Genomic DNA, 57,671 nt, shown 5'->3' on the forward strand with positions numbered 1-57,671 from the left:
GGCGATCAGCAGCGACACCGCCGACCAGCTGACCGACATGATGGTGGCGACCGTGGACGACGGGACCGCCTCCCCGGCGGCCATCACCGGCATCAGCGTCGCCGGCAAGACCGGTACCGCCCAGAGCGGCACCGACCACGCGCCCTACGCGTGGTTCGTCTCCTTCGCCCCGGCCGAGAACCCCAAGGTCGCCGTCGCGGTGATGATCCAGGACGCCCCGGGCCTCACGCGGGACGAGATCGCGGGTGGCCTCCTCGGTGGCCCGATCGCGAAGGCAGTGATGGAAGCGGTGATCAAGTGAGCACGCCCCACGACCCCGGCAGCGCCGCGCGGTTCGCCGACGGGGCCGGCCGGTACCGGCTGGACTCGCGGATCGCCACGGGCGGCATGGGCGAGGTCTGGCGCGGCGTCGACACGACGCTGGGCCGGCCCGTCGCGGTGAAGCTGCTCAAGAACGAGTACGCGGACGACGCGACCTTCCGCTCCCGCTTCGAGACCGAGGCCCGCAACGCCGCGGCGCTGCACCACCCGGGCATCGCCGGCGTCTACGACTTCGGCGAGGGGGCCTCCACGGACGGCTCGGGGACCCCCCAGCCGTACCTCGTCATGGAGCTCGTGGACGGCCAGCCCCTCTCCGCGCTCCTGCGCTCCGGCGAGCCGATGGACGCCGACGTGGTCGCCGACCTCATGGCCCAGACCGCCGAGGCGCTCGCCGCCGCGCACGCGGCCGGCATCGTCCACCGCGACGTGAAGCCCGCCAACCTGCTCATCACCCCTGAGCGCCAGGTCAAGGTCACCGACTTCGGCATAGCGCGCGCCGCGGACTCCGTCGGCATCACCCAGACCGGCCAGGTGCTGGGCACCCCGCAGTACCTCTCGCCCGAGCAGGCCCGAGGGATGACGGCGACGCCCGCCTCCGACGTGTACGCCCTCGGCGTGGTCGCCTTCGAGTGCCTCGCCGGGGAGCGTCCGTTCGACGCCGGCTCGCCCGTCGCCACGGCGCTGGCCCACCTGAACCAGCCCGTCCCCGACCTCCCCGACTCGGTCCCCGCGCCCCTGGCCTCCGTGGTCCAGCGCGCGCTGAGCAAGGACCCGGCCGACCGCTACGTCGACGGCGCGGCCTTCGCCCGCGCCCTGCGCGACCCCTTCGCCGACGACGCCGCCACCGGCAGGACGGCGGTCGTCGGCGGTGCCGCAGCGGGAGCAGCGGCCGGTGCCGCAGCCGGGCTGGCGGCCGGTGCCGCCGCCGGCGCCACGGGGTCGACCTCCGTGCCCGAGGACGGCACCCAGGTGCTCGGCACGATGGGCGGTCTCGGTGCCGCCGGCGCAGCCGGGGCGGCCGCGGACGGGACCGGCAGCCAGGGCACGGTCGGCGGCGCCCGCAAGGCCGAGAAGAAGAAGCCGTGGGCGCTCATCGCGGTCGTGGCCGTCCTCGTGGTGGCCCTCCTGGCCATCGGCGCGTTCGCCCTCTTCGGCGGGAGCGGCGACGACGAGCCGGACACCACCGCGACCACGTCGTCCGCGGCCACCAGCGCCAGCGCCACGAAGTCCCGCACGAAGTCCGCCAGTGCCTCCTCGTCGGCGGCCACGGTGACGATCGACGCCGACGACTACGTCGGCCGCGACGTCGAGGACGTCCAGGCCGAGCTCGCCGACCTGGGCCTGAGCGTGAAGCTCTCCCAGCAGGACAACGACGGCAGCGGGACCGAGGACGTCGTCACGTCCGTCGACCCCTCGGGCACCCTCACCGTCGGCGACACGGTCACCGTCGAGTTCTGGGGCCCGGCCCCGACCGAGACGGCCACCGCCACGGCCACCGAGACGGTCACCGCCACCCCGACCGAGACCTCGAGCGCGGCGGCCACGACGTCCGCCGCGACCAGCTCCGCCGCGGCGACGACGTCCGCGGCGGGTGCCTCCACCTCGGCCGCAGCCGCGACCTCCGCCGCGGCCGCAGCCGGCCGCACGTCGTCCTCCCCCCAGGACGTCGTCGACACCTCGGGGAGCGACTGATGGTCGAGCAGAAGCCGCACCTCGTCGGCGGCCGCTACGAGCTGGCCGAGTTCCTCGGCCGCGGCGGCATGGCCGAGGTCCGCAAGGGCACCGACACGCGCCTCGGGCGCGTGGTGGCGGTCAAGCGGCTCCGCACCGACCTGGCCTCGGACGCGACCTTCCAGGCCCGCTTCCGCCGGGAGGCGCAGTCCGCAGCCTCGCTCAACCACCCGATGATCGTGGCCGTCTACGACACCGGCGAGGAGCCCGCGGCCGACGGCAGCGGCGTCTCCCAGCCCTACATCGTCATGGAGTACGTGGCCGGGCGGACGCTGCGCGACGCCCTGCGCGAGGGGCGCAAGATCCTCCCCGAGCGCGCCCTGGAGATCACCCGCGACGTCCTCTCGGCGCTCGACTACAGCCACCGCGCCGGGATCATCCACCGCGACATCAAGCCGGGCAACGTCATGCTCACCCCGGCCGGCGACGTCAAGGTGATGGACTTCGGGATCGCGCGCGCCATCTCGGACGCGTCCTCGACCATGACGCAGACCGCCGCCGTCGTCGGCACCGCCCAGTACCTCTCGCCCGAGCAGGCCCGCGGCGAGAACGTCGACTCCCGCTCCGACGTCTACTCCGCCGGCTGCCTGCTCTACGAGCTCCTCACCGGCCGTCCGCCGTTCGTGGGGGACTCGCCGGTGGCGGTCGCCTACCAGCACGTCCGCGAGCAGGCCCAGCCCCCGTCGGACCACGACACCGACCTCACCCCCGAGATCGACGCCATCGTCATGCGCGCCCTCGCCAAGCGGGTGGAGGACCGGTATCAGTCCGCCGCCGCCATGCGCAGCGACATCGAGCGCTACCTGGACGGCCGGCCCGTGCAGACGACGGCCCCGGTGCCCGTCGCCGCGGCCGTCGCGGGCGGCACCCACGTCGCCGCCCGTCCCGTGCCCGAGCCCGTCCCCGCGGCCGTCCCCGTCGAGGAGGACGAGCGCCGCGCGCCGGTGGGGCTCATCATCACCATCGCCCTGCTGCTCATCGCCTGCCTGGTCGCGGGGTACCTGGCCTGGGGCAAGCTCTTCCCGGACGCGCCCTCCCAGGTGGCCGTGCCCGACGTCGTGGGCCAGAGCCAGGAGGCCGCCACGCTCGCGATCGCGGACGCCGGCCTCACCGTGGGCGACCCCGTGTACGAGAACTCCAACCGCGCCGAGGGCAAGGTCATCTCGACCGACCCGACCGGCGACACGTTCGTCGACGAGGGGAGCACCGTCGTCCTCACCGTGTCGCTGGGCAAGGCGGAGGTGAGCGTCCCCGACGTCACCAACTACACCCGCGCCCAGGCGATCTCGACGCTCACCAGCGCCGGGCTCGACTCCGAGGTCGTGCAGCAGGACTCCGACCAGCCGGCCGGCACCGTCATCGACCAGACGCCCGAGGCGGGCACCGAGGTCGAGGACGGCTCCTCGGTCACGCTGTACGTCTCCAAGGGCCCCAAGGCCGTGCCGGACGTGATCGGCGACCAGCGCAACGTCGCGAAGCAGAAGATCGCCCAGCGAGGGTTCACCGCGGTGGTCCGCGAGGACCCGACGTCCACGGAGCCCGCCGGCACGGTCGTCGACCAGTTCCCGACCGCGGGCACCAAGCAGCCCCAGGGCTCCGACGTGCTCATCGTGATCTCGACGTACACCGAGCCCACGGAGACGCCCTCGGCCACCGACTCCGCGACCAGCGACCCGTCGGCGAGCGACTCCGCCTCGGCCTCGGCCAGCGACTCCGCGAGCACCCCGGCCGCCTCGCGGCCCGCGGCGGCCACGCCCACGCCCAGCGGCTGAGCGAGCAGGCCCGGCAGCCCGACGCGCCCGGCCGACCGGCTGGGTGCTCAGTCCAGCGGCGTGGCGTAGGAGAGGTCGAGCAGCCCGTCGTAGGCGGGTGCCTTCACGTCGTCCTCGACCGACATCTCCCAGCCCACCTGGATGTCCTCCTGCGCGGACTGGGCGCGGTAGAGGGCGAGGTAGGAGTCGGAGTCGACGGCCGCCTGGAGCGTGGAGGGGTCTCCCACGGCCTCGATCACGTACGGCTGCGGGTACGGGACGCCCTGGAGCGTCACCGAGTTGCCCTCGCACTTGATGCCGGTCGTGGAGATGAGGCGCTGGCCCTGCACGGTGACCGCCACGGCCCCGCCGCGCCACAGCGCGTTCACGACGGCCTGGATGTCCTGCTGGTGCACGATCAGGTAGTTGAGCGGCTCCGAGGTGTCGTCGGCGCTGAGCGGGGAGTCCGACAGGACGACGCGCAGCCCGGCGCCCTCGTGGGCGACCAGGCCCGCCGGGTCCTCGAGCCGGGCGACCTTCCGCTTGGCCCGGCGGACCGAGGAGTCCCCGACCTGGTCGGTGAGATCGGCGACCTGCGTGTTCAGGCTCGCCGCCCGCGCACGCAGGTTCTCGTAGGCGTCCGACTCGGCCTGCACCAGCGAGGCCAGGTCGGTGTAGCGGCCGGCGCGCAGGTCAGTGCCGTCCGAGCTGGTGAAACTGACGGCGAACAGTCCGCCGCAGAGCAGCAGCATCGCGGGGGTCCCGTACCGCCAGAGGCGTCGACGACCGTGCCTCGCGTGGGATCCGGCACTCACGGCGACTAAGGTAACCCGCGACCGGTCGGGACCGGGCGTCCCGCCCTGCCCACCGACGGGTCGGATCCTCCCGCCCGCGCCACCGACCGGCGCGGCGCCGGGACAGCCACCACCGGCCGCGCCGCGGCCCCGCACCGAGGGAGCACCCCACCGTGAAGCTGAAGTCCAAGGACGGCCTCGAGGCCTCCGGCGGCCGGCTGCTGACCTTCCGCTTCCTGCTCGCCATCGCCCTGGTGCTCGGCGGCATCGCCTGGATCATCGCCTACTACTGGCGCGTGCGCCCGGACGGCAGCCCGGAGATCGTCGGCGACCTCGACCGGTGGAACTACGTGATCGGCTTCGGCCTGTTCTTCCTCGGCCTGGTCGTCTCCGCCCACCCGTCCACGCCCCTGGGGCGCGGCAACGGCGTGGTCGTCGGGATGCTCTTCTGCTTCATCGCCGGCCTGCTGTGGATCTGCGCGTTCTACCTGCTGGCGAACGACCACCTGGACGCGGTGCCGGTCTTCAACGACCTCCAGCAGTCCAACCTCATCGTCGGCATCGCCTTCATGGCGGTCGGGTTCGCCTTCGCCACGCGCTGGGAGTGAGACCCCGAGCACGGCTCGTGGAGGTCTCGACGCCCGTCACCGCACCGCGGTGGCGGGCTCTTCCTTTTCCACATCTGTGCATGGCGATGTGGAGAACTACACCTCTGTAGTTCTCCACATGTCTTTTCACAGCTGTGGAGAACTTCGCCGTCGCTCGGTGCTCCAGTTACCCCTGATCGGCCGGGAGCGAAACGTCCTGAGGGGTTCCGGGTGGAGAACTTCCGTGGACGCAGCAGGGCCCCGCGGCCAGGCCGCGGGGCCCTGTGGAGACGGAGCTCGGGTGGGGAGAGGTGGTCAGGCCACCAGGGCGCCCACCACGCTGGCTGCCAGGGCGAGGACGCCGAGGGCACCCAGCCCGGCCCACTGGACGGTCGCGCGCGAGCGTCCACGCGGGGCCAGGACGATCACGCCCGCACACGCGAGGCCTCCCAGGAACCCGCCCAGGTGACCCTGCCAGGAGATCCCGGAGCCCCAGAAGCTGATGACGAAGTTGAGCCCGATCCACATGAGGATCTGCTGGTAGGCCAGCTTCTGGTGCAGCGCGACGACCAGCAGCGCCCCCATGAGGCCGAACACCGCGCCGGAGGCGCCGAGCGTCAGCTGGTACGGGGAGGACAGCCACACGACCATCGCGGAGCCGGCCAGCGCCGAGACGAGGTAGAGGGCGACGAACCGGGCGCTGCCGAGCATCCGCTCGAGCTGGGGGCCCAGGACGTAGAGCGCGAACATGTTGAAGCCGATGTGGAGCACCTGCACGTGGAGGAACGCGGAGGTGATCAGCTGCCACCACGCGCCGTCGGCCACGCCGGGCAGCCAGGTGCCGCCCTGGTTCGTGCAGACGGCCTGGCGGACGTCGAAGCCGGCGTTGCCGACCTGGCACAGCCCCTGCACGCGCAGGCCCAGCAGGTCGACCAGCCAGGACGTCGAGCCGCCCGTCGCCAGGACCGCCACCCAGACGGCGGCGTTGAGGGCGATGAGGACGAACGAGACGCGGCCGGCGCTGGTGGGCACGAGCCCCCCGAACGTCGAGCGGGGAGCGCGTTGGCTGCGACGTCCCTCGGCCACGCACTCCGGGCACTGGAAGCCGACGGAGGCGGGCGACATGCAGTCGGGACAGATCGGCCGCTCGCAGCGCTGGCAGCGGATGTGCGTCTCGCGGTCGGGGTGCCGGTAGCAGACCGGCGCCCCGACCGGCGCAGACGGGGGTGCCCCCTCGGGCGGGGTGGTGCTCATGCGTTCCTCGTCCGGGGTGCGGGTAGGGCGCTCAGGCGCCGACGATCTCGACGCTCTCGATGACGACCGGCTCGACCGGGCGGTCGCCGGGGCCGGTGCGCGTGGTGGCGATGGCGTCCACGACGTCGCGCGAGGCCTGGTCGGCCACCTCACCGAAGATGGTGTGCTTGCCGGTCAGCCACGCGGTCGGCGCGACGGTCACGAAGAACTGCGAGCCGTTGGTGCCCGGGCCGGCGTTCGCCATGGCGAGCAGGTAGGGCTTGGTGAAGGCGAGCTCGGGGTGGATCTCGTCCTTGAACTGGTAGCCGGGGCCACCGGTGCCGGTGCCGCTGGGGCAGCCGCCCTGGATCATGAAGCCCGAGATCACGCGGTGGAAGATCAGGCCGTCGTAGAACGGGCCGGTCTTGCCGTCGGCGGTCTTGTACTCCTTGGTGCCGGTCGCGAGACCGGTGAAGTTCTCGACCGTGGCCGGGGCGTGGTTCGGGAACAGGGTGATGGTGATGTCGCCCTTGTTGGTCTTGAGGACGGCCTGGAGGTCAGCCATGGAGGCGCCTTTCACGGGAACGGGACACTTCGGGGTGTACGGCGCGAGCGGCCGCAGCGGTTCGATCTTTCCATGGACCGCAACCTCCCCCGCCGCCGAGGTCTGCACCGGCTCGTCCCGTCCACCCTGTCGGGTCGGGAGCGCACGTCCCACCCGGTGTGTCGCTCGGGACAGGTTCAGCACGGGCGCCGCGGGGCATGGTCTGATGGACGAGAACCTGTGGAGAGGAAGTGACGCAGATGCGTCTGCGCAAGAAGAAGAGCCTCGTGGAGCGTGCGGGGGACGTCGCCAGCCAGGTCGTCGACGAGGTGCGCCCGCAGGTCGAGGCCGCCGTCGCCACCGCCCGCGACGAGGCCAAGCACCTCTACGCCGAGGCCAACAAGCTGGCCGCGCCCTACCTGGCGGAGGCCAAGGACAAGGCCGTCCCGTACCTCGTGGAGGCGAAGGACAAGGCCACCCCCTACCTCCTCGAGGCCAAGGAGAAGGCGACCCCGTACCTGGTCGAGGCCAAGGACAAGGCCACGCCGTACCTGGTCGACGCCAAGGACAAGGCCGTGGTGCTCGGCACCGACTACTACGGCCGTGCCTCCGAGGCAGCCTCGCCGTACCTGGCCGAGGCGCGTGCCCGCGCCGCCGCCTACGCCGCGGAGGCGGCGGAGGCCGGGCAGACGAAGGTCGGCGAGCTGAACGAGCTGGCCTCCACCGCCGTGGCCGAGGTCAAGGGCGAGAAGCCCAAGAAGCGCCGCGGCCGCAAGGTTGTGGGTGCGCTCCTGCTCGCCGGCGTCGCCGGTGGGGCGGTCTTCGCCTGGAAGAAGCTCAACGGCTCCGACGCGGACGCCGGCTGGCAGACCGCCCCCGTGCCGCCCGCCCCGACGCCCGCTCCCGCTCCGGCCCCCGTGGCCGAGGAGGCGCCGGCCGCGCCCGCGGAGGACTCCGCAGAGGAGACCGTCGAGGACCCGGCGGGTGCCACCCCCGACGAGGCCGCCGCGGACGCTGTGGACGAGCCGATCGAGGCCACCACCCCGGACGAGCCCGCCGAGGTCGTCGAGCTCACCGAGGACGCGAAGAAGTCCTGATCCACGTCCCCGGCCGCACGGCCGGGACGGCGAAGGCCGGTCACCCCGTGGGGTGGCCGGCCTTCGTGCTGTCCCGTGCTGTCCGGGGCTGCCCGGTGCGACTCAGAGCCCGTACTGCGCCCGGGTGCGGGTGGTCGCGCGGTGCTCGGCCCAGAAGGAGAGGATCGGCACGGTGCCGCTGAGCAGCGTGACGACGGTGAAGCCGATGCTCCACCGGGCCTTGCGCGAGAGCCAGAAGGCGCAGGCCAGGAAGATCATGTACAGCCAGCCGTGCAGGATGCCGAGGTACTCGGAGATGAAGCTGCCCAGGCGCCAGCCGGAGCCGCCGGTGCCGGGCACGCCGCTGACGCCCTTCTCCAGCCAGGCCGCGTCGCTCACCAGGTAGCCGTAGTGCAGGGGGAGGCCGACCAGCACGAGCACGATCAGCAGGCACCCGACGATCCAGGCCATCGTGCGGTAGGCCTTGAGCGGGGTGCGGAGGGAGTCGTTCACGCCTCAGACGGTACCGGCCGGTCCGCATCGCCCCGGCGCCCGGGGCCGTCGGGGCCAGCGTCCTCGGCCGCGTCCTCGCCGCCCTCGCTCTCGCCGCCCTCGCTCCCGCCGCCCGGGCCGTCCTCGTCGCGCTCACTGCGCCCGGGCCCGTCGCCGGACTCCTCCACCACCTCCGGCTCGGCGATCCGGTCCTGGACCAGGCGCCACCACACCACGCAGGCGAAGGCGCCGAAGACCGGCCACTGGATGGCGTAGAGCAGGTTGCGCAGCCCGGTGTCGCCGGCGGCCTCGGGCAGCTGGGCCAGGTCGGCGGCCGCCAGGTCGTCCGTCCCGTCGTTGCTGGTGCCGGCCGCGTCCGGGTCGGCCACCACGTACCCGCTGTAGAGGTCCTGGTCGACGTGCTGGATCAGGTCGGCGATGCGGACCTGGGGGATGACGTCGTCGGAGCGGTCGGTGTCGACGTCCCCCGTGCCGTCCGTCGGCTGGAGCCAGCCCTGCACCTGCGCCTGGCCCGTCGGCGCGGCGGGGGCGTCGTCGATCGAGGCGGTCCAGCCGCGGACGACCTCGATGGCCGGGGCGTCGGCGTCCCCCTTGTCGCCGACCGCGAGGGGGGTGACGACCCAGTACCCCTCCTGGCCGTCGTGCTCGCGGCCCGAGACGAAGACGGTGCCGTCGGGCACCCAGGTGCCGGTCACCGTCACGGGCTGACCGACGTCGGCGCCGGGGAAGGGGTCGTCGTGGCCGAAGACCGACTGGAGCGTGACGGCGGGGGCCTCGGTGAGGTCCTGCGCCGCCGCGGCCCGCTGTGCCTCGAACGCCCCCCACTGCCACCAGCTCAGGGCCAGCGTCGCCAGCACCACCACGAGGCCGGCCAGGTGCAGGCCCCACAGCCGCGGGGAGAGGGCGGAGGTCACGGCCCCAGGGTACGGACCGTGCCCACGCGGAGCCGACTCGACGAGGTGGCCCCCACGGGCACGGCACCCGGCACGGCACCCGACACGCCGCCCTGCCCGGCAGGGCCGACCTCATACGTCCTTCACGACCCCGCGGATGAAGGAGTCGTGAAGATCCCTGCTGGCGGGGCCCATGGGCCCCGGACGTCGGGACCAAGGTCCCGACCAGCCGTCCCGCAAACGTGTGCGGGGCGGAGGGTGGGCCTCGAATGCTCAGGTGCCGACGGCCCGTCCCGAAGGGCCAGTCATGACCACCGCCACCCTGCTCACCGGTCGCGAGGCCCGTCTGGCGTCCGAGGAGCTCATCGTCAGCAAGACCGACCGTCAGGGTCGGCTCACGTACGTCAACGACACGTTCCTCAAGGTCTCGGGCTACACGGAGGAGTCCCTCATCGGGCAGCCGCACAGCATGGTGCGCCACCCCGCCATGCCCCGCGCCGTCTTCCGCCTGCTGTGGAACCGCCTGGAGTCCGGCCGCGAGGTGTTCGCCTACGTCGTCAACAAGACGGTCGACGGCGGCTACTACTGGGTCTTCGCCCACGTCACCCCCAGCCTCGGGGCCACCGGGGCCGTCGTCGGCTACCACTCCAGCCGCCGCGCCCCGGGCACGGTGGCCATCGACCGCATCCGGCCGCTCTACGACCGTCTCCTCGCCGTCGAGGCCGCCGTCCACGGTGCCCGCGCCCAGGCCGACGCCGGCTACCAGGCGCTCGAGCAGGAGCTCACCGCCGCCGGTCTCACCTACGACGAGCTGATCTGGCAGATCACCGACGCCCACCTCGCAGGAGCCTCCCGATGACCTCGACCCTCCCCCGCGTCGGCCGCCGACGCGTCGCCGCCGTCGACACCGTCGGCTCCACCCCCGCCTTCATCGCCGAGCTCACCGAGGTCTGCCGTCGCGTCGGCGACGGCGACCTGGAGGCGCGGATCACGTCCGCCGCCGGCCAGGGGGACGACCTCGACACGGCTCGCTGGGCCGTCAACCGCGTCCTGGACCTCTTCGACGCGTTCGTCCGCGAGGCCGGCGCCTCGCTGCTCGCCGCGACCGACCCGAGCAACGCCCGACGGTTCCTCGAGCAGGGCATGCCCGGCAGCCTCCGTGACGGGGCCCGCCGCATCAACGAGGGCGGCGACCTCATCCGCAACACCGCCCAGGTCGTCGCGGCCGCCACCGCCGAGCGGATGGCCCTGGCCGACGGCTTCGAGCAGGCCGTGGTAGGGGTGACCTCGCGCGTCGCGGACGCCGCGGTGGGCCTCTCGGACGCCACCCGCGAGCTGACCGGCAACGCCCGGGGGGTCGCCGACCAGACCGAGGTCGCCAAGGACACGATCGACTCGCTCGACCGCGCGGTGCAGGAGATCGAGTCGGTGGCCCGCCTCATCGACACGATCGCCAGCCAGACCCGCCTGCTCGCGCTCAACGCCACCATCGAGGCCGCCCGCGTGGGCGCGGCCGGCAAGGGCTTCGCCGTCGTCGCGGCCGAGGTCAAGGAGCTCGCCACCGAGACGTCCCGAGCCACCCAGCAGGTCACCGAGCAGGTGGCCGAGATCCAGGGACGCACGGCCCACGCGGTCGACGTCATCGGCCAGGTCATCGCGACCGTCTCCGACATGACCGGCACCGTGGACTCGATGGCCGGCGTCGTGGACGGTCACGAGGGCATGACCACCAGCGCCCACGGCCTGCAGGGCGAGGTCATGACGTTCCTCGAGCGGATCCGCAGCCAGACCTGACGCGCGCCCGGTCGTCGGCCGGGAATGGGAAACGGCCGCGGCCGACCCTTCCCCAGGTCGGCCACAGCCGTTGGGCAGGAACCTACCCCGACCCCGCTGCCGCGCCCAGCAGCGGGGTCGGCGTGTCGTGTCCGGATCTTGCGTAAACGTTTGTTATCCGGCGGCCGGCCCTGCCGATCTGACGCTCATGACCCCCACCCCGACGCCGGCGACAGGTGCCCGGCCGTGCTGAGCCTGCTGGCCGCGCTGGGGCTGGGCGGTCTCTCCGCCGTCGTCCCCGTCGTCAACGCCGAGGCCCTGGCGGCGGCCGCCGGGGGCTTCGGTGCCTGGCAGGCGGTCGGGCTCGTGCTCGCCCTCGCCCTGGGGCAGAGCACGGCGCGGATGGTCCTGTTCGAGGCAGGACGTCGCGGGTCGGCGCGCTGCGCGGCCCGCTCGTCCGCCTCGAGAGCCCCTCGGGCGCGGCACCGCGCCGGTTCACGATGGGCGGAGTCACGCTGGGCCGGCTGGACGCGGGAGCGGCTGAGCTGCCGCGGCTCGCGCTCCTCGCTCGTCCTGGCCTCGGCCGCGGTGGGCCTGCCGCCTCTCACGGTCATCAGCGTCGCCGCCGGCGCCGCGCAGCAGCCCCGCTGGGAGTTCTGGAGCCTGTGCGTGGTCGGGCGCATCGTCCGGTTCGGCGTCCTCGCCGTGCCCGCCGTGCTCGCGCTGGCGTGAGCGTCCCCGGCCTCAGAACTGCAGCCGCGCCCCCATCGTGACGGTGCGGGCGATCGGCAGGTTGAAGTAGAGCGTCGGGTCGGCGGCGTTGTGCGAGAGCGCCTTGATCAGGTTCTTCTGCCAGCGCCACAGGCCGGGGCGGTCGCTGGGCTCCAGGGTCACCCGGGACACGAAGTACGCGGCCCGGTCGAGGTCGAGGTCCAGGCCGTGCTGCGCGACGGCCAGGGCCAGCCCGGCCGGCACGTCGACGTCCTCGTCGAACCCGAAGTCGAGCCGCACGTGCGTGATGCCGTCGAACGGGTCACCCAGGTGGTCGATCGTGACGCGGTCCTCGGGCTCCACGCGCGGGACGTTGCGCGACTGGCAGCTCACCACCACGACCTGCTCGTGCAGCGCCTCGTTGAAGGTGACGTTCTCGCGCAGCGCGAGCGGCACCGTCTCCTTGTTCGGGTGGATGAACACGGCCACGCCGGGCGTCCGGCGCATGGTGCGCACGCCGCTGTGCTCCAGGTAGTGCCGCAGCGAGCCCTCGAGCTTGCGACGCCGCGCGTTGATGACGCTCACGCCCTGGCGCCAGGTGAGCATCACGGTGATGAGCGCCGAGGCGATGAGGACCGGCAGCCAGCCGCCGCTGAGGATCTTGGTGACGTTCGCGGTGAAGAACGTGGCCTCGACCAGCAGGAACAGCCCGCCGACGGCGATCGTCCGCTTGCGCCCCCAGCCGAGCCCTCGGTAGGCGTACAGGCAGAACAGGATGGTGGTGAGCATGAAGGTCGCCGTCACGGCGATGCCGTACGCCGTGGCCAGCGCGGAGGAGGACCGGAAGGTGAGCATGAGGATCACGACGCCCAGGAACAGCAGCCAGTTCACCGAGGGGACGTAGATCTGCCCGCTCTCCAGGCGCGAGGTCTGGCGGACGGTGAGACGGGGGAGGTAGCCGAGGCGCTCGGCCTGCCGGGAGACGGAGTACGCGCCGGTGATGACGGCCTGGCTGGCGATGACCGTGGCGGCGGTCGCCAGCAGGACCAGCGGCAGCTGCGCCCACGAGGGCGCCATCTCGAAGAACGGGTTGCCGGCCGTCGAGGGGTCGTCGAGGAGCATCTGCCCCTGACCGAGGTAGTTCAGCGTGAGCGCCGGGAAGACGACCGCGAACCACGCGAGCGTGATCGGGACGCGCCCGAAGTGGCCCATGTCGGCGAACAGGGCCTCCGCCCCGGTGATGACCAGCACGACGGCACCCAACGCGATGAACGAGGTGACGGGGTGCTCGACGAGGAACAGGACGCCGTGGTGGGGCGACAGCGCGGTGAGGATCGCCGGGTCCTCGGCCACGTGTCGCAGGCCCAGGAGCGCGAGCGTGAGGAACCAGAGCACCATGACCGGCCCGAAGAGCCTCCCGACCCTCTCGGTGCCGTGCCGCTGGTTCACGAAGAGCACCACGATGATGGCGAGGCTGATCGGCAGGACGTAGTGCGCGACCGCCGGCACCGACACCTCCACGCCCTCGACCGCGGAGAGCACGGAGATGGCCGGGGTGATGACGCTGTCGCCGTAGAAGAGGGACGCTCCGACGACCCCCAGCACCATGACCGCCACCGAGCCCCGGTGGGCCCGTCGCATCACCCGATGCGTGAGGTGGGCCAGGGACAGCACGCCACCCTCCCCGTCGTTGTCGGCGCGCAGCACCAGGCCGACGTACTTCACCGACACCACCAGGGTGATGGACCAGAACATCAGCGAGATGACGCCGTAGACGTCACCCGGCGTCGCCTTCACCGCGCCGTCGTCGATCGCGAACACCGTCTGGACGGCGTAGAGCGGACTCGTGCCGATGTCGCCGAACACCACCCCGAGGGCACCGAGGGTCAGGGCGGCGCGGGCACCCCGCGCGCCGGCGTGCGAATCCATGGGGACGCTCCTCACTCGCCGACGAGCACGGAACCCGTCCCGTCGGTGCTGCCGGAACACCCGGCGCAGCGAGCCGAAACTAGACCCGCCCGCTCCCCGCTGCCACCTCCGGGGTGGGTGCCGGGGTGACTGCTCGGACACACCGGACTGCTTCCGCAGACCCTCCCGTGCCCTGCTGCGTCCCGGCAGCTGCTGTGCCGCGGGTCGCTGGGGAGCGTTCGGTCCTCGTCTCCACGAGGACCGAAGCCGACCGGCGGGCGGGGCGTTCGGTCCTCGCGTCCACGAGGACCGAACCAGCCTGCCAGCCGGTGGCCGGGTGCATCAGTGCAGGTCAGCGGGACGCTGCAGGGCCGGTGCGGCCGTTCGGTCCTCGTGCCCACAAGGACCGAAGCCGACCGGCGGCCGGGGCGTTCGGTCCTCGGCTCCACCAGGACCGAACCAGCACGCCAGCTGGCCTGCGGGAGCATCGATGCAGGTCAGCAGGACGGTGCGGGGCCGGTGCGGCCGTTCGGTCCTCGTGCCCACGAGGACCGAAGCCGACTGGCGGGCGGGGGGTTCGGTCGACGCCGCGCACTCACCCGCCGAGCCCGCCGAGCCCGCCGAGCGCGTCGAGCGCGTCGAGTCGGCGAGTCCGTCCAGCCCGTCGAGCACACCAACGGGGTGGATGCGGTGCACCCGGCACACCGCATCCACCCCACTGCTGCACTTCGTCTCGGGCAGCCGGCCCGCCCGCCAACCGCGTGAAGGCCCGGAAAGGAGAAGAAACCGCAGGCTGACCTGCGGTTCCTCGTGGTGGAGCCTAGGGGACTCGAACCCCTAACCCCCTGCTTGCAAAGCAGGTGCGCTACCAATTGCGCCAAGGCCCCGTGACGGCGTGGCCGTCGGTGGGTGGATCAGGACCGCTTCACGTCGTCCGTGGCCTCGGCCCAGAGGGCCTGCTCGGCGCGGGTGCGCGAGAGCTGCTTCTTCGCGACGACGGCGACCCCGGCGGCGAGCGCCAGGAGGAGGATCTTCTTCACGGCGACTCCAGCGTGGGTGGCGGAGATGGTGCGGGTGGGCCTAACAGGACTTGAACCTGTGACCTCTTCCTTATCAGGGAAGCGCTCTAACCGTCTGAGCTATAGGCCCGTGGCCGGGTGTCCGGCCTCCGGCCCACCTGCATGTTTCCACGCGGTGAACCGAGAAAGGACGATACCCGAGGGTCCGGGACGGCAACAAAACGCCGCCGCCCCGGGCGGGAGCCGCGAGGCTCAGCGGTCCTCGGCGAGGGTGATCTCGATGCCGCCGAGGAGCGCCGCGGCCATGTTGTAGAGGAAGGCCGACAGCGTCGCGATGGCGGTCAGCAGGACCACGTCGATGGCCGCGATGACCATCGTGAAGCCCACGACGCGCGAGGTGCCGAGGTAGGTCTCGATGTCGAAGTTGCCCATCGAGTCCTCGCCGACGACGTCGGCGACGGTCTGGTTGATCGAGGTCCAGACGCCGGCACCGCCGAGCACGCTCCACACCATCAGCACCGCCACGACGGACACGATGCCGGCGGCGATGGAGAGGAGGAACGCGGTCTTCATGACGGACCAGGGGTCGATCCGGGTCAGGCGCAGCCGCGCGCGACGGGAGGGGCCGACAGCCACCTTGGGCTCCTTCTGCGGTCGGGGGTTCAGGGAGGTGTCCCCGTTCGACGCACTCCCGGCGGGCGCGGGCCGGAGAGAGGTCAGCCTGCCGCCGAACGTGCTCGTCTTCTCGGCAGGGGCGGGTCGGTCCTGGGTCGGACGCTCCGTCATCAGTCCTCATCCTCGGTTCGCTCGTCGGTGACGTCGGCCGCGTCCTCGGGGTGGGCCCCGGCCTCGGCGTCACTCACCTGCTGGGACGCCGCGTCGTCCGCGATTGTTGCATCCCCGGCTGAGATCTCCGGCTCCGTGTCCTCACCCGCCTCGTCGGGCTCCTCACGTGCCTCGACCGACCGGGCGACCACCGCGACGCTGTCGCCGCGCTTGGGCGTCACGAACTTCACGCCCTGCGTGGAGCGGCCGGTGGGCCGGAACGACTCGTCGATGGGGCTGCGCACGACCTGGCCGGACGCCGTGATCGACATGATCTCGTCGCCGTCCTGGACGATGAACGCGCCGACGAGGCCGCCGCGGTCGGTGTTGCCGAGCGCCATCGCCTTGATGCCGAGGCCGCCGCGCGACTGCAGGCGGTACTCGGAGATGCGGCTGCGCTTGGCGAAGCCACCGTCGGTCATGGTGAAGACGAACTGCGGCTTCACCTCCTCGACGGCCTCGGTGCTGACCTCGACGCCGGCGGAGTCCTCGGTGGTCTCCGCGAGGCCCGCGGCCTCCTCCGCCGCCACCTGGGCGGCACGGATCACCGAGAGCGAGAGCAGGTTGTCGTCCTCGCGGAACTTCATCCCGGTCACGCCGGACGTCGCGCGCCCCATCGGCCGCAGCTGGGCGTCGTCGGCGCGGAACCGGATCGCCTGCCCCTTGCGGGAGACCAGCAGGATGTCGTCGTCGCCGGAGGCCAGCTCGGCTCCGATGAGCGCGTCGTCGTCCTCGCGGAAGTTGATGGCGATGACGCCGGCCTGGCGCGGGGAGTTGTAGTCGGCCAGCCGCGTCTTCTTCACCAGGCCCGCGCGGGTGGCGAGGACGAGGTAGGGCGCCTGGTCGTAGTCGCGGATGGCGAGCACCTGGGCGATCTGCTCGTCCGGCTGGAACGACAGCAGGCCGGCGACGTGGCCGCCCTTCGCGTCCCGAGCCGCCTCGGGCAGGTTGTAGGCCTTCGTGCGGTACACGCGACCGGCCGTGGTGAAGAACAGCAGCCAGTGGTGGTTGGTCGTGGCGATGAAGTGCTCGACGACGTCGTCGCCGCGCAGGGTCGCGCCGCGCACGCCCTTGCCGCCGCGCTTCTGCACCCGGTACTGGTGCCGCTGGGTGCGCTTGGCGTACCCGCCGCGGGTGATGGAGACGACGACCTCCTCGTCGGGGATCAGGTCCTCCATCGAGATGTCGCCCTCGGCGGCGGCCACGATCTGGGTGCGCCGCTCGTCGCCGAACTTGTCGACGATCTCGGTGAGCTCGTCGGCGATGATCGTCCGCTGCCGGGTGGGGTTGGCGAGGATGTCGCGCAGGTCCGCGATGATCTCCTCGAGCCGGGCGAGCTCGTCGATGATCTTCTGACGCTCCAGGGCGGCCAGGCGCCGCAGCTGCATCGCGAGGATCGCGTCCGCCTGGATCTCGTCGATCTCGAGCAGCCGGATGAGCCCCTGGCGGGCCTCGGAGACGTCGGGGGAGCGGCGGATGAGGGCGATGACCTCGTCCAGCGCGTCCAGCGCCTTCACGAGGCCGCGCTGGATGTGGGCGTCCTCCTCGGCCTTCTTCAGGCGGAAGCGCGTGCGCCGCTGGATGACGTCGACCTGGTGCTCGACCCAGTGGGAGATGAACTGGTCGATCGTGAGCGTGCGCGGCACGCCGTCGACCAGCGCCAGCATGTTGGCGCTGAAGTTCGTCTGCAGCTCGGTGTGCTTGAACAGGTTGTTGAGCACCACGCGGGCCACGGCGTCGCGCTTGAGGACGACGACCAGCCGCTGGCCCGTCCGCGAGCTCGTGTCGTCGCGGACGTCCGCGATGCCCTGGACCTTGCCCGAGAGCGCCAGGTCGGCGATCTTCTCGGCCAGGTTGTCGGGGTTGACCATGTAGGGCAGCTCGGTGATGACCAGCGAGGTGCGGCCCTTGGCGTCCTCGTCGACCTCGACGACGGCGCGCTGGGTGATGGAGCCGCGACCCGTCTTGTAGGTCTGCTCGATGCCCGCGCGGCCGACGATGAGCGCGGCGTTGGGGAAGTCGGGGCCCTTGATCCGCTCGAGGAGCGCCTCCTGGAGCTCCTCGCGGGTGGCCTCGGGGTTCTCCAGCGCCCAGATAGCGCCGGCGGCGACCTCGCGCAGGTTGTGCGGCGGGATGTTGGTGGCCATGCCGACCGCGATGCCGGCCGAGCCGTTGACCAGCAGGTTCGGGAAGCGGCTGGGCAGGATGCTCGGCTCCTGCGACCGGCCGTCGTAGTTGGGCCCGAAGTCGACCGTGTCCTGGTCGATGTCGCGGACCATCTCCATGGCCAGCGGCGCCATCCGGCACTCGGTGTACCGCATGGCCGCGGCGGGGTCGTTGCCCGGCGAGCCGAAGTTGCCCTGCCCGTGGATCAGCGGGTTGCGCATCACCCACGGCTGGGCGAGGCGCACGAGGGTGTCGTAGATCGCCGAGTCGCCGTGCGGGTGGTACTGACCCATGACGTCGCCGACGACGCGGGAGCACTTGGAGAAGCCGCGGTCGGGGCGGTAGCCGCCGTCGAACATCGCGTACAGGACGCGGCGGTGCACCGGCTTGAGGCCGTCGCGGACGTCGGGCAGCGCGCGGCCGACGATGACGGCCATCGCGTAGTCGATGTACGCCCGCTGCATCGAGGTCTGCAGCTCGACGCGCTCGATGCGTCCGCCCGGGCCCGGGGGAGTGCCGCCGTCGGTGGGGGTCTCGGTCACGATCGCTCTTTCTCGTCGCGTCTAGATGAATCTAGGAAGGGTTCAAGACAGTGGTAGAGGACGGCATCGGCCGCCGTGCCGCTAGATGTCGAGGAACCGCACGTCCTTGGCGTTGCGCTGGATGAACGAGCGCCGCTGGTCGACGTCCTCGCCCATGAGGATGGAGAAGATCTCGTCCGCGTGGGCGGCGTCGTCGAGCGTGACCTGGAGCAGCAGGCGCTGGTCCGGGTCCATGGTGGTCTCCCACAGCTCGTCGGCGTTCATCTCGCCCAGACCCTTGTAGCGCTGGACCGGGTTCTCCTTGGGGAGCTTCTTGCCCGCCTCGGTGCCCGCCCGGAGCAGGGCGTCGCGCTCGGCGTCCGAGTAGACGAACTCGTGCTCGGCCGGCTTGTTCCAGCGCAGGCGGTACAGCGGGGGCTGCGCCATGTAGACGTAGCCCTCGCGGATCAGCGGCTGCATGAAGCGGAACAGCAGCGTGAGCAGCAGCGTGTTGATGTGGTGGCCGTCCACGTCGGCGTCCGCCATGAGGACGACCTTGTGGTAGCGGAGCTTCTCGATGTCGAACTCGTCGGTGATGCCCGTGCCCAGCGCCGAGATGATCGCCTGGACCTCCTGGTTGCCCAGGACCTTGTCGAGGCGCGCCTTCTCGACGTTGAGGATCTTGCCGCGGATCGGGAGGATCGCCTGGATGCGCGGGTCGCGGCCGGACTTGGCCGAGCCGCCCGCGGAGTCACCCTCCACGATGAAGACCTCGCACTCGGCGGGGTTGCGCGACTGGCAGTCGGCCAGCTTGCCCGGCAGCGAGCCGCCGGTGCCGAAGCCCTTGCGGGAGCGGGCGAGGTCGCGCGCCTTGCGGGCGGCGATGCGGGCCGTCGCCGCGGCCTGGGCCTTGCGGACGATGTCCTTGCCCTCGTTGGGGTTGGCCTCCATCCACGCGCCGAACTCGTCGTGGACGACGCGCTGGGTGAAGCCCTTGGCCTCGGTGTTGCCCAGCTTGGTCTTGGTCTGGCCCTCGAACTGCGGCTCGGCGAGCTTGATCGAGATGATCGCGGTGAGGCCCTCGCGGATGTCGTCGCCCGACACCCGGTCCTCCTTCTTCTTGATCAGGCCCCAGTCCTCGCCCTTGCTGTTGACCAGCGAGGTGAGGGCCGCACGGAAGCCCTCCTCGTGGGTGCCGCCCTCGTGGGTGTTGATCGTGTTGGCGAAGGTGTGGACCGACTCGGTGAACGAGGTGTTCCACTGCATCGCGATCTCGACGCTCATGTGGTTCTCGACGCTCGGCGGGGTCTCCGCCTCGAAGGAGATGATCGAGGGGGTCGCGATCGTCTTGCGCTTGTTGAGGTGCTCGACGTAGTCGACGAGGCCGCGCTCGAACTTGAAGACCTGCTCCAGCGCCCCTCCCTCGCCGCGCACAGGCCCGGCGAGGTGCTCGGCCTCGTCCTCGACCGGCTCGCCGTCGACGGCCTCCGCCACGGCCTGGCCCTCGGGGCGCTCGTCGCGGACGACGATCTCCAGCCCCTTGTTGAGGAACGCCATCTCGCGGATGCGGGTGGTGATCGTCTCGAGGTTGTACGTGGTGGTCTCGAAGATGTCGGGGGAGGCGTAGAAGGTCACCGTGGTGCCGGTGCGCTCGCCCTCCTCCATCGGGCGGACCTCCTCGAGCGGCCCGTCGGGGTCGCCCAGGGTGAAGGTCTGGCGCCAGAGGTGGCCGCGGTTCTTGACCTCGGCGATCACCTTGCTGGAGAGGGCGTTGACGACGGAGACGCCCACGCCGTGCAGGCCGCCGGACACCTTGTAGCCGCCGCCGCCGAACTTGCCGCCCGCGTGCAGGACGGTGAGCGCCAGCGTCAGCGCCGGCATCTCCTGGCCCGGGGCGGTGTCGGTGGGGATGCCTCGACCGTTGTCCTCGACGCGGACCGCGCCGTCCTCGGTCAGGGTGATGACGATGCGGTCGCAGTGGCCCGCCAGCGCCTCGTCGACCGCGTTGTCCACGATCTCCCAGATGAGGTGGTGCAGACCCCGCTCGCCGGTGGAGCCGATGTACATGCCGGGTCGCTTGCGCACCGCCTCGAGACCCTCGAGGACGGTGATCGCCGACGCGTCGTAGGCGACCTCGTCGCCACTGCCGTCCGGGACTCCAGCCTGCTCGCTCACTGCCACCTCTTCCCAGGGGCCCGGGTCCGACCGGGGGGTCGTCGGGCCTCGCGCAACACGGCGGGCCGCACAGCAGCGGCCCGAGTGGTCATGATAGCCGCTGAGCGCCTCAGAGCCACGTAGCCACCCGTGCGGCTGGGGATCCAGCTCGCTTCGATGCCCCTGAAACCCCCGGAACGGCCTCTCAGAGCGCCCAGCAGGGGGTCCGACAGGTACCGATACGGCCGAGAGGCGCCCGGATCGGCTCAGGAGGGCTCAGGTGGGGTCGGGCCCCCGACTCAGCCGTAGGTGTCGCGCGGGCCACGTCCCTTGACCCGGCGAGGGCCGCGCGACCAGGAGGGCGCCTGCGGTCCCTGGACGTCGAGCACCGTGACGGTGCCGGGGCCCAGGTCGTCGTTCAGCCGGGCCAGGACCTGGGTCTGGAGCAGCCGCAGCTGGGTGGCCCAGGCGGTCGAGTCGGTGCGCACGACCAGCCGTCCCTCCGCGAAGGACTCCGGCGTGCAGTGCGCGCCGATCTCCTCGCCGACGATCTCCACCCAGCGGGCGAAGACGCCGTGCACCCGCAGGTCCAGGGCCCAGCCGTGGTCCGCGACCAGTCGCGACAGCGTGCCCTCGAGGAGCTGGGGGTCGCGGTCGTCCAGGCCGCGCGGTGACGTACCGGGGGCGGGCCGGGGCCTGCGGCGGCGGCGCTTGTCCGCCGGCAGACCCCCGGCCGCGGTGGCGCGGGCGATCCGGCGGGCGAGGTCGAGGCCGTCGTCCTGGTGCGGCTCCGCGCCCTCGCCCGCGCCCTCGTCCGGGGCATCGGGAGCGGGGACGCCGGCCTCCGGCTCCTCGTCAGCCGACACGGGTCACCTCGCCGGCGCTGACGGTGAACCGGGCCCCGGCGAGGGCCGGCGGGACGTCCTCGGCCACCGCCGCGGTCACCAGGACCTGCTCGGCACCGGCCACCATCTCGGCGAGCTGGGCCCGGCGACCGGCGTCCAGCTCGGCGAAGACGTCGTCGAGGATGAGGATAGGGTCGTCGCCGTCGTCGCGCAGGAGGTCGAACGAGGCCAGCCGCAGGGCCAGCGCGAACGACCACGACTCACCGTGGCTCGCGTAGCCCTTCACCGGCAGCCGCGGGCCGTCCTCGGAGCCGATCGTGAGGAGGAGGTCGTCGCGGTGCGGGCCGACCAGGCACACGCCGCGCTCCAGCTCGTCGCGCCGACGCGCCTCGAGCTCGACCAGCAGCACCTCCTCCAGCGTCCCCGCGTCGCGGCTCCCCGGTGCGGGCAGCTCGAGGCTCGGCCGGTACTCGACGTGCGCGTCGTCGCGCCCGGCACCGCGGGCGACGGCCTCGTAGGCGCGGGCCAGGTACGGGCGGAGGTCGTCGACCAGGCGGAGCCGCTCCGCGAGCAGCTCGGCTCCGGTGCGGGCCAGGTGGGAGTCCCACACCGAGAGGGTGGCCAGCGCCCCCTCCGCCGACGAGGACCCGCGGCGGGCGGCGCCGGCGGTCTTGAGCAGGGAGCTGCGCTGCCGCAGCACCCGGTCGTAGTCCGAGCGGACGCCGGCCAGGCGGGGCGCCCGCAGGACCAGCAGGTCGTCCAGGAACCGTCGGCGCTCGCCGGGGTCCCCCTTGACCAGCGCCAGGTCCTCGGGGGAGAAGACGACGGTGCGGACGAGGCCGACGAGGTCACGCGTGCGGGGGAGCTGGGAGCGGTTGACCCGGGCCCGGTTGGCGCGACCCGGGTTGAGCTCCACCTCGAGCACCGCCGTCCGACCCTCGCGGACCACGGCGGCCCGCACCAGCGCCTGGTCGGCCCCGGAGCGGACGAGGGGGGCGTCGCTGGCCACCCGGTGCGAGGAGAGCCGGGACAGGTAGTCGACCGCCTCGACCAGGTTGGTCTTGCCCTGGCCGTTGCGACCCACGAACGCCGTGACCCCGGCCTCCAGCGCGACGTCCACCTGCTCGTAGGACCGGAACTGGTGCAGGGTCAGGTGGGAGACGTGCATGGCGGACGGGGTCGGTGGCGTGCCGGGTCGTGCGGCCGACCGGACGGCCGACCGTGGGGTCGGCCGCCGGCCTCGCGGGCCTCAGGCGTCCTTGCCGCCGGAGCGCACGGCGTGCCCGCCGAACTGGTTGCGCATGGCCGCGATGGCCTTCATGGCGGGCGAGTCGTCCTGCCGCGAGGTGAAGCGGGCGAACAGCGAGGAGGCGATCACGTGCATCGGCACGGCGTTGTCGATGGCGGCCTCGACGGTCCACCGGCCCTCGCCGGAGTCCTCGGCGTAGCCGCGCAGGGCGTCCAGGTGCTCGTCGTCCTCGAGGGCCGCGGTGAGCAGGTCGAGGAGCCAGGAGCGGATGACCGTGCCGGTGCGCCAGGAGTCGAAGACCTCGGGCACGTTCTCGACGATGTCGACGGCCTCGAGGAGCTCCCAGCCCTCGGCGTAGCTCTGCATCATCGCGTACTCGATGCCGTTGTGGACCATCTTGGCGAAGTGGCCGGCACCGGGCTTGGAGCCCGCGTGGACGAAGCCACCGTCGGCGGGCTTGAGCGCGTCGAAGGCCGGCTGCACCTTCGCCACGTCCTCGGGCGCGCCGCCGCACATGAGCGCGTAGCCGTTCTTCAGGCCCCACACGCCGCCGGAGACGCCGCAGTCGACGAAGCCGATGCCCTTGGCGCCGAGCTCCTCGGCGTGGCGCACGTCGTCGGTCCACTTGGAGTTGCCGCCGTCGACGACCAGGTCGCCCTCGGAGAGGAGCTCGCCGAGCTGCGCGACCGTGTCGTGGGTGGGCTTGCCGTGCGGGACCATCACCCAGACCACCTTGGGGCTGGGCAGTGCCTCGACGAGGGCCTCGAGGCTGTCGACGTCACGCAGGCTCGGGTCGAAGTCGAAGCCGGTGACCGTGTGCCCCGCCTCGCGCAGGCGGGTGCGCATGTTGCCGCCCATCTTGCCGAGACCGACCAGTCCGATGTGCATGCGAGCTCCTAGAGGTGCGTGGTGTGGAGGGTCCGGCGGGGCACCGCGGACCGGGGGAGAGCCCCCGCCTCGCACGGTACCCAGGTGATCAGGAGAGCAGTCGCCTCGGCATGAGCAGGTAGCGGAATCCCGTGGGCTGCTCGGCGTCGGAGGTGCCCGAGATCACGACGGGCTTGGACGGCTGCGTGAAGGCCATCTCGACGACAGGCTCGTCGATCGCGGTCAGGCCGTCCAGCAGGTACTGCGGGTTGAAGCCCGTGGTGAGCTCGTCGCCGTTGATGTCGGCCTCCACCGACTCGGAGGCCTGCGCCTCGTCGCCGGAGCCGGCGTCGAGGGTGAGGACGCCGTCGACGAAGGCGAGCTGCACGGCCGTGTTGCGCTCGGCCACGAGCGACACGCGGCGGACGGACTCCACGAGGGCGGCCTTGTCGACCTTGGCCATCGTCAGGTGCTCGCTGGGGAACAGGCTGCGGACCTTGGGGAACTCGCCGTCGAGCAGGCGGGTGGTGGTGCGACGGACGCCGCCGGCACCCGCGCCCTCGAAGCCGATGATCCCCTCGCCGCCGTTCCCGGCGGACAGCGCGATGGTGATCTCGTCGCCCGCGGTCAGCGACTTGGCGGTGTCGGCCAGGACCTTCGCGGGAACGAGGGCCGCCACCGTGGCGTCCGGGGTGTGCGGGTTCCAGCCGAGCTCGCGGTGGCTCAGGCGGAACCGGTCCGTGGCCAGGAGCGAGATGGTCGAGCCGTCGATCTCCAGCCGCACGCCGGTGAGCACCGGGAGCATGTCGTCCTTGCCGGCGGCCGTGACCGCCTGGGCGACGGCGTGGGCGAAGAGCGCGGAGTCGACCGTCCCGGTGGCGCTCGGCATGTCGGGGAGGCTCGGGTAGTCCTCGACCGGCATGGTCTGGAGGCTGAAGCGCGCGCTGCCGCAGGTGAGTGAGACGCGCGCGCCGTCGAGGACCATCTCGACGGGCTTGGCGGGGAGGCTGCGGCAGATGTCGGCCAGCAGTCGGCCGCTCACCAGGGCGCGGCCGTCCTCGGAGACGTCGGCGGCGAGCGTGGCTCGCGCCGAGGTCTCGTAGTCGAAGGAGGACAGCACCAGGCCGTCGTCGCCAGCCTGGATCAGGAGGCCGGCGAGGACCGGGACGCTCGGTCGGGCGGGCAGGCTGCGGGCTGCCCAGGCGACGGCGTCGGCCAGCACGTCGCGTTCGACGCGGAACTTCACGGTGTGGTCCCTCTCCACGTGATGGCGCGCCGGCGGTTGCACGGCTCGCGGATCCTGAATCCTGCCACGCGTGCCCGCGGGCGAGGGAGCGGCCGGGGGTTTTGTGGTTCCTCGGCTGCTGATCGCACGTCCGGTGGCACCTTCGTGCCACCTTGGACAGACACGCTCCGGCGGCGTTATCCCCAGGAAGGGGCCCGGGAGAGGTTCGTCGGATTTCGGGGACGTTGAGGGATCCAGAGTCGTCATAGGTCCGGTGGATCCTGTGGAGGACGTGGGTAAGCGCAGGTCGCGCGGTGAACTAGGTGTCCACAGGGGGTGTGGGCGACGTCGTGGGGATCCTGGCGCTCGTGTGGAACTGAGGTGGCCTGTGGGCGCCGACGTGTGGGTCTCGACAGATCCTCACCGTGTAGTTCGTACCTCCTGCCCCGGTTTTTCCACAGGGTGGTGGAGCGCCGCCCCGGGCACGGGGACGTCCTCCTGCGGGGTCTTCGCGGTCAGGACGTGGCAACGGCGCCGCCCCGGGAGGGGACGGCGCCGTGCGTGGTGGACGCTGCGAGGGCCCGGTCAGGCGACGCTGAGGGTGACCTCGATGTTGCCGCGGGTCGCGTTGGAGTAGGGGCAGACCTGGTGGGCGGCCTCGATGAGCTGGCGCGCCACGGCCGGGTCCAGGTCCGGCACGGCGATCTCGAGCGCGACGGCCAGGCCGAAGCCGCCGTCCTCGTTCGCGCCGATGGTGACGTCGGCGACGACCTCGGAGTCGGTGACGTCGTGGCCGGCGTTCTTGGCGACGAGCTTGAGGGCGGAGTGGAAGCAGGCCGCGTACCCGGCGGCGAACAGCTGCTCGGGGTTCGTGGCGCCACCCGGGCCGCCGAGCTCCACGGGCATGCGGACGTCGGCGTCGAGGAGGCCGTCGGAGGAGGTGATGTGGCCGTTACGGCCGTCCCCGGAGGCGACGGCACTGGCGGTGTAGAGATTCTTCATGGGCACAAATGTATTGCGCGCAATCTAAAAGTCAAGGACTAGGCTCGGTCACGTGAGCCAGGCCTACCCCCAGCTCGCGCTCGACGCGCAGCTGTGCTTCCCGCTGTACGCCACGACCAGGGCGGTGACGCGGGCGTACGCGAGCCTGCTCGAGCCCGTCGGGCTCACCTACCCGCAGTACCTCACCATGCTGGCGCTCTGGGAGGCCGGTGGTCCCGTGTCCGTGAGCGCGCTCGGCGCGCGTCTGCACCTGGACTCCGGCACGCTGACGCCGCTGCTCAAGCGGCTCGAGGCGGCCGGCCGGGTGACCCGGCAGCGGGACCCCGAGGACGAGCGCCGGGTGCTCCTGACCGTCACCGACGCCGGGATGGCGCTGCGTGAGGAGGTGGCCGACGTCCCGTGGCGGCTCGCCGCCCTGATGGGCCTGGACCGCGGGGAGGCCGAGGTCCTGCACGGGGCCCTGGGGCGGCTGCTGCGGAACCTCGACGGGGAGGGCGCGGCGGACGCTCAGCCCTGACGGGCCTGCATCTTCACCCGGTTGGTCAGCTCGGAGACCTGGTTGAAGACCGCCCGGCGCTCCGCGAGCAGCTGGTTGATCTTCCGGTCGGCGTACATCACCGTCGTGTGGTCCCGGTTGCCGAACTCCGCGCCGATCTTGGGCAGCGAGAGCTCGGTGAGCTCGCGGCACAGGTACATGGCGATCTGCCGGGCCATCACCAGGTGACGCCCTCGGCTGGGTCCGGTGAGCTCCTCGATGCTCAGGCCGAAGTAGGCGGCCGTCTGCGCGATGATCAGGCCCGCGGTGATCTCCGGCTCGCCGCCGTCGGGGATCAGGTCCTTCAGGACGATCTCGGCCAGGGTCATGTCGACCTCCTGGCGGTTGAGGTTCGCGAACGCGGTGACGCGGATGAGGGCGCCCTCGAGCTCGCGGATGTTCGTCTGGATCTTGGAGGCGATGAACTCCAGGACGTCCGGAGGGGCGGTGAGCCGGTCCATCGCCGCCTTCTTGCGCAGGATGGCGATGCGCGTCTCCAGGTCCGGCGGCTGGACGTCCGTGATGAGGCCCCACTCGAAGCGGTTCCGCAGGCGGTCCTCGAGGGCCTCGAGGCGCTTCGGCGGCCGGTCGGAGGTGAGGACGATCTGCTTGTTCGCGTTGTGGAGGGTGTTGAACGTGTGGAAGAACTCCTCCTGCGTCTGGGTCTTCCCCTCCAGGAACTGGATGTCGTCGATCAGCAGGACGTCCACGTCGCGGTACCGGCGCTTGAAGCGGTCCTGCCGGTCGTCGCGGATGGCGTTGATGAACTCGTTCGTGAACTCCTCGCTGGACACGTAGCGCACCCGCGCCGTGGTGTAGAGCGAACGGACGTAGTGGCCGATCGCGTGCAGGAGGTGGGTCTTGCCCAGCCCGGACTCCCCGTAGACCAGCAGCGGGTTGTAGGCCTTGCCGGGCGCCTCGGCGACCGCGACGGCCGCGGCGTGCGGGAAGCGGTTGGAGGAGCCGATGACGAACGTCTCGAACGTGTACTTGGGGTTGAGACGGGTCTCGGGAGCACCGCGGTCCGCGGGAGCCGCCTGCGTCGGGCCGGTGCTGGGGGGAGGCAGGGTCACCTCGGAGTCGACGACGGGCGCGCTCACGGGGGCCGCCGGGACGGTCTCCTCCAGGGGCGCCTGGCTGGGCGTCGCGTCCAGGTCGGGGTTGACCGTGACCGCGAGCCGGATCTCCGTGCCGTACCGCACGGAGAGGGCGTCCTCGAGCTGCGCGCGCAGGCGGCCCTCGAGCTGCTGGCGGGTGAAGTCGTTGGGCACGGCCACGATCGCGGTGGTGCCGTGGAGGGTCACGGGCTCGGAGGCCGTGAGCCAGGCGCGCTGGTTCGGCTGGAGCTCGGAGAGGACGCTCTGCCAGGCCTCCGTGAGCGGGGTCGCGGACTCGTCCGTCACGTGTGCGGGCCTTCCCTTCACTGCCTGTTCCACAACGTTCTCCACAGGCTGTGGGAAACGCCTCGCCTGCGCCAGGGCCGTCGGCCGGCGCGCCCTCGAGACGCTGCTCCTTGCTGCTGCGGTGCAGGTCAGAGTGTACGTACCCGGGTCGGGAAGCGTGCTGTTTCCGAGGATCCTGCGGGGATCGAGGGGCACGTCCGGGGCGAGAGGACGAGGGCGAACGTAGCCCGCGGGCGGTGAGGGGAGCAAGGCGTCATCCACAGGGTGCTCCCGGGGGGTCGCGCGCGGTTTGACCCTGGTCTCCGCGCCCGCGTACCGTTGGCCGGTCACCCGAGGTCGACGGGTGCCGCATGTCCACGGGGGCGGGCTCGCTGAGCCAGGTCCTCGCGTGGGTGGGCGGTGCCGGCCGAAGGGCGGTCCGGACTCCTCCTGCTGCTGTGCAGCGGCGAGGCGCTGCCGATCGGGTCGGGTGACGGCCCTGGCGCGGGACACCGCGTCGCCGACGTCCTACAACGAGGAGCTCACGATGAGCAAGCGCACGTACCAGCCGAACAACCGTCGTCGTCACAAGGTGCACGGCTTCCGCCTCCGCATGCGGACGCGTGCGGGTCGCGCGATCATGAACGCGCGGCGCCGCAAGGGCCGCAAGGACCTCGCGGTCTGAGGCGCCGGCACCGCGCGGTGCTGCCCGCCCCGAACAGACTCACCGACTCCGCCTCCTTCCGCGAGGCGGTGCGTGGTGGTCGTCGCGCGGGGTCGCGGACCGTCGTGGTGCACCTGTGGTGCCCGGACTCCCCCACCGTCGCTGACGAGGACCCGCGTGTCGGGTTCGTGGTCAGCAAGGCGGTCGGCGTGGCGGTCGTGCGCAACAGGGTGAAGCGTCGTCTTCGGCATCTGGCCCGGGAGCAGCTCTCGCTGCTCCCGGGCCGTTGCACGTTGGTGGTGCGAGCGTTGCCGGCGGCCGCGGGTGCCTCGAGCGAGGAACTCGCGGCGGACCTGGGACGTTGCCTCTCTCGGGTGACCGCGTGAGGTACCTGCTCATCGGTCTCCTCCGGCTCTACCGCCTGGTCGTGAGTCCTCTCTACGGTCAGGTGTGCCGGTACCACCCCTCGTGCTCCGCCTACGCGCTCGAGGCCGTCCAGCTCCACGGTGCCGCTCGCGGCTCCTGGCTGGCGGCCCGGCGGGTGGGTCGGTGCCACCCGTGGGCGGCGGGCGGGTACGACCCCGTCCCTGGGCACGTGGAGGCTCCGGTGGCGGCACCGACCCCCTCAACTCTTCGCGACGAGCGGCTCGTCGCACCATCCGAGCAAGGAGACTGATCCGTGGGTGCACTCGGCGACCTGCTGAGCCTCATCGGCACGCCCCTCTACTACGCCATCTCGGCGGTCCTCGTGGGGTGGCACTGGCTGTTCACGACGATCGGGATGAACCCCGATGGCGGCATGACGTGGGCGCTGTCGATCATCGGCCTGACCCTGGTGATCCGGGCCCTCCTGATCCCGCTGTTCGTGAAGCAGATCAAGTCGAGCCGGAACATGCAGCTCCTCCAGCCGAAGGTGCGCGCGCTCCAGGAGAAGTACAAGCACGACCGCGAGAAGCTCGCCGCGGAGACGATGAACCTGTACAAGGAGACGGGCACCAACCCGTTCGCCTCGTGCCTGCCGCTCATCGTGCAGATGCCGATCTTCATCACGCTGTTCCACCTCCTGAACGAGGCGTCCCGGGACTCCGTCCCGCACGGGTTCCTCAACGCCGACCTGGCTGCGTCCTTCGGGTCGGCCACGCTGTTCGGCTCGATCCCCCTGGCGGGCTCGTTCTGGGACTACGGCGTCTGGCGTCCGGAGGGGGAGCTGTCGGTCATGCTCCTCGCGCTGTTCCTCGTGCTGGCCATGACCGCGACGACGTTCTTCACCCAGCGTCAGCTGATGGCCAAGAACATGCCCGCCGACGCCATGAGCGGTCCCTACGCCCAGCAGCAGAAGATGCTGCTCTACATCCTGCCGGTGGCCTTCGGCGTGGGTGGCGTGGCCTTCCCCATCGGCGTCCTGCTGTACTGGACGACGTCGAACCTGTGGACCATGGGCCAGCAGTTCTACGTCATCCGCAACAACCCTGCGCCCGGCACTCCCGCGTTCACCGCGAAGGAGAAGCGGGACGCTGCGAAGGCCGCCCGGCACGGGCACGCCCCGGCGGTGGCCGCCGGCGACACCCAGGTGGTCGAGGCGCCGCGTCCGGCGCAGCGCCAGCAGCCGAAGCGTCAGACGCGCGAGCAGCGGCGCAAGCAGGGCAACCAGTCTTCTCAGGCGTCCTCCGCGGACGCTGACAACAACAACGGAGGTTCGTGATGAGCGAGCAGAAGACCCGAGTGGAGGCTCTGGAGGCCGAGGGCGAGATCGCCGCGGACTACCTCGAGGAGCTCCTGGACATCGCCGACCTCGACGGTGACCTGGACATGGACGTGGAGGGCGACCGCGCGGCCGTCTCCATCATCGGCGCCGACCTCTCGCAGCTGGTCGGTCGTGACGGTGAGGTCCTCGAGGCGCTCCAGGAGCTGACCCGGCTCGCCGTCCTGCGGGAGACCGGAGAGCGTTCCCGCCTGATGCTCGACGTGTCGGGCTTCCGTGCGCGTCGCCGCGAGGTGCTGGAGGCGCAGGGCGCCGCGGCGGTCGAGGAGGCCAAGCGGAGCGGCGAGAAGGTCCGCCTCGAGCCCATGACGCCGTTCGAGCGGAAGGTCGTGCACGACGTGGTCGCTGCTGCGGGTCTGACCTCGGAGTCGGAGGGCGTGGAGCCCCGCCGTTACGTGGTGATCCGCCCTGAGTGAGACGTCGCCTGACGAGGTTTCACGTGAAACACCCCCCGTGCCCGCCGAGGCGCGGGGGGTTTTCCGCATCGAGCGGTTGCCGCTCATCGAGCGGTACGCGGACATCCTGGCCTCGGACGGCGTGACCAGGGGCCTCATCGGGCCCCGCGAGGTGGCTCGACTCTGGGATCGCCACCTCCTGAACTGCGGGGTCGTGGCTGAGGCCGTGCCGCATGGCGCGCGCGTCGCCGACGTCGGTTCTGGTGCGGGCCTGCCCGGTCTGGTGTTGGCGATTGCCCGGCCCGACCTCACGGTCACGCTGATCGAGCCGTTGCTCCGCCGCACGACCTTCCTGCAGGAGGTCGTCGACGAGCTGGGGCTGGACCACGTGACGGTGCACCGGGGTCGTGCGGACTCGGCCGTGGGTCCGGAGGGGTATGACGTGGTGACCTCCCGCGCGGTGGCGGGGCTGCCCCGCCTCCTGGAGTGGTCGATGCCGCTGGTCCGTCCCAGCGGGGTGCTGCTGGCGATGAAGGGCTCGTCCGTGGAGGAGGAGATCCGCGAGGCGGAGGGCCTGTTCGTCGAGCGGGGCTACGGACCGGCCGAGGTGCTGACCGTCGGGGCGGAAGTGCTGGCCCAGCCGACGATCCTCTGCCGAGTTCCCTGGGCTGATCCCGGGTCGGTAGCGTGGCCCCCACGTCCCCAGCAGGCTGCTGCGGCCCGATCGCCACGCGACAAGGCTCGTCGGGAGCGCTCCAACCGAGCGAGGCGCGGGCGACGTGAACGGTGACCATCACTGGTGGTCTCGGGAGTTATCCACCGGTGCCGTCGGCACCCTGAGCGTGAGATTCCACAGGTGAGCGACATTTATCCACAGAACGACGGGTCCGCCCAGGCCGCGGGAGACGTCACGGACGGCGGCCCCGAGGCCGCTGTTTCACGTGAAACGGCCACCGGCGGCTACACGGTGAGGACGGCCGCGGACATGGCCGGCTTCGACGTCGACATCGCGGACGAGGACACGCCCCTGGCACGCGCCACGGAGAACACCCTCCTCGCGCGGAACGTCGGACGCAGCCGCGCGCCGCTGGGACGGCCGGCCTCCACGCGCATCGTGGTGATCGCGAACCAGAAGGGCGGGGTCGGCAAGACCACGTCGACGGTGAACCTGGCGGCGTCCCTCGCGCAGCTGGGCCAGCGGGTGCTCGTCATCGACCTGGACCCCCAGGGGAACGCGTCCACCGCGCTGAACGTGGACCACCGACGGGGGACGCCGTCCACCTACGACATGCTCGTCGACGGACAGTCCATCGAGGAGGTCGTCACCGTCTCGAGCGAGCACGAGCGTCTGTGGGTCGTGCCCGCGACCATCGACCTGGCCGGCGCCGAGATCGAGCTGGTCTCGGTCGTGGCGCGCGAGAGCCGCCTCCGGAAGGCGATCCTGGCGCACCCGTGGGTCGGGGGAGCGGAGGCCGGCGAGGAGCGGTTCGACTTCGTCCTCATCGACTGCCCGCCCTCGCTCGGGCTGCTCACGCTCAACGCCCTGGTGGCCGGTGACGAGATGCTCATCCCGATCCAGGCCGAGTACTACGCCCTGGAGGGTCTCGGGCAGCTGCTCGAGACGGTGGAGCTCGTGCGCGCGAACCTCAACCAGGACCTGCGCATCTCCGCCATCCTCATCACCATGTACGACGCGCGCACACGGCTGAGCTCGGGGGTCGCGGACGAGGTCCGTGCTCACTTCGGGGAGCAGGTGCTCGGCACCGCGATCCCCCGCTCCGTCCGGGTCTCCGAGGCACCTTCGTACGCCCAGACCGTGATGACCTACGACCCGGCCAGCCCGGGGGCGCTGTCGTACCTGGAGGCGGCCCGCGAGTTCGCGCTGAGAGGGGCGACCTCGTGAGCACGCCGCGCCCTCCCCAGCGTCGCGGGCTCGGTCGCGGGCTCGGGTCGTTGATCCCCACGGCGCCGCCGGCCCCTGAGCCCGACTCCGCGTCCGCTGTCGAGCAGGACTCGACCGAGACGCCGGCCGCCACCTCCCCTGCCGCCGGCTCCCCGGCGTCCCATATCGCGCCGGCCGCGCCCGAGATGCAGAGCCCGGGCCTCGCCCCCGTGGACGGAGCGTTCTTCGCCGAGCTGGACGTCCACGCGGTCCGCCCCAACGCCCACCAGCCCCGTCAGGTCTTCGACGAGGAGGCGATGGACGAGCTCGTCCACTCCATCCGCGAGGTGGGGCTCCTCCAGCCCATCGTCGTGCGCGAGGACGGTGACGCCTACGAGCTCGTCATGGGCGAACGCCGGTGGCGTGCGGCTCAGGCAGCGGGGCTCGAGCGCATCCCGGCCATCGTGCGGCGGACCGAGGACACCGACATGCTCCGGGACGCGCTCCTGGAGAACCTCCACCGGTCGCAGCTCAACCCGCTGGAGGAGGCGTCCGCCTACGCCCAGCTCCTCGAGGACTTCGGGTGCACTCACGAGGAGCTGGCGCAGCGGATCGGCCGTTCCCGGCCCCAGATCTCCAACACGCTCCGGTTGCTCCGCCTCAGCCCCGCTGTCCAGCGACGCGTCGCGGCCGGCGTCCTGTCCGCCGGCCACGCGCGCTCGCTCCTGGCCGTCGACGACCCGTCCCTGCAGGACAAGTTGGCTCAGCGCGTCGTGGCGGAGGGCATCAGCGTCCGGGGTCTGGAGGAGATCGTGGCGCTGGGCGGCCCGGAGGAGGGCGCTGCGCGACGACCCGCTCGCCGTCGGCCGACGGCCCCCGGACTGACGGAGATCGCCGATCGGCTCAGCGACCGCCTGGAGACCCGGGTCAAGGTGGATCTCGGCCGCAGCAAGGGCAAGATCACCGTCGAGTTCGCCACGATGGACGACCTGCAGCGCATCCTCGGCATCCTCGAGCCCGGCGACCAGGCCGACAACTAGCGATAGGGCAATATGTCGACATAACGACTTATCGCTAGGTAGACAGCATCAGGCAACACGAAGGGGCCCGGTCCACGGACCGGGCCCCTTCGTCGTCGTGCGGGGCCGCCCCTCGAGGGGAGGGGCCGAGCTCTACTTCTTCTTGGCCTTGCGCTGAGCGGCCCGCTTCGCGGCGCGCTCCCGCCGCTCGGCGGACTCCAGCGCGAGCGCCTCCTCGAGGGTGGGTGCGCTGCCACCGAAACGAGCCGGCAGCCACCAGGACCCCGGGGGCTGCTCGGCGGCGGGGTAACCCTCGATCGTGTCGGTGAGCATGGCGGCCATCCGCTCCTGGAGCTGGACGTTCTCCGCCTCCGGGTCCTCGCCGCTCGGGTGCAGCGCCTCACCGACCATGATGTGGATGCTCTTGCCCCGGGAGAAGTCCTTGGGGTGCCCCTTGGTGAGCATGCGCTGGGTGCCCCACAGGATCACGGGCACCACCGGGACGCCGGCGGAGGCGGCGATCCGCACGGCACCGCTCTTGAACTCCTTGAGCTCGAAGGAGCGGGAGATGGTCGCCTCCGGGAAGATGCCCACTGCCTCACCGCGGCGCAGGTAGTCGACGGCCTTGAGGTAGGAGCCCTGACCCTCGGCGCGGTCCACCTCGATGTGGTGGAACGACCGCATGAGCGGGCCACCCACGGGGTGGTCGAAGATCTCCTTCTTGGCCATGAAGCGCACCAGGCGCCCGGACGGGTTGGCGGCCAGGCCCCCGTAGATGAAGTCCACGTACCCGATGTGGTTGTAGGCGAGGAGAACACCGCCCTCGCGCGGCACGTTCTCGGTGCCCGTCATGGTGATGTGCTGGTCGAGCAGACGGAAGGCCGTCTTGGCCGCCACGATGATCGCGGGGTACGTGAGGTCGCGCATGGCGAGACTCTCCCACACCCACCTGGGTGCCGTCCGTGGGGAGTCGGGACCGGGTAGCGGCCCGCTCCACCCCGCAGGGTCCACCGGGACGAACCCGGCAGGCGGTCAGGAGAGGTCGACGCTCGGGTTGTCGTAGCCGCTGGAGACACCACGCGGCGCGGACGTCGCACCGAACATCGTCCGGAGCTCGAGCTCGGCCTCGACCACGCCCGCCAGCCGCCGCACGCCCTCGCGGATGCGCTCGGGGGTGGGGTAGCAGAACGAGAGCCGCATCGACTGCGAGCCGAACCCGTCCGCGAAGAACGCGGTGCCGGGCACGTAGGCCACGCGCGCGGTGACGGCACGGGGCAGCATCGCCTTCGCGTCCACGCCCTGCGGCAGGGTGAGCCACACGTAGAAGCCGCCGTCCGGGACGTTCCAGCTGCACCCCTCGGGCATGAGGTCCTCGAGGCCCTGGATGGTGGCGTCCCGACGCTCGCGGTACATCTCCCGGAACTGCTTGATCTGGCCCTGCCAGTCGTGGTTGGCCAGGTACGCGGAGACGGCCATCTGCGAGAACTGCGGGGGGCACAGCGTCGCCGACTCCTGCGCGAGCACCATCTTCTCGCGCACGGCCGGCGGGCACAGGGCCCAGCCGACGCGGAAGCCCGGCGCGAAGGTCTTGGAGAACGACCCCAGGTAGATGACGTTGTCCGGGTCGTCGGCCCGCATGGCCCGGTTGGGCTCCCCGTCGAAGCCCAGGAGGCCGTACGGGTTGTCCTCGAGGACCAGGACGCCCTCGCGGCGGCAGATCTCCAGGATGCGCGTGCGCCGCTCGGCGCTCAGCGTCACCCCGGCGGGGTTGTGGAAGTTGGGGATCGTGTAGAGGAACTTGATCCGGCGTCCTGCGCGACGACACCCGGCGATCGCCTGCTCCAGGGCCTCGGGGACGAGCCCGTGGGCGTCCATCTCGGCGTGGACGACGTCGGCCTGGTAGGCGCGGAACACGCCGAGCGCGCCGACGTACGACGGTGCCTCGCAGATGACCACGTCGCCCGGGTCGCAGAAGATCCGCGTCACCAGGTCGACGGCCTGCTGGGAGCCGACGGTCACCACCACGTCGTCCGGGTGCGCCTCGATGCCCTCCAGGCGCATCACGTCCGTGATCTGCTCGCGGAGGAAGGGCACGCCCTGCCCCGAGCCGTACTGCAGGGCCACGGTGCCGTGCTCGGCCACGAGGTCACCGATCGCGTGGCCCACGACGTCCAGCGGGAGCCCGGAGATGTTGGGCATGCCGCCGGCGAGCGACACGACCTCCGGCCGGGACGCCACGGCGAACAGCGCCCGGATCTCGGACGCCGTCATCCCGCTGGTGCGGGCGGCGTACCGGTCGACGAACGAGTCGAGGCGGGTGCTGGTGCGGGCGGGCAGAGACTCCATGATCCCCCTAGCATGAAGGATGCGGCGCGCCGACGCACGCGCCGGTCACGAACTGGTCAGCCCCGAGGGGGCTGACCGCGGGACGGAGGGGCGGAGATGGCTCGACGTGGGGTGCCGCTGACCGTCGACCGGCTGGAGGCCACGGGGTCCCCGTGCGCGCGCTGCCTCTTCTGGGAGCTCGATCCCGTCCGCCGCGACCGGGTGGCCGAGGAGGAGCGCGCCGAGGAGAAGCTCGCCCTCGTCTCCGAGCGGCTGCGCGACTGGGGGTCGTGCGGACGGGTGGTCGTGGTCGACGGGCAGGAGGTCGCCCACGTCCTGTACGCGCCTGCCGCCCACCTCCCGGGCGCCGGGGCCTTCCCCACGGCCCCCGCCTCCGAGGACGCCGTCCTCCTGGCCGGCCTGTGGGTGCACCCGGACCACCGGGGCGCGGGCCTCGCCCGGCTCCTGGTGCAGCAGGCGGCCAGGGACCTGACGGTCAGGGGCGTGCGGGCCATCGAGGCCTTCGGGTCCACGGGTCGCGCCCCCGGCTGCACGATCCCGACGGAGCTGCTGGCCCGCGTCGGCTTCCGCACGCACCGGCCCCACCCGGTGACCCCCCGCATGCGGATGGACCTGCGCACCACGGTGAGCTGGCGCGACGAGGTCGAGGCCGCGCTCGGCCGGCTGGCCGGGGTCGTCCGACCCGTCCCGGCCCCGGACGGCCGCGTCCCCGCCGTCCGGAGGGACGACGGGGACGCGTAGGTCGGTGCGGGGCGGGCTCAGATGAACTCGGCGAGCTCCTTGAGGAGCACCGCCTTGGGACGGGCGCCCACGATGGTCTTGACGACCTCGCCGCCCGAGTAGACGTTGATCGTCGGGATGCCGGTGACCCGGTAGGAGGCCGGCGTCACCGGGTTCTCGTCGACGTTCATCTTGAGGAAGGTGACCTTCTCGCCGTGCTCGCCGGCGAGCTCGTCCAGGATCGGGGAGACCTGGCGGCACGGACCGCACCACTCGGCCCAGAAGTCGACCAGCACCGGCTTGTCCGACTTGAGCACCGAGGTCTCGAACTCGGCGTCGGTCACTGCGTCCATGTTGCCCACGGGGATGTCCCTTCTGGTTGGTGGAGCCGACGGTGGGTCGACTCGGTGGTTCGTGCGGTAGGAGGTGAACACGAGCCCTGACGGTCGTGTTCCCGCCCGGTCGGGCTCAGACGCCCAGCTCGGCCTCGGCGCGCGCCTCGGCGTCGGCCGGGGAGGTGGCGGCGGTCTCGAGCTCGGCGAGGAAGCGCTCGGCGTCCAGCGCCGCGGAGCAGCCGGTGCCGGCGGCGGTGATCGCCTGGCGGTAGTGGTGGTCCACGAGGTCGCCGCAGGCGAAGACGCCCGGCAGGTTCGTCGCGGTGGAGGGGTGCTTCACGAGGACGTAGCCCTCGCTGTCGAGGTCGACCTGGCCGGCCAGCAGCTCGCTGCGCGGGTCGTGGCCGATCGCGACGAACACGCCGGTCGCGTCGAGCTCGCGGGTCTCGCCGGTCACCGTGTCGGTGAGCGTGACGCCGGAGACCTTGTCCTCGCCGTGGATGGCGGTCACCTGGCTGTTCCAGACGAGCTCCAGCTTCGGGTCCTTGAAGGCCCGCTCCTGCATGATCTTGGAGGCGCGCAGCTCGTCACGGCGCACGACCATCGAGACCTTCGAGGCGAAGCGCGTGAGGAAGGTGGCCTCCTCGACGGCGGAGTCGCCGCCGCCGACCACGACGATGTGCTGGTCGCGGAAGAAGAAGCCGTCGCAGGTCGCGCACCAGGAGACGCCGCGCCCCGACAGGGTCTGCTCCGCCTCGAGGCCGAGCTTCCGGTAGCCGGAGCCGGTGGCGAGGATGACGGAGTGCGCCAGGTGGGTGTCCGTGGCGGTCTTGACGACCTTCACGTCGCCCGTGAGGTCGACCTCGACGACGTCGTCCGGCACGAGCTCGGCGCCGAACCGCTCGGCCTGCGCGCGCATCTCGTCCATCAGCGCCGGGCCCATGATGCCGTCGCGGAAGCCGGGGAAGTTCTCGACCTCGGTGGTGTTCATCAGCGCGCCACCGGCGGTGACGGAGCCCTCGAAGACCAGGGGCTGGAGGTTGGCGCGCGCGGCGTAGACGGCCGCGGTGTAGCCGGAGGGACCCGAGCCGATGATGATGACGTTGCGGACGGCCGCGTCCTGCTCGGTGTGGGTCATGGCGTGATCGCTCCTCGTTCCGGCCCGGTGGGACCTGTCTCGACTCACCCCCTGCGGCCACCGGAGATCCGGTGGGCGGCGGGTGCGCCGCCCGACGGGCGACGCAGGGGTCCAACGAATCCTAGGCGAGGGCCATTCCCGTGCCGCTCGCCCGCCCGGGGCGCGGACGGCTGCCCTCGCGGAAGGCGGCCGGCGAGGTGGCGCGCGTCAGTCCGAGGACAGCGTGGCGGAGCGCAGGACGTCCGCCGACCCGCACTGGAGCAGGTCGACGACCTGGGTGTCCCCGGTGGAGGGTCGGAAAGCGAGCACCGCGGCGTCCCCCTCGTACTCGACGGCCAGCAGGCGGCCCTCGCCCCAGTCCGCGGGGGCGCAGGCCTGCCAGAGGGAGCCGAGGTGGGCGGACGTGGCCTCGGCGCCGTCCCCTGCGCGCAGTCGCTTCCGGGCGCCGAGCGCGTCGTCCGCGAAGGCGTCGGAGGAGATGACGGTGAGCGCGTCGTCGAGGGCCAGCACCGACGACGACGCGGACTTCCTGGCGCTCGCGCCGCCCTGCACCGAGGCGGCGGAGGAGTCGAGGGCGGAGGCGCCGGCGTCGGCCTGGGAGGAACGTCGCGACCCGGCACCCGCCTCGCGGTCGGCGGCGGAGCTGTCGGAGGCCGCGGTGGACGCGGAGCCGGCACCGTCCCGGAGGGCCTGGATCCCGTTCCCTGCCGCCACGCCCAGCACCACCGCGGCGGCCGCCCCCGCCAGCACCCGGGTGACACGGCGTCGGCGGACGTCGGCGAGGCGGACCACGTCGTCGGGGTCGGGCGGACCGGGGACGGCCTCGCCGCGCTCGAGCTGGCCCAGCACGGCGTCCAGCCGCTCGGCGACCTCGGGAGGCACGCCGTCGTCGACGCCCGCGTCGGCGAGCAGGGCGCGCACCTGCTCGTCGCGACGGGGGCGCGGACTGCGGTCGGGCACGAGGGTTCCTCCGGGGTACGGGTGGTGGGGGTCAGCGGTGGGTGCGGGACTGGTCAGGACGCGGGCGGGCCGCGCTGCTCCACGGGTGGGACGACGGAGCGCCCGGACCGGTTCCCCCGGGGCGGATGGTCGTCGTCGGAGTCGTCGGTGAGCAGGTCGGCGAGAAGCGTGGCCAGCCGGGCGCGTCCGCGCGAGCACCGGGACTTCACGGTGCCCACCGCGCACCCGAGGACGTGGGCGGCCTCGGCGACCGAGTGACCCTCCATGTCGACGAGGACGAGGGCGGCACGCTGCTCGGCGGGCAGCACGGCGAGCGCGTCGAGCACGGCCTGGCGACGCTCGGCCCGGACGACCTCCTCGGAGGGGTCCGTCTGCCGGGGACCGGTGGGACCGCGTCCGCCGTACTCCTCGACGTGGACGGGCAGGACGTCGGGCAGCGGGTCGGCCCGACGGACGGCCTGGGCGCGCAGCCTGTCGAGGCAGGCGTTGACGACGACGCGGTGCAGCCACGTCGTCACGGCCGCCCGGCCCTGGTACGAGTGGGCACGTCGGTAGGCGGCCACCATGCCGTCCTGGAGCCCGTCCGCGGCGTCGTCCGGGTTCCCGCACGTGCGCAGGGCGACGGCCCACAGCCGGTCGCGGTGACGCGTGAAGAGGACCCCGAAGGCCCCCGGCTCGCCGAGCACGTGCAGCCGCACGAGCTCCTTGTCGTCGAGCTCCTCGAGCGGCAGGTCGGTCGTTGCCTCGTCCCTGGTCACGAGCCGTCCTGGGTGCCGTGCACGGTGATCTCGCGGACGACGCCGCGGAAGCCGCCCTGGACCGCGGGCAGCGACGTCAGCCAGAGGGTGAGGTAGCGCCCGGTGGAGCCCTCGGCCAGGTCCACCGTGACGTCCGTGCCCGCCGCCTTGCGGGTCGCCACGGCCTGGAGGCCGGCCACCGAGGAGGGATCGGTCTTCATGGTGTCGTCGGTGAGGTAGAGGGAGAAGCCGGTCGGCTTGCCGCCGAGGCGGAGCTCGACGCTCGTGACGTCGGAGACGGCGCCCAGGTCCACCACCAGCCCGACGCCGGTCTTGAGCCCGTTCGGCCCGAGGTCCTGGAGGTACGTGGAGGTCTGCCAGGCCGTCGTGGGGTCGCCGTCCACCGCGTTCGGCGCCAGGTCGGGGTTCTCCTCCGGCGGGTCGGCCAGCGGGTCGAGGTCGGTCGCGGTGAGGCCCGTCAGCTTCGCGGCCTCCGCCGGCTGGGACGACGAGCCTCCGGCCGGGCTGCTGGAGGACTCGACCGGCTCGGTGCCCAGCGGCGTCCGTCCCCGACCGATGTTCCAGGCCACGGTGAGCGCCATGAAGAGCCCGAGGACGACGAGGAGCACCGCCGCGACCGTGAGCGTGCGGCGTCCGGGTCGGCGGGGGTCCGCCGGCGGGGGCGTGTGGTCGACGACCGGCGGCATCACGCCGGAACCCGTGACCTCCCACGGCCAGTACTCGGGGTCCGGCTCGGGGGCGGTCGCGGACGTGTCCCGGGCCCGCCGGGCGGGTCGGCCGTCGGCGGGCTCGGGCGCGAACAGCGGCCGGGGGGTGAGCGGGGCGGGCGGCTCGGGCGGCGGACCAGGGGACGGTCGGTGCGACCCGGCGGCCTCGGCCTGGGGCGGGAGCGATGCCTGGGTGGGCACGTCCACGCCGTCGGCGCTGTCCGGACCGCTGGGCTGGTCCGCACGGTTCTCGGCTGCCTCGCCCGGCTCGACCGGGCTGTCCGTACCGTCCGAGCCAGTGATCCCTGCCGCGCCCGCCGCGAGGGCCGCGGCGCCGGTGGGGACCCCGAGGACGGACTCCTGCGTCGCGTCCCCGTCGTCGCCGGCCTCCCCGGCGTCCTCCATGGCGGACGAGCCGGTCGGGTCGGGGGTGTCGGGGGTGTCGGACACCTCGGGGTCCGGCGGCCGCGTCCAGGCCTGCGTCGGCTGGTCCGCGTCGCGCGAGCGCACCGCGAAGTCGGGGACGGCGGGCAGGGTGACCCGGTACTCCGGGGTCACGAGCCGCGCCACCACGGAGGCCTTGATGCCGGTCGGGTCGCCGACGAAGTCGTCGAGCCGGGCCGCCACCCCGCCGGCGTCCTGCGGGGCGTCCGAGCCGGAGTTGAGGACGTCGTCGCACAGCGAGTCCAGCGGGCGGGGGATACCGGCGCGCACCTGGCGGGGACGCAGCACCCGGCCGTGGTCGGTCGGCGCGCCCGGGACCGCCGACGGGGACGGACCGGCCCAGTGCCGGGTGAGGCCGGCGTAGAGCAGCCCGGCGAGGTCGGCCAGGTCGGTGGTCTCGGAGCCGGCCGGCAACCCGTGCAGCGCCGCGTCCACGCACCAGCCGATGATCCGCACGGAGCCCGAGGAGTCCACCAGGACGCTCTCGGGCACCAGCCGCCCGTGGGGCACGCCGCTGCGGTGGGCCACCTCGCAGGCACGGGCCACCTCGGCGGTGACCCAGGCGGCCTGGCGCGGCGTGAGCACCCCGCCGGCGGCCAGCATCGTGTCGAGGGAGGTGCCGCTGCCCCACTCGTTGACGACGAAGCAGAGGCCGTCGGCCCGGGCGGCGTCGAGCACGCGGAGGATGTGCGGGTCCAGCACCGTCGCCGAGCGACGCGCCGCGTCGAGCAGGGCGTCGGCCCGCTCGTCGTCCTCGGCGATGACGTGGACGGCGACGTGCCGCTCCAGCACCCGGTCGTGCGCCCGCCAGAACCGTCCCCCGCGGCTCTCGCTCAGCAGGTCGACGAGTCGGTACCGCCCGGCGAGCTCGTCACCGGGTCGGTTCGCGAGGGGCACGTCGATCCTCCAGCAGCTGCTCGGGCGGTCTTGCTCGGTCGGGCCACCGGCGCCCAGGGCACCGGAGGGTGCCAGGGTCTCCCGGCGTGGCGGGGCCTCAGGGTGGCGGGCCGCCACCGGGTGGTCACCGGGCACATCGTAGGCGGACCCGGAGGACGAGCGGACCGGCACGCCGCGGGGTCGTCAGGGCCGCAGGCCGGGCACCCGGCGCAGGACGCGCCCGACGCCCACGGCGTCCAGCACGTCGGAGACCTCCGCGAGCCGCAGGACCCGCGCCACCACCAGGTACGCGACGACGCCCAGGAGGCCGGCCGCGGCGAGCTCGGCCAGGGCCTGGACCTTGTCCGGCAGCCCGGCGCCCACGGCCAGCACGACGGTGCGCGCACCCAGGCCGACGGCCGCCGCGACGGCGCTGGCCAGGACGAGGCGGACGCCGTACCGGACCAGCCGGCGCCCGTCGAGACCGCCCAGGCGCCGGGCGAGCACCTGGAAGGACACCGCGGCGCCCGCCAGGTAGGCGCAGCCGTAGGCGACGGCGAGGGAGGGCGCGGTGGCCTGGGCGTCGGTGAGCGCGACCAGCAGCGAGGCGGCGGCCACGTTGACCACGCCGACGACGCACTGGATGAAGAACACGGTGCGGGTCTGCTCGAGCGCGTAGAAGCCACGCAGGACGAGGTAGTGCAGCGTGAAGGCGGCGAGCGCCGGCCCGAAGACGGCCATGGTCGGCACGTAGTTCTCCACGGTGCCCGCGGCCGCGCCCCACCCGAGCAGGACGCGGGCCAACGGGTCCGAGAGCACCGGCAGCAGCAGGGCGAAGGGCACGATCAGCGCCAGCGCGGTCCGCATCACCGACGACAGCGTGGCGGCCAGGCCCTGCCGGTCGCCCTCCTCGGCGCGGGCCGAGAGGCGCGGGAGGGCCGCGGTCGCGAGCGAGACGGTGACGACCGAGTGCGGCACCATCACGATGAGGAAGACGGTCGAGTAGACCGTGTACCCGGTGCCGCCGTCCGCGGTGCCCGACGTGGCCAGGCGCACCACCACCGTGTAGGCCGCCTGGTTGACGATGACGAAGAGGACGGTCCACACGCCCAGCCGCAGGGTGTGCCCGAGGCCGGTGCCGCGGAAGTCGAAGCGGGGACGCCAGGTGAACCCGGCCTCGCGCAGGTACGGCAGCAGCACCAGCAGCTGCACGGCGATGCCGAGGGTCGAGCCGAGGCCGAGCAGCAGCGCCTGCCCGCTGGTGTAGCCGCCGGTGGCGGCCGGACCCGTCGCCGCGCCGAAGACGACGAGGTAGAGCACGAGCACCGCGACGGAGACGACGTTGTTGGCGATCGGCGCCCACATCATCGGGCCGAACCGTCCGCGGGCGTTGAGCACCTGCCCGACCAGCACGAACATCCCGTAGAAGAAGACCTGCGGCAGGCAGTAGCGCGTGAGGTCGATGGTCGAGGCGGTGACGGCGGGCGGCCAGTCCGGGTCGGTGTAGAGCGCGACCACGGCGGGTGCGGCGATCACCAGCAGCACCGTCACCGAGCCGAGGAACAGCACGGCGAGCGTGATGATCCGGTTCGTGTAGGCCTCGCCGCGGTCCTCGTCGTTCTTCATCGCGCGGACCAGCTGGGGCACGAGCACCGCGTTGAACACGCCGCCGGCCAGCAGGATGTAGAGCATGTTCGGCACGGTGTTGGCGACGCTGAACGCGTCGGCGTGCGCGAGGTTGCCCAGGGCCGCGGCCAGCAGCAGGGAGCGGATCAGTCCGGAGAGCCGGGAGAACGTCGTCCCCGCGGCCATGACGGCGGAGCTGCCGAGCAGCGAGCGCCGCTCCGAGGCCCCGGCGGGGACGTCCGGGCCGTCGGGCTGGGTGTCGGCGGCCCGGACGGGGCCGCTCACGCCTGCTCCTCGTCGCGGCGGGGCTCCTCGGCGCGGCCTGCCTCCTCGGCACGGCGGGCGCGGGCGCGCCGCACGCGGCGGAACAGCCGCAGGGCGATGGCGACGAGGAGCAGCAGCAGCCCCAGGCCGACGATGAGCCAGATGACGGCGCTGACCTCCGAGGCCCGCACCGGCACGACCGCCGCCGCGCCGGTGGGGTTGCCCGCGGCGTCCAGGAGCGAGAGCCGCACCGTGTGCACGCCCTGCACGCTCGCGGTCGCGTCGAGCAGGACGGTGGCCGAGCCGCCGTCGCCCACGGTGACGTCGTCGGGGTCGCTGAGCGAGAGACCGTCGTCGGAGGTGGCCTCGATCGAGACGCTCACCGACTCGCCCAGCCCGTTCTCCACCGTGACGGCGAAGCGTCCTGTCGAGCTGGAGAGGGTGACGCCGGGTGGGCCGGTGACGGTGACCTCGCCGACCAGGCCGCGCAGGACCGACGTGGCCGCCGAGACGTGCCGCGAGGTCGCCGCGAGGTGGCGCCGGGTGGAGGTGGAGAGGTCCGTGAGCGCCTCGTCGAGGACGTCGGCGCCGACCTGGTCGTTGTACGTGAGGAGGTCCTCCAGGCTCGCCCCGGCCGAGGCCATGGCGCGCGCGGCGGAGAACGAGAGGCTCGGCAGGCGCGACGCCCTGGCCGCCTTGCCGTAGACGAGGCTGCTGCGCTCGACGCTGGTGGGCGTCGTGCCGAGGAGCGCCCCGTCGAGGCTCTCGGTGTCGGTCCAGGAGAGGTCGAGGGAGGCGAGGAACTTCTCGGGGTCCGCCGGCGAGAAGGACGCGGGCAGGACGACGACCAGCGGCTGCACGGCGTCCGAACCGGTCCCCGCCACGGCGCTGGAGCGGACCGCGGCCTCGGCCAGCAGGCGCTGCCGCACGGCCAGGCCGGTGGTGCGGGACCCCGGGTCGGGGCCGCCGTCGAGGACCGCCGAGGAGGACAGCACGACCTCGGTGCCGCCGACCTCGATCGTGGCGGGGCTGACCCCGCCGGTGGTGAGGCCGTCGGAGCGGACGGCGTCGTCGCTGAGGAGCACGGTCTCGCGGGCGGAGAGCAGCTTCAGGGCGCGGGCCGAGAGGTGGCCGCTGGCCGGGGCCACGACCGGGCTCGTGCGCGCCGTGGTCCCGGCCAGCACGGTGCCGGCGCGGACGCGCGCGGCGTCGAACCAGTCCTGCCCGGTCACCGGGACGAAGGACGCCGCGCTGCGGGCGGTGGAGCCCGCGTCGTCGCCGCCGCTGCTCGCACCGTCCGAGGGCTCGGCGGAGGACGAGCTGCTGCCGGAGGAGGACGGCGAGGCCGACGCGGAGGCCGACGCGGAGGCGGAGGCGGAGGTCGAGGAGCCGGCCGACCCACCCTGACCGGGCGCGGTGACCTCCCGGTCGCCGGGCTGCCCCTCGGTCGCGGCGGCGGCGACGTCGAGGTCGCCGTACGGCAGCGAGAGCATCTCCTGGCCCTCGTCGGCCAGGGCCTGGAGCCGGGTGAGGAAGTCGGTGGCGGCGTCGGCCGCGGCCTGGGCGGCGGCCGAGAGCTCCTCGGAGTCGTCCGAGCCGCTGTCGTCGCCGGAGTCGCCCGCGTCGCCCGCGTCGCCCGCGTCGCCCGCGTCGCCCCCGTCGCCCGAGTCGTCGGAGGGGTCCGCGCTCGCGTCGTCGGAGGCGGCACCGTCCGCGGGGTCCACCTCGGCCTCGTCGGTGGGCTGCGGCTCGTCCGGCTGGCCGGCGTCGGCGGACGGGCCCGCCGTCGTCTCGTCCAGCTCCTGCGGCGTGATCGTCGGGGCCAGGGAGCGGTCGGGGTTGCCGGCCGCCAGCCGGGTGAGGGCGTCCGTGACCGCCGGGTCGACGACCCAGGTCACCGAGCTGCCGTCCAGACCCTCGGCGAGCCGGAGCAGCCGGCCGAGGCGGCCGTCGTCGGCCAGGGCGGCGGTCCAGCCCTTCGCGCGGGCGATCGCGCCGTCCCGGGTGTAGACCACCCGGCGGCGCAGCTGGAGCACGACGGCCACCGGCACCGAGCTCGACCGCGAGGTGACGTAGGGCAGGAAGGTCCGGACCCGCCCGTCGGCCACGTCGTCCCGGCCCTGGTCGTCCTGCCCGAGGGCGTGGACGCCGAACCAGTACACGCCCTGGCCGGACAGCTGCAGCCGGCGCACGGGCACCCGGAAGGAGAACGTGGTGCTGTCGCCGGGGTCGAGCCGGTCGATGACGGCGTACGGGCCGCGGCTGGTCTCGCGCTCGCCGACCACGGCGTCCATGGGCTCGTCGGCGGCGTCCTCGAGCTCGGTGGCCGTGGTCATGGGCGAGGTGCCCACGAAGGGGTAGAGGTTGATCGTCGTCCACGTGACGTCGTCGGTGTTGGTCACGGTGCCGGAGACCCGGACGCTGCCGGTGCGCGGCAGCTGCTTGGAGACGTGCGTGAGCGTGAGGGTCAGCGGGTCGTCGGCCTCGGCCGCGCTCGCCGTCGCCTGGCCGCCGCCGACGAGGCCGGGCAGGAGCGAGCCGCCGAGGCCCAGGACGAGCGCCAGCAGCGCGACCACGAGACCCCGGCCGGCAGGCCCGTTGAGGGGTCGGACGAGGTGCGGCACCCCGGCAGGATAGAGGGGTCGGGGGTCCCGGACGCCCATCCCCGCCCTCGCGCGATGAGTGACGTGGCGCGCGTACGCCCTAGAGTGGACTGCCGTGCCCGAGACCCAGCCCACCCCCGTGAGCATCGCCGAGGTGCAGCGCGCCGTCACCGACGAGCTGGACCGGCTCGGACCGGTCATCGACGAGCTGGGCGCCCGGTTCACCGGCGCCGGCCACGAGATCGCCCTCGTCGGCGGGCCGGTGCGCGACGCCATGCTCGGCCGCCGGCACAACGACCTCGACCTCACCACCTCCGCGCGCCCCGAGGAGACCGAGCGCCTGCTCAAGGGCTGGGCGGACGCGACCTGGGACATGGGCCGCGAGTTCGGCACCATCGGCTGCCGCAAGGGCGACTTCCAGGTCGAGATCACCACGTACCGCTCGGAGACCTACGACCCGTCCTCCCGCAAGCCCGACGTCGACTTCGGCGACAGCCTCGGCGGTGACCTGGGTCGGCGCGACTTCACGGTCAACGCCATGGCGGTGCGCCTGCCCGACCGGACGGTGGAGGACCCGTTCGGCGGGGTGCTCGACCTGGCCGCGGGCCTGCTGCGCACGCCGGGCCGCCCGGAGGACTCCTTCTCCGACGACCCGCTGCGGATGATGCGGGCCGCCCGCTTCGCCGCGCAGCTGGGCTTCGACGTCCACCCCGACGTGGTGCGGGCGATGACCGGGATGGCCGACCGGATCGAGATCATCTCCGCCGAGCGGGTGCGCGACGAGCTGGTGAAGCTGGTCTGCGCGCGGTGGCCGCGGCGCGGCCTCACGCTGCTGGTGGAGACCGGGCTGGCCGAGCGCGTCCTGCCCGAGCTGCCCGCGCTCGCCCTCGAGCGCGACGAGCACCACCGGCACAAGGACGTCTACGAGCACACCCTCACCGTGCTGGAGCAGGCGATCGACCTCGAGGCCGAGCGGCTCGACGGGCCCGACTTCGTCGCCCGGTTCGCGGCGCTCATGCACGACGTCGGCAAGCCGCGGACCCGCCGGTTCCTCGACGACGGCACGGTGACCTTCCACCATCACGACGTCGTGGGCGCCAAGATCACCCGCAAGCGGATGAAGGCGCTGCGCTTCTCCAACGAGGAGACCGACCAGGTCAGCCAGCTCGTCGAGCAGCACCTGCGCTTCCACGGCTACGGCACGGGCGAGTGGACCGACTCCGCCGTCCGTCGCTACGTGCGGGACGCCGGCGACCAGCTCGAGCGGCTGCACGTGCTGACGCGCGCGGACTCCACCACCCGCAACCGGCGCAAGGCCGAGCGGCTCCAGCGCACCTACGACGACCTGGAGCGGCGGATCGCCGACCTGCGCGAGCGCGAGGAGCTCGACTCCATCCGCCCGGACCTCGACGGCAACCAGATCATGGAGACCCTCGGCCTCGGCCCCGGCCGGGAGGTCGGCGAGGCCTACCGCTGGCTCCTGGAGCTGCGGATGGACGAGGGCCCGCAGGAGCCCGACGTCGCCCGCGAGAAGCTGCTGGCCTGGTGGGCCGAGCGCTCCCAGGCCTGAGGCCGCGGCTCAGCGCCCGCCTGCCCGCTCCCGGCTGACGAGGGCGCGGCCGATGCCCTGCGCGGCCACCTGGAGCGCGGCCACCAGCCGGGGTCGCTGGAGCTGGCGCGGGGGCACCACGAGGCCCAGCGCGGCGACGACGTCCTCGCCGCGGCGCACGGGCACGGCCGCGGAAGCGGTGCCCAGCGACATCTCCTCCGCGGTGACGGCCCACCCCTCGCGGACGACGGCCTCGAGCTGCCGGGCGAGCGTGCCCGGGTCGACCACCGTCCGGGACGTGACGCGGCGCAGCCCCCCGGTGAGCACGGCCTCCCGCACGTCCGCCGGCGCGTGCGCCAGCAGGACCTTGCCCACGCCCGTGGCGTGCAGCGGCAGCCGGGCGCCGACGGTGCTGACGACGGGCACCGAGGCGTGCCCGCGCAGCCTGTCCAGGTAGAGGCACTCCCGCCCGTCGCGCACGGCGAGGTGCACGGTGGCGAAGGTGGCGCCGTAGAGGTCGTGCAGGAACGGGGAGGCCAGCTCCACGAGGTCGAGCTGGACGGGCGCCAGCAGGCCGAGGTCCCACATCCGGCGGCCGACCTCGTAGCGGCCGTCCTCGGCCCGGCTCAGCGCGCCGTGCGCGACCAGCTCCGCCACGAGGCGGTGGGCGGTGGGCACCGGCACCTCGGCGCGCCGCGCGAGCTCGGTGAGGGAGAGTCGACGGTGGGCGTCGTCGAACGCCCCGAGGAGCGCCATCACCCGCGAGGTGACCGTGGCGCCGGGGGTGGAGGTGTTGCCGGCCATCCCCCGAGTCTGGCCCGTGGCTGTCGCTCAGCGGAAGTCCGGGGGCCCGGGGACGGGGAGGCCGGGGGACGTGGAGGGGCCGGGACGGCCGAACGGCCCGCCACCACGAGGGTGACGGGCCGTCCGGGACGAGCAGGGGTGCGAGCCTCAGCTCACTCCTCGCCCTTGATGAACGCCTCGACGCGGGCGCGGCCCTCGTCGTCCGGCAGCTGCACCGGCGGGGACTTCATGAGGTAGGACGACGCGGAGATGATCGGGCCGCCGATGCCGCGGTCCTTGGCGATCTTCGCGGCGCGCACGGCGTCGATGATGATGCCGGCGGAGTTCGGGGAGTCCCAGACCTCGAGCTTGTACTCGAGGTTCAGCGGGACGTCACCGAAGGCGCGGCCCTCGAGGCGGACGTAGGCCCACTTGCGGTCGTCCAGCCACTCGACGTGGTCCGACGGACCGATGTGGACGTTGCGGTCCGAGATCTTGTCGGCCAGCTCGCCCTTGAGGTTCGAGGTGACGGCCTGGGTCTTGGAGACCTTCTTGGACTCCAGGCGCTCGCGCTCGAGCATGTTCTTGAAGTCCATGTTGCCGCCGACGTTGAGCTGGTACGTGCGGTCCAGCGCGACGCCGCGGTCCTCGAACAGCTTCGCCATCACGCGGTGGGTGATGGTGGCGCCGACCTGCGACTTGATGTCGTCGCCGACGATCGGGACGCCGGCGTCCTCGAACTTCTTGGCCCACTCGGGGTCGGAGGCGATGAAGACGGGCAGGGCGTTGACGAACGCGACCTTCGCGTCGATCGCGCACTGGGCGTAGAACTTGTCGGCGTCCTCGGAGCCCACCGGCAGGTAGGAGACGAGGACGTCGGCGCCGGAGTCCTTGAGGACCTGGACGACGTCGACCGGCTCGGCCGGGGACTCGTCGATGGTCTGGCGGTAGTACTTGCCGAGACCGTCGTAGGTGTGGCCGCGCAGGACCTCGACACCCAGGGTCGGCACGTCGGCGATCTTGATCGTGTTGTTCTGCGAGGCGTTGATGGCCTCGGAGAGGTCCTTGCCGACCTTGAGGTCGTCCACGTCGAACGCGGCGACGAACTCGACGTCGTTGACGTGGTACTGACCGAACTCGACGTGCATCAGACCGGGGACGGTGGCCCGGGGGTCGGCGTCCTTGTAGTACTCGACGCCCTGGACGAGGGAGCTGGCACAGTTGCCGACTCCGACGATTGCTACGCGAACCGAACCCATGTGGTGGGTGTCCTTCCTGATCTCTTCTTCCTCAGCGGCCGGGGTCGGTCGCTCGGGGGGTGACGACGTCGCCGGTCGGCGCCGCCGTGGTGTCTGTGGGTGACGTGCCGCCGTCCGGGCTGCTCGCCCGGCGCTCGGCGTCGATGAGCCGGGAGAGCCAGTCGACCTCGCGCTCGACGGACTCGACGCCGTGACGCTGGAGCTCGGCCGCGTAGCGGTCGACCTCCTTCTGCGTCATGGTCAGCTCGGCCTGGATCCGGTGGAGCCGCTCCTGGAGGCGGCTGCGCCGACCCTCCAGGACCCTCAGGCGGCTCTCCATGTCGGTCCGCTCGAAGAAAGCGAACCGGATGCCGAACGTGTCGTCCTCCCAGGCCGTGGGCCCGACCTCGGTCATGAGCCGCTCGAAGGCGGCGTGACCGGACTCGGTGACCTGGTAGGTGATGCGCGGACGGCGCGTGGTCGGGGCTGCGACGTGCGAGACCTCCTCGATGAGGTTCCCGCGCAGCATCTTCTTGAGGGTGGGGTAGAGGGAGCCGTAGGACAGCACCCGACCCCAGCCCAGCATGAGGTTGAGCCGCTTGCGCAGCTCGTAGCCGTGCATGGGTCCCTCGTGCAGCAGCCCGAGGACTGCCAGCTCGATGGTCTCCGCACGTCGTGTCACTCGACGTATCGTAGTGATATATCCGCCTGTGCCTAGTCACCCCTCCTGTGGGGTGGCTCACGGTTCCGCAGAACGTCTGGCGCGTCCTGACCCACGTGGGGTAGAGGACGCCGGCGAGCCGCCGGTCGCGAGCAAGGTCACGCCCGGCCCGGCCTGCGGGGGTGCCACGGAAGGCGGTGGATGGGGGAGCGTTGCGTACCCTGATCGACGGCCCACGCCCCCACCGGGCCTCCGGACGCGCTCCCGGGACCGCGCGTCACGTCCTGTCCCCGAACAACGGAGCACCGACACGTGAGTGGCAAGCGCCGGGCCGAGGGGCCCGCCGTGACGAAGGCATCCCCGGCTCCCAAGCCGAAGCGCTCCTGGAAGCGCCGCCTCCTGAGCGTCGTGAAGTGGGGCGTCGTCGCCGGGCTCGTCCTGTGCCTCGTCGGCGTCGCCGGCCTCGTCTACCTGTACAAGACGACGGACCTGCCCGACCCCAACGCGGACTTCGAGACGCAGACGACCTTCGTCTACTACTCCGACGGGTCCTCCAAGATCGGCCAGTTCGCCACGCAGGACCGCACGTCCATCTCCTACGACGAGATGCCGCAGTCCATCAAGGACGCCGTGGTGGCGGCCGAGAACCAGACGTTCTGGACCGACTCGGGCATCGACGTGAAGGGCATCCTCCGGGCCGTCCTCAACAACGCCACGGGCAACTCCACGCAGGGCGCCTCGACGATCACCCAGCAGTACATCAAGGTCATGTACCTGAACCAGGAGCAGTCCTACAAGCGCAAGCTCAAGGAGGCGCTGCTCGCGCTCAAGCTCCAGCGCGAGGTCAGCAAGGCCGAGCTGCTGAAGAACTACCTCAACACCATCTACTTCGGCCGGGGCGCCTACGGCATCCAGGCCGCGGCCCAGGCGTACTTCGCCGTGGACGCGAAGGACCTGACGCTCAAGCAGTCGGCCGTCCTCGCCGCCGTCCTCAACAACCCCACCAACTTCGACCCGGCCAACGGCAAGGACGCGCGCCAGGCGCTGCTGGGTCGCTACCAGTACGTGCTCGACAACATGGCCAAGCTCGGCTCCATCACCGAGGAGCAGGCGGACAAGGCCAAGAAGCGCCTGCCGGCGTTCCCGGACATCGAGGTGGAGAGCACCTACGGCGGCCAGCGCGGTCACATGCTCACCCTGGTCAAGCAGGAGCTGCTCAAGCTCGGCTACACCGAGGAGCAGATCGAGGGCGGCGGCCTCCAGGTCACCACCACGCTCACCCGCAAGGCCATGCGCGCCGCGGAGCAGGGCGTGAAGGAGGCCAAGCCGGACGGCATGAAGAAGAACAAGAACCTGCACGTCGCGGTGGCGAGCGTCCAGCCGGGCACCGGCGCGCTCCTCGGCTTCTACGGGGGCCAGGACTACCTGGAGTCCCAGATCGACTGGGCGACCGCGGGCGGCATGGTCGGCTCCACGATGAAGCCGATCACCCTGGCGACGGCGCTGTCGAACGGCTTCTCGCTGCAGGACACCTTCTCGGGCAACAGCCCGTACACGTTCCCCGACGGCCTCGAGGTGCGCAACGAGGGCACCGGCTCGGACGGCCTGGGCACGGACTACGGCTCGGCGATCACCGCGCTCTACGGCCTGGAGCAGTCGGTCAACACCGCCTACGTGGACATGTCCGCCCAGATGGACAACGGCCCCGCCAAGATCTACAAGATGGCCGAGAAGATGGGCGTCCCGCCGGAGAAGGCCGACCAGACCTACCCCGGCATCCCGTCGACCAGCCGCGACTTCTCCGCCGACGACACCCTCATCACCCTGGGCAAGGCCCGGATCTCCGCGATCAACATGGCGAACGCCTACGCGACCATCGCCAACGGCGGCGTGCGCGCGAACGTGCACGTCATCAAGGAGGTCAAGCTCGCCGACGGCACCGTGGACTACAAGTACGACGCCGACGACACCACCCGGGCCATGAGCGCGGACGTCGCCGCCGACACCGCCTACGCCCTCCAGCAGGTCGTCGCCAACGGCACCGGCACCGCGGCCCAGGCCCTGGGCCGCCCGGTCGGCGGCAAGACCGGCACGGCGACCAACGGCGACGGAGACGTCTCCTCGGCGTGGTTCGTCGGCATCACGCCGAACATGGCCACGGCCGTCATGTACGTCCGCGGTGACGGCGACGACGCGCTCAACGGCTTCCTGCCCTCCTACTTCGGTGCCGACTACCCGGCCCGCACGTGGGAGGCCGTGATGGAGAAGCTGATGGACGGCGTCAAGGTCGAGGACTTCCCGGACCCGGCCAACGTCGACGGCGACGCCACGAGCACGGTGAGCCCCACGGCCACGGCCACCGAGGAGCCGACCGAGACGGCCAGCGCGACCCCGACCGAGACGGCCAGCGCGACCCCGACGAAGACGGCCAGCGCCACGCCGACCGAGACGGCCAGCGCGACCCCGACGGAGACGGCCAGCGCCACGCCGAGCGCCACGGCGACCGAGACCTGCGTCGCGGGCGCCTGCGTGGGCTCCTCGAGCAGCCCCTCGGCGTCCTCGAGCGCCTCCTCGACCGCGACCACCCAGCCGAGCAACGGCGCCAGCCGGACGGCCTCGGCCGGTCGGCTCGCGTCCGAGACCCGGCGGCGTCGCCGTCGCCGGCGCGCGGGCTGCGGCCCGGCGCGTCGCGCGGCGTGAGCCCGGCCGGGCTGGTGAGGTGACCCGGTGAGCCACGTCCACCCCACCCAGGACGACCCGGTCGCCGGGCCGCTGAGCGAGGCGATCGGCGGCCCGGTCGGCTCGCGGGCGGGGCGGCACCGCTGGTGGACGCCCGTGCGCGTGCTGCTGGCGATCACCGCGATCACCTTCGCGCTCGGCATGGTGCAGAAGACCAACTGCTACGACGACACCTGGACCGACGGCACGTCGCGCTACACGCACATGTGCTACTCGGACCTGCCCTACCTCTACACCGGGCGGGGCTTCGCCGAGCTCGCGTGGCCCTACTCCACCGACGCCGACGTGCGCGAGCGCTACCCGGACGTCATGGAGTACCCCGTCGTCATCTCCTACTGGGCCTTCGGCACGGCCGTGGTGACGCACTGGGTCGCCGGCAGCCCGGACCTGGCGGAGCGGGCGACGCAGACCACCGACGCCCTGTTCGGCGACCTCGACGTGCAGCGGGAGATCCGTGGCTACGTCATCGTCAACGCCGTCGGCTTCGCGGTGCTGACGCTGCTGGCCGTGTGGCTGCTGGCGGGGGTGAACCCCCGCCGCCCGTGGGACGCGGTGTTCATGGCCGCCAGCCCCGCGCTGCTGCTCTCCGGCCTGGTGAACTGGGACCTGCTCGCGGTGACCTGCGTGGCCGGGGCCCTGTGGGCCCACGCGCGGGGCCGGCCGGTGCTGACGGGTGCCCTCATCGGGCTGGGGACGGCGACCAAGCTGTACCCGCTGTTCCTCCTGGGCGCGGTCGCCGTCCTGGCGCTGCGCCGCGACCGCCGGCCGTCCGCGGGCGACCCGTCCGTGGCGGGGCCGCCGCGCCGCGACCTCGGGGGCCTGGCCCGCACCGTGCTCGCCGGGCTCGTCACCTGGGCCGTCGTCCAGCTGCCGGCGCTGGCCGAGGGCGTGGGCCCCTGGAAGGTCTTCTGGACCTTCAACGACGAGCGCGGTGCCGACCTCGGCTCGCTGTGGCTCGTGGTGCAGCAGGCCGCGGCCACGACCATCCCGGTCTCCCTCATCAACGACGTCTCGCTCGGCTTCTTCGCCGTGTGGTGCGTCGGCGTGCTGGCCCTCGGCCTGCTGGCCAAGGAGCCGCCGCGGCTGGCCCAGCTCGGCTTCCTGCTGGTGGCCGGGTTCCTGCTGGTCAACAAGGTGTACTCGCCGCAGTACGTGCTGTGGCTGCTGCCGCTGGCGGCGCTCGCCCGGCCGCGCTGGCGCGACCACGTCGTGTGGCAGAGCACCGAGGTGCTCTACTTCGCGATGGTCTGGTGGTACCTCGGCGGGTTCCTCACCCCCGGGGGCGGCGGGGACGCCGGCTTCTACTGGCTCGCGATCGTCCTGCGAGTGCTCGGCGAGCTCTACCTCGTGGCCGTCGTCGTCCGCGACGTCCTGCTGCCCTCGCACGACCCCGTGGCGCGCGGCCCCCTGCTGCGGCGGCGGGTGCCGCGCCGGCAGGCGTCCGCGGTGGCGGGCTGACCCTCCGGTCGGCCCGCCGGGGCGGGTTCAGCCCTCGACGGTGACGTCGTCGAAGGACGTGGTGGTGAACCGCACCCGGACGTCGACGGTGTCGCCGACGCGCGGGACCCGCGAGCCGGAGGGCAGGAACAGCATCGAGGCCTGCATGTGCGGCGGCTCCGCGAAGAGCCGCTGGGTGCCGTCGATGCTGAAGGGGCTGCGCACCAGGCCGAGCGCGTCGAGGCCGCCGCGGGCGAGCGTGCCGGCGCGGCCGCGCAGGTCGAGCGACCCGGTCGGTGCCTCCAGGCCGATCCCGTGCGCCGTGCCGCCGGAGACCACCAGCAGGTGGCCCGAGCGCGGCGCCGTCCGGCCGCGGTAGCCGTAGACGTCCCCCCGCTCGAGGGGGTGGACGTCGAGCACGTGGGCGCGCACCCGCAGCGCACCGCGCTCGCCCAGCCACAGGCGGGTGCCGGTGCGGGGGCGGAAGACGAGGTCGGGCCAGTCGTGGCGCAGGCGGCCGAGCTCGGAATCGGTGAGGTGGCTGACCCAGACCCGGTGGGCGCCCGCGGCACCCTCGCCGGCCCCGGGCAGGTCCGCGCCCACGACGTCCGTGAGCAGGCGGCTGACCTGGGAGTAGTGGTCACCCTGCGCGAGCGGCAGGTGGAGCGCGACGCCCTCGAGCCGGGCGCGGGGGTGGTCGCGGAGCGCGGCCGAGGCCTCCCAGAGCCCGCGGGCCGAGAAGCCGTGGCGCAGCATCGTCGTGCTGCGCTCCAGCACCAGGCGGGCGTCGGGCCGCCGGGCGAGCAGGTCCGCCACGTCCTCCGGGCGCCCGAGGGTGTGCACGAGGCGGCGGCTGAGGGCGTCGTCCGCGAGGACGTCGAGCGCCGCCCCGAACGGGCGCCAGGGGGTGAGGACGAGCAGGTCCCCGTCGAAGCGGGACGAGACCTCGCCCAGCTCCTCGTAGGTGCCGACCGCGAGCGTGTCGCCGATCGTCGGGTCGAGCGGGGTGCCGTCGCGACCGGTGTCGCCCGCCAGGGCGCGCTCGTGCAGCCACTGCGCCCGGCGGGCCAGGCGGCCCAGGCCGAAGCCGTAGCCGTTGCCCTTGGCCACGGGGACCAGCCCGGGCAGGGCGGCCGCGGTGTCGAGGAGGTGGGCCCGCCAGCGGGGGCCGTCGACGGAGAGGACGAGGCTCATGCCGCGCTCACCGCCGACCCATGTAGAGGTCGAACGCCTTGTAGAGCAGCGGGTTGAGCGGGAGGTCCCACTCCCCGGCGAGCTCGACGGCCTCGCCGCCGGTGCCCACCTTGAACTGGATGAGCCCGACGTGGCTGTCGTCGGCGTCGAGGGTGTCGGTGATCCCCCGCAGGTCGTAGACGTGCGCGCCGTGGGCGAGCGCGTCGCGCATCATCGCCCACTGGATCGCGTTCGAGCCGCGGACGTCCCGCTTCTCGGTGGACGACGCTCCGTAGCTGTACCAGGCGTGCGTGCCCACGCGGATCGAGATGGTCGAGGCGACCAGGTCGCCCTCGTGCCGGGCGGTCCAGATGCGGAGCCGGTCGTCCTGGCCGACCCGCTCGCCCTCGCCGGCCAGCGCGGTCACCATCGTGCGGAAGTACGAGGCCGGACGCGGGGTGAAGTGGTCGCGCTCGGCGGTGTGCACGTACAGCGGGTGGAAGTCGTCGAGGGCCGCGAGGGTCTCCTCGACGCCCGAGGTGCAGGCGACCTCGACGCCGAGCTTCGCCGCCTTCTTGATGTTGCGGCGCCAGAGCTGGTTCATCCCGGCGAGGACCTCGTCCTCGGTGCGGGGGGTGCCGTCGGCGTGCACGAGCGGCACCTGGAAGACGTACTGGGGCTGGCCCGCGGCGAAGCCGCCCTCGGCCACCTGCTGGCGCCAGCCGAGCTCGGTGAGCTGGGAGACGACGCGGGCGCCCTCCGCGCAGCGGGTGCCCGGGGCCATGTCGTGCAGGCGGCGCACCGCCTCGTCCGCGACGCCCTCCTTCACCTGGCGCGCGTCCCAGCGGGAGAGCACCACCGGCGGGCCGATCCGCACCGCGAAGGCGCCGCGGGACTTCAGGTGGGCGGCCAGCGGCGGGAGGACGGCGCGCAGGTCGGCGTCCCAGGCGGCCAGGACGGGCCCCTCGGGCACGTAGGCGAGGTAGCGCTTGACCTTCGGCAGCTGCCGGTAGAGCACCAGCGCCACGCCGGCCAGCCGCTCGCCGGCGTCCGTGGCCTCGAAGAACCCGACGGACTCGCGGCGCCACTCGGCCTTCACCTCGCCCCAGGCGGGGGTCTGGAGGAAGCTGGCGGAGCCGCGGGACTCCAGGAAGTCCAGGTGCGCGGCCGGGTCGATCTCGGCGACGCGCAGCGGGCGCGGGGTCGTCTCGGCGGTCACGCGGCGACGTTACAGCCGGGCGCGCAGCCGCTCGAAGTCCGCCACGTGCTCGGCGGCGCCGCCGGGCGTCTCCAGGACCGCCGGGGCGCCCGCCGCGCGCAGCACGTCGGCGAGGACGTCCGCCCCGATCGTGCCCTCGCCCACGGAGGCGTGCCGGTCGGCGCCGGAGTCGAAGGCGTCGCGGGAGTCGTTGCAGTGGACGAGGTCGATCCGACCCGTGATCGCCCTGATCCGCTCCGCGGCGTCCCCGAGCTCGATGCCGCCCGCGAACGCGTGGCAGGTGTCGAGGCAGAACCCGACGTCCTCGAAGCCCTCGGCGGCGCTGATCGCCTCCCACAGCCCGCCGATGCGGTCGAGCCGGCGGGCCATGGCCGCGTCGCCGCCAGCGGTGTTCTCGATCAGCAGCGGGACCTTGACGTCCGTCGCCTCGACCGCCTTGCGCCAGTTGTCGAAGCCCGTGGCCGGGTCGTCGCTCTTGTTGACGTGGCCGCCGTGGACGACGAGCCCCACCGCGCCGACCTGGGCCGCCACGTCCATGTGCTGCTGCAGCAGCTTGCGGCTGGGGATGCGGATCCGGTTGTTCGTGGTCGCCACGTTGATGACGTAGGGCGCGTGCACGACGAGCCGGACGTCCGCGGCGGCGGCGGCCTCGCGCAGCGCGTCGGCGCCGCCCTCGTAGGCGACCACGGGTCCCTTGTAGCTCTGCGGGTCGCCGAGGAACAGCTGGACCAGCCGGGCGCCCCGCGCC

52 protein-coding genes and 2 tRNA genes (2 of these 54 running past the window's edge) are annotated in these 57,671 nt (G+C 72.6%); 21 read left to right on the forward strand and 33 right to left on the reverse strand.

Annotated features, from left to right (window positions below; translation table 11 throughout):
- The 3 genes in view from E8D37_RS08805 to pknB are tightly spaced (each overlapping or abutting the next) and all read left to right on the forward strand, a layout consistent with a single transcriptional unit that may run on beyond the window.
- Positions 1-301, forward strand: partial view of a penicillin-binding protein 2 gene (locus E8D37_RS08805; protein WP_136569383.1) — the 3' portion only. 1,199 nt of this gene lie to the left of the window's left edge; 301 of the gene's 1,500 nt are visible here — the last part of the coding sequence; its start codon lies beyond the left edge, outside the window; the stop codon is at positions 299-301.
- Complete coding sequence (locus E8D37_RS08810; RefSeq protein ID WP_136569384.1) at positions 298-2,013, forward strand: serine/threonine-protein kinase; 1,716 nt, start codon at positions 298-300, stop codon at positions 2,011-2,013. Before E8D37_RS08805 ends, E8D37_RS08810 begins: the two co-directional genes overlap by 4 nt.
- A complete protein-coding gene (gene pknB / locus E8D37_RS08815; protein ID WP_136569385.1) occupies positions 2,013-3,824 on the forward strand; it encodes a Stk1 family PASTA domain-containing Ser/Thr kinase in 1,812 nt (603 codons plus the stop codon). The genes E8D37_RS08810 and pknB overlap by 1 nt, the downstream gene beginning before the upstream one ends.
- Before the next feature lie 47 nt (positions 3,825-3,871).
- Here the strand turns inward: pknB and E8D37_RS08820 are convergent, their stop codons facing one another.
- Complete coding sequence (locus tag E8D37_RS08820; RefSeq protein ID WP_240770294.1) at positions 3,872-4,618, reverse strand: DUF881 domain-containing protein; 747 nt, start codon at positions 4,616-4,618, stop codon at positions 3,872-3,874.
- Between the two features lie 152 nt (positions 4,619-4,770).
- Here E8D37_RS08820 and E8D37_RS08825 point away from each other — a divergent pair, with 152 nt between their 5' ends.
- Positions 4,771-5,205 (forward strand): cell division protein CrgA, encoded by a 435-nt coding sequence (locus tag E8D37_RS08825; RefSeq protein ID WP_136569386.1) that lies wholly within the window; start codon positions 4,771-4,773, stop codon positions 5,203-5,205.
- A gap of 294 nt (positions 5,206-5,499) precedes the next feature.
- Here E8D37_RS08825 and E8D37_RS08830 read toward each other — a convergent pair whose 3' ends face one another.
- Complete coding sequence (locus E8D37_RS08830) at positions 5,500-6,438, reverse strand: rhomboid family intramembrane serine protease (protein ID WP_136569387.1); 939 nt, start codon at positions 6,436-6,438, stop codon at positions 5,500-5,502.
- 31 nt (positions 6,439-6,469) lie between these two features.
- Positions 6,470-6,982, reverse strand: coding sequence for a peptidylprolyl isomerase (locus E8D37_RS08835; RefSeq protein WP_136569388.1), 513 nt, complete (start codon positions 6,980-6,982; stop codon positions 6,470-6,472).
- Positions 6,983-7,221: 239 nt separating this feature from the next.
- Here E8D37_RS08835 and E8D37_RS08840 point away from each other — a divergent pair, with 239 nt between their 5' ends.
- Positions 7,222-8,058 carry a DUF5324 family protein gene (locus tag E8D37_RS08840; RefSeq protein ID WP_240770326.1) on the forward strand — a complete coding sequence of 279 codons (837 nt, stop codon included), beginning with the start codon at positions 7,222-7,224 and terminating at the stop codon, positions 8,056-8,058.
- Between the two features lie 102 nt (positions 8,059-8,160).
- On the opposite strand, the gene E8D37_RS08845 is transcribed toward E8D37_RS08840, so the two are convergent.
- A complete protein-coding gene (locus E8D37_RS08845; protein ID WP_240770295.1) occupies positions 8,161-8,550 on the reverse strand; it encodes a DUF3817 domain-containing protein in 390 nt (129 codons plus the stop codon).
- Entirely contained in the window at positions 8,547-9,464 is a 918-nt protein-coding gene (locus tag E8D37_RS08850; RefSeq protein WP_136569390.1) for an SURF1 family protein, read from the reverse strand. The genes E8D37_RS08845 and E8D37_RS08850 overlap by 4 nt, the downstream gene beginning before the upstream one ends.
- Positions 9,465-9,750: 286 nt before the next feature.
- Here E8D37_RS08850 and E8D37_RS08855 point away from each other — a divergent pair, with 286 nt between their 5' ends.
- The 3 genes from E8D37_RS08855 to E8D37_RS08865 all read left to right on the forward strand — a co-directional run bounded on the left by E8D37_RS08855 (position 9,751) and on the right by E8D37_RS08865 (position 11,948).
- The gene (locus tag E8D37_RS08855; RefSeq protein WP_136569391.1) at positions 9,751-10,302 is read left to right on the forward strand and encodes a PAS domain-containing protein; all 552 of its coding nucleotides are present in this window, start codon (positions 9,751-9,753) and stop codon (positions 10,300-10,302) included.
- The gene (locus E8D37_RS08860; protein ID WP_136569392.1) at positions 10,299-11,237 is read left to right on the forward strand and encodes a methyl-accepting chemotaxis protein; all 939 of its coding nucleotides are present in this window, start codon (positions 10,299-10,301) and stop codon (positions 11,235-11,237) included. Before E8D37_RS08855 ends, E8D37_RS08860 begins: the two co-directional genes overlap by 4 nt.
- A gap of 225 nt (positions 11,238-11,462) precedes the next feature.
- Complete coding sequence (locus E8D37_RS08865; protein ID WP_136569393.1) at positions 11,463-11,948, forward strand: hypothetical protein; 486 nt, start codon at positions 11,463-11,465, stop codon at positions 11,946-11,948.
- 12 nt (positions 11,949-11,960) lie between these two features.
- Here the strand turns inward: E8D37_RS08865 and E8D37_RS08870 are convergent, their stop codons facing one another.
- The 12 genes from E8D37_RS08870 to E8D37_RS08920 all read right to left on the reverse strand — a co-directional run bounded on the left by E8D37_RS08870 (position 11,961) and on the right by E8D37_RS08920 (position 25,708).
- Complete coding sequence (locus tag E8D37_RS08870; RefSeq protein WP_136569394.1) at positions 11,961-13,856, reverse strand: potassium transporter Kup; 1,896 nt, start codon at positions 13,854-13,856, stop codon at positions 11,961-11,963.
- A gap of 790 nt (positions 13,857-14,646) precedes the next feature.
- Positions 14,647-14,722 (reverse strand) — tRNA-Ala (locus E8D37_RS08875).
- Between the two features lie 27 nt (positions 14,723-14,749).
- The gene (locus E8D37_RS20290; RefSeq protein ID WP_240770296.1) at positions 14,750-14,875 is read right to left on the reverse strand and encodes a DLW-39 family protein; all 126 of its coding nucleotides are present in this window, start codon (positions 14,873-14,875) and stop codon (positions 14,750-14,752) included.
- Between the two features lie 35 nt (positions 14,876-14,910).
- Positions 14,911-14,984, reverse strand: a tRNA-Ile gene (locus E8D37_RS08880).
- A gap of 122 nt (positions 14,985-15,106) precedes the next feature.
- The gene (locus tag E8D37_RS08885) at positions 15,107-15,490 is read right to left on the reverse strand and encodes a DUF3566 domain-containing protein (protein WP_240770297.1); all 384 of its coding nucleotides are present in this window, start codon (positions 15,488-15,490) and stop codon (positions 15,107-15,109) included.
- A gap of 149 nt (positions 15,491-15,639) precedes the next feature.
- Positions 15,640-18,387 (reverse strand): DNA gyrase subunit A, encoded by a 2,748-nt coding sequence (gene gyrA, locus E8D37_RS08890; RefSeq protein ID WP_206055655.1) that lies wholly within the window; start codon positions 18,385-18,387, stop codon positions 15,640-15,642.
- Positions 18,388-18,468: 81 nt separating this feature from the next.
- Entirely contained in the window at positions 18,469-20,547 is a 2,079-nt protein-coding gene (gene gyrB / locus E8D37_RS08895) for a DNA topoisomerase (ATP-hydrolyzing) subunit B (protein ID WP_136569396.1), read from the reverse strand.
- A gap of 272 nt (positions 20,548-20,819) precedes the next feature.
- Complete coding sequence (locus E8D37_RS08900) at positions 20,820-21,386, reverse strand: DciA family protein (RefSeq protein ID WP_136569397.1); 567 nt, start codon at positions 21,384-21,386, stop codon at positions 20,820-20,822.
- The gene (recF, locus tag E8D37_RS08905; RefSeq protein ID WP_136569398.1) at positions 21,376-22,533 is read right to left on the reverse strand and encodes a DNA replication/repair protein RecF; all 1,158 of its coding nucleotides are present in this window, start codon (positions 22,531-22,533) and stop codon (positions 21,376-21,378) included. The genes E8D37_RS08900 and recF overlap by 11 nt, the downstream gene beginning before the upstream one ends.
- Positions 22,534-22,614: 81 nt before the next feature.
- Complete coding sequence (gnd, locus tag E8D37_RS08910; protein ID WP_136569399.1) at positions 22,615-23,502, reverse strand: phosphogluconate dehydrogenase (NAD(+)-dependent, decarboxylating); 888 nt, start codon at positions 23,500-23,502, stop codon at positions 22,615-22,617.
- 88 nt (positions 23,503-23,590) lie between these two features.
- Positions 23,591-24,727 carry a DNA polymerase III subunit beta gene (gene dnaN, locus E8D37_RS08915; protein WP_136569400.1) on the reverse strand — a complete coding sequence of 379 codons (1,137 nt, stop codon included), beginning with the start codon at positions 24,725-24,727 and terminating at the stop codon, positions 23,591-23,593.
- 564 nt (positions 24,728-25,291) lie between these two features.
- A complete protein-coding gene (locus tag E8D37_RS08920) occupies positions 25,292-25,708 on the reverse strand; it encodes an organic hydroperoxide resistance protein (protein ID WP_136569401.1) in 417 nt (138 codons plus the stop codon).
- A 52-nt stretch (positions 25,709-25,760) separates the two neighbouring features.
- On the opposite strand from E8D37_RS08920, the gene E8D37_RS08925 reads away from it, so the two are divergent.
- Positions 25,761-26,225, forward strand: a complete 465-nt coding sequence (locus E8D37_RS08925; protein WP_136569402.1) for a MarR family transcriptional regulator — start codon at positions 25,761-25,763, stop codon at positions 26,223-26,225.
- Here E8D37_RS08925 and dnaA read toward each other — a convergent pair.
- Positions 26,216-27,646 carry a chromosomal replication initiator protein DnaA gene (gene dnaA / locus E8D37_RS08930; protein ID WP_240770298.1) on the reverse strand — a complete coding sequence of 477 codons (1,431 nt, stop codon included), beginning with the start codon at positions 27,644-27,646 and terminating at the stop codon, positions 26,216-26,218. The two genes, E8D37_RS08925 and dnaA, sit on opposite strands and share 10 nt — an antisense overlap.
- Before the next feature lie 526 nt (positions 27,647-28,172).
- Between dnaA and rpmH the strand changes: the two genes are divergently transcribed.
- The 8 genes from rpmH (at position 28,173) to E8D37_RS08970 (ending at position 33,368) form a co-directional block, all read left to right on the forward strand.
- The gene (gene rpmH, locus E8D37_RS08935; RefSeq protein WP_136569403.1) at positions 28,173-28,310 is read left to right on the forward strand and encodes a 50S ribosomal protein L34; all 138 of its coding nucleotides are present in this window, start codon (positions 28,173-28,175) and stop codon (positions 28,308-28,310) included.
- A 17-nt stretch (positions 28,311-28,327) separates the two neighbouring features.
- Positions 28,328-28,675, forward strand: a complete 348-nt coding sequence (gene rnpA / locus E8D37_RS08940) for a ribonuclease P protein component (protein WP_136569404.1) — start codon at positions 28,328-28,330, stop codon at positions 28,673-28,675.
- Entirely contained in the window at positions 28,672-28,965 is a 294-nt protein-coding gene (yidD, locus tag E8D37_RS08945) for a membrane protein insertion efficiency factor YidD (RefSeq protein ID WP_136569405.1), read from the forward strand. Before rnpA ends, yidD begins: the two co-directional genes overlap by 4 nt.
- 3 nt (positions 28,966-28,968) lie before the next feature.
- On the forward strand, positions 28,969-29,991 hold the full coding sequence (gene yidC, locus E8D37_RS08950) for a membrane protein insertase YidC (protein WP_136569406.1): 1,023 nt from the start codon (positions 28,969-28,971) through the stop codon (positions 29,989-29,991).
- On the forward strand, positions 29,991-30,467 hold the full coding sequence (locus E8D37_RS08955; protein WP_136569407.1) for a R3H domain-containing nucleic acid-binding protein: 477 nt from the start codon (positions 29,991-29,993) through the stop codon (positions 30,465-30,467). The genes yidC and E8D37_RS08955 overlap by 1 nt, the downstream gene beginning before the upstream one ends.
- Positions 30,468-30,504: 37 nt before the next feature.
- Positions 30,505-31,236: a 16S rRNA (guanine(527)-N(7))-methyltransferase RsmG gene (rsmG, locus tag E8D37_RS08960; protein ID WP_206055656.1), complete on the forward strand. Its 732-nt coding sequence runs from the start codon at positions 30,505-30,507 to the stop codon at positions 31,234-31,236.
- 66 nt (positions 31,237-31,302) lie between these two features.
- On the forward strand, positions 31,303-32,349 hold the full coding sequence (locus tag E8D37_RS08965; RefSeq protein ID WP_240770299.1) for a ParA family protein: 1,047 nt from the start codon (positions 31,303-31,305) through the stop codon (positions 32,347-32,349).
- The gene (locus E8D37_RS08970; RefSeq protein ID WP_136569409.1) at positions 32,346-33,368 is read left to right on the forward strand and encodes a ParB/RepB/Spo0J family partition protein; all 1,023 of its coding nucleotides are present in this window, start codon (positions 32,346-32,348) and stop codon (positions 33,366-33,368) included. Before E8D37_RS08965 ends, E8D37_RS08970 begins: the two co-directional genes overlap by 4 nt.
- A gap of 132 nt (positions 33,369-33,500) precedes the next feature.
- On the opposite strand, the gene E8D37_RS08975 is transcribed toward E8D37_RS08970, so the two are convergent.
- Both E8D37_RS08975 and E8D37_RS08980 read right to left on the reverse strand, forming a co-directional pair.
- Positions 33,501-34,274, reverse strand: coding sequence for a lysophospholipid acyltransferase family protein (locus E8D37_RS08975; protein ID WP_136569410.1), 774 nt, complete (start codon positions 34,272-34,274; stop codon positions 33,501-33,503).
- A 105-nt stretch (positions 34,275-34,379) separates the two neighbouring features.
- Positions 34,380-35,693, reverse strand: coding sequence for a PLP-dependent aminotransferase family protein (locus E8D37_RS08980; RefSeq protein ID WP_136569411.1), 1,314 nt, complete (start codon positions 35,691-35,693; stop codon positions 34,380-34,382).
- Between the two features lie 96 nt (positions 35,694-35,789).
- On the opposite strand from E8D37_RS08980, the gene E8D37_RS08985 reads away from it, so the two are divergent.
- The gene (locus tag E8D37_RS08985) at positions 35,790-36,434 is read left to right on the forward strand and encodes a GNAT family N-acetyltransferase (RefSeq protein WP_136569412.1); all 645 of its coding nucleotides are present in this window, start codon (positions 35,790-35,792) and stop codon (positions 36,432-36,434) included.
- Between the two features lie 17 nt (positions 36,435-36,451).
- Here the strand turns inward: E8D37_RS08985 and trxA are convergent, their stop codons facing one another.
- From trxA to E8D37_RS19825, 7 genes are all read right to left on the reverse strand, one after another.
- Positions 36,452-36,766, reverse strand: a complete 315-nt coding sequence (gene trxA, locus E8D37_RS08990) for a thioredoxin (RefSeq protein WP_136569413.1) — start codon at positions 36,764-36,766, stop codon at positions 36,452-36,454.
- 115 nt (positions 36,767-36,881) lie between these two features.
- On the reverse strand, positions 36,882-37,886 hold the full coding sequence (trxB, locus tag E8D37_RS08995; RefSeq protein WP_136569414.1) for a thioredoxin-disulfide reductase: 1,005 nt from the start codon (positions 37,884-37,886) through the stop codon (positions 36,882-36,884).
- A 207-nt stretch (positions 37,887-38,093) separates the two neighbouring features.
- Positions 38,094-38,846, reverse strand: a complete 753-nt coding sequence (locus E8D37_RS19820) for a hypothetical protein (RefSeq protein WP_168929691.1) — start codon at positions 38,844-38,846, stop codon at positions 38,094-38,096.
- A 53-nt stretch (positions 38,847-38,899) separates the two neighbouring features.
- A complete protein-coding gene (gene sigM, locus E8D37_RS09005; protein WP_240770300.1) occupies positions 38,900-39,604 on the reverse strand; it encodes an RNA polymerase sigma factor SigM in 705 nt (234 codons plus the stop codon).
- Positions 39,601-41,652, reverse strand: a complete 2,052-nt coding sequence (locus E8D37_RS09010; protein ID WP_168929692.1) for a protein kinase family protein — start codon at positions 41,650-41,652, stop codon at positions 39,601-39,603. Before E8D37_RS09010 ends, sigM begins: the two co-directional genes overlap by 4 nt.
- Positions 41,653-41,835: 183 nt before the next feature.
- The gene (gene murJ, locus E8D37_RS09015) at positions 41,836-43,542 is read right to left on the reverse strand and encodes a murein biosynthesis integral membrane protein MurJ (RefSeq protein ID WP_240770301.1); all 1,707 of its coding nucleotides are present in this window, start codon (positions 43,540-43,542) and stop codon (positions 41,836-41,838) included.
- Entirely contained in the window at positions 43,539-46,145 is a 2,607-nt protein-coding gene (locus tag E8D37_RS19825; protein WP_168929693.1) for a DUF6049 family protein, read from the reverse strand. Before E8D37_RS19825 ends, murJ begins: the two co-directional genes overlap by 4 nt.
- A 118-nt stretch (positions 46,146-46,263) precedes the next feature.
- On the opposite strand from E8D37_RS19825, the gene E8D37_RS09025 reads away from it, so the two are divergent.
- Positions 46,264-47,694: a CCA tRNA nucleotidyltransferase gene (locus E8D37_RS09025; protein ID WP_240770328.1), complete on the forward strand. Its 1,431-nt coding sequence runs from the start codon at positions 46,264-46,266 to the stop codon at positions 47,692-47,694.
- 9 nt (positions 47,695-47,703) lie between these two features.
- On the opposite strand, the gene E8D37_RS09030 is transcribed toward E8D37_RS09025, so the two are convergent.
- From E8D37_RS09030 to E8D37_RS09040, 3 genes are all read right to left on the reverse strand, one after another.
- Positions 47,704-48,477 (reverse strand): IclR family transcriptional regulator, encoded by a 774-nt coding sequence (locus E8D37_RS09030; RefSeq protein WP_136569417.1) that lies wholly within the window; start codon positions 48,475-48,477, stop codon positions 47,704-47,706.
- Between the two features lie 152 nt (positions 48,478-48,629).
- Positions 48,630-49,715 (reverse strand): inositol-3-phosphate synthase, encoded by a 1,086-nt coding sequence (locus tag E8D37_RS09035; protein WP_136569418.1) that lies wholly within the window; start codon positions 49,713-49,715, stop codon positions 48,630-48,632.
- Positions 49,716-49,746: 31 nt separating this feature from the next.
- Positions 49,747-50,376 carry a PadR family transcriptional regulator gene (locus E8D37_RS09040; RefSeq protein ID WP_136569419.1) on the reverse strand — a complete coding sequence of 210 codons (630 nt, stop codon included), beginning with the start codon at positions 50,374-50,376 and terminating at the stop codon, positions 49,747-49,749.
- 324 nt (positions 50,377-50,700) lie between these two features.
- Between E8D37_RS09040 and E8D37_RS09045 the strand changes: the two genes are divergently transcribed.
- Both E8D37_RS09045 and E8D37_RS09050 read left to right on the forward strand, forming a co-directional pair.
- Positions 50,701-53,055, forward strand: coding sequence for a transglycosylase domain-containing protein (locus E8D37_RS09045; protein WP_240770302.1), 2,355 nt, complete (start codon positions 50,701-50,703; stop codon positions 53,053-53,055).
- Between the two features lie 27 nt (positions 53,056-53,082).
- Positions 53,083-54,552, forward strand: coding sequence for a glycosyltransferase 87 family protein (locus tag E8D37_RS09050; protein WP_136569421.1), 1,470 nt, complete (start codon positions 53,083-53,085; stop codon positions 54,550-54,552).
- Between the two features lie 27 nt (positions 54,553-54,579).
- Here the strand turns inward: E8D37_RS09050 and E8D37_RS09055 are convergent, their stop codons facing one another.
- The 3 genes in view from E8D37_RS09055 to E8D37_RS09065 are tightly spaced (at most 9 nt apart) and all read right to left on the reverse strand, a layout consistent with a single transcriptional unit that may run on beyond the window.
- Positions 54,580-55,725: an alanine racemase gene (locus E8D37_RS09055; protein ID WP_136569422.1), complete on the reverse strand. Its 1,146-nt coding sequence runs from the start codon at positions 55,723-55,725 to the stop codon at positions 54,580-54,582.
- Positions 55,726-55,732: 7 nt separating this feature from the next.
- Entirely contained in the window at positions 55,733-56,923 is a 1,191-nt protein-coding gene (locus E8D37_RS09060) for a peptidoglycan bridge formation glycyltransferase FemA/FemB family protein (RefSeq protein ID WP_276606474.1), read from the reverse strand.
- A 9-nt stretch (positions 56,924-56,932) separates the two neighbouring features.
- Positions 56,933-57,671, reverse strand: the 3' portion of a protein-coding gene (locus E8D37_RS09065; protein ID WP_136569423.1) for a deoxyribonuclease IV. It continues 122 nt past the right edge of the window; the window shows 739 of its 861 coding nt (coding positions 123-861); the start codon falls outside the window, past its right edge; the stop codon is at positions 56,933-56,935.

The sequence above is a fragment of the Nocardioides sp. GY 10127 genome (genome assembly GCF_004919085.1).
GTDB lineage: Bacteria > Actinomycetota > Actinomycetes > Propionibacteriales > Nocardioidaceae > Nocardioides.

Coding starts and splice junctions, on each gene's coding strand:
- E8D37_RS09035 (WP_136569418.1), bottom strand. CDS start 49,715: ATGGGTTCGGTTCGCGTAGCAATCGTCGGAGTCGGCAACTGTGCCAGC.
- E8D37_RS08955 (WP_136569407.1), top strand. CDS start 29,991: ATGAGCGAGCAGAAGACCCGAGTGGAGGCTCTGGAGGCCGAGGGCGAG.
- rpmH (WP_136569403.1), top strand. CDS start 28,173: ATGAGCAAGCGCACGTACCAGCCGAACAACCGTCGTCGTCACAAGGTG.
- trxA (WP_136569413.1), bottom strand. CDS start 36,766: ATGGACGCAGTGACCGACGCCGAGTTCGAGACCTCGGTGCTCAAGTCG.
- E8D37_RS08835 (WP_136569388.1), bottom strand. CDS start 6,982: ATGGCTGACCTCCAGGCCGTCCTCAAGACCAACAAGGGCGACATCACC.
- gnd (WP_136569399.1), bottom strand. CDS start 23,502: ATGCACATCGGACTGGTCGGTCTCGGCAAGATGGGCGGCAACATGCGC.
- recF (WP_136569398.1), bottom strand. CDS start 22,533: ATGCACGTCTCCCACCTGACCCTGCACCAGTTCCGGTCCTACGAGCAG.
- E8D37_RS08980 (WP_136569411.1), bottom strand. CDS start 35,693: ATGGAGTCTCTGCCCGCCCGCACCAGCACCCGCCTCGACTCGTTCGTC.
- E8D37_RS08830 (WP_136569387.1), bottom strand. CDS start 6,438: ATGAGCACCACCCCGCCCGAGGGGGCACCCCCGTCTGCGCCGGTCGGG.
- trxB (WP_136569414.1), bottom strand. CDS start 37,886: ATGACCCACACCGAGCAGGACGCGGCCGTCCGCAACGTCATCATCATC.
- E8D37_RS08975 (WP_136569410.1), bottom strand. CDS start 34,274: ATGCGCGACCTCACGTACCCCGCGATCATCGTGGCGGCCAAGACGGCC.
- E8D37_RS09030 (WP_136569417.1), bottom strand. CDS start 48,477: ATGGCCGGCAACACCTCCACCCCCGGCGCCACGGTCACCTCGCGGGTG.
- E8D37_RS08870 (WP_136569394.1), bottom strand. CDS start 13,856: ATGGATTCGCACGCCGGCGCGCGGGGTGCCCGCGCCGCCCTGACCCTC.
- E8D37_RS08855 (WP_136569391.1), top strand. CDS start 9,751: ATGACCACCGCCACCCTGCTCACCGGTCGCGAGGCCCGTCTGGCGTCC.
- E8D37_RS09055 (WP_136569422.1), bottom strand. CDS start 55,725: ATGAGCCTCGTCCTCTCCGTCGACGGCCCCCGCTGGCGGGCCCACCTC.
- E8D37_RS08860 (WP_136569392.1), top strand. CDS start 10,299: ATGACCTCGACCCTCCCCCGCGTCGGCCGCCGACGCGTCGCCGCCGTC.
- pknB (WP_136569385.1), top strand. CDS start 2,013: ATGGTCGAGCAGAAGCCGCACCTCGTCGGCGGCCGCTACGAGCTGGCC.
- E8D37_RS08840 (WP_240770326.1), top strand. CDS start 7,222: ATGCGTCTGCGCAAGAAGAAGAGCCTCGTGGAGCGTGCGGGGGACGTC.
- E8D37_RS08985 (WP_136569412.1), top strand. CDS start 35,790: ATGGCTCGACGTGGGGTGCCGCTGACCGTCGACCGGCTGGAGGCCACG.
- E8D37_RS08920 (WP_136569401.1), bottom strand. CDS start 25,708: ATGAAGAATCTCTACACCGCCAGTGCCGTCGCCTCCGGGGACGGCCGT.